Below are 54514 nucleotides of genomic sequence, written 5' to 3' on the forward strand. Positions count from 1 at the left end.
CGGGCCCGCCCGGGGGGGGGGGGGCCCCCCCCCCCCCCCCCCCCCCGGCGGGGGGGCCCCCCCCCCGCCCCCGGGGGCCCCCCCCCCCCCGCCGCTCTGCCGGAACCACGCGGATTCCTGGCGGGCCCCGGCCGCGAAGCCGCGCTCCAGGGCATCCCCGGCAAGGTCACCGAGGACTCGCGGCGCCGCTGGAGATGACGAAGTGGTTCGACACCAACTACCACTATCTGGTGCCCGAGTTGGGCCCGGACACCGTCTTCACGGCCGATTTCACCAAGCAGGTCGCCGAGTTGGGCCAGGCCCTCACCCTCGCCCTCAACGCCCGCCCCGTCCTCGTGGTCCCCGTCACCTATCTCCTGCTCGCCAAGCCCGCGCCGGGCGTCGCCGCGGACTTCGACCCGCTGACGCTCCTCGACCGGCTGCTGCCCGTGTACGCCCAAGTCCTCGCCGACCTGCGCACGGCCGGCGCCGAGTGGGTGCAGCTCGACGAACCGGCCCTGGTCCAGGACCGTACGCCCGCCGAGCTGAAGGCCGCCGCGGGCGTACGGCCGGACACCCAGATCCACACCCACATGTGCTACGCCGAGTTCGGCGATATCGTCCAGGCCATCGACGACCTCGACGCCGACGTCATCAGCCTGGAGGCCGCCCGCTCCCACATGCAGGTCGCCCGCGAACTCGCCGAACACGGCTCCCCGCGCGAGGCCGGACCCGGCGTGTACGACATCCACTCCCCACGCGTAACCGGAGCGGACGAGGCGGCGGCCCTGCTGCGCAAGGGGCTTGAGGCCATCCCCGCCGAACGACTGTGGGTCAACCCCGACTGCGGCCTGAAGACCCGCGCCTGGCCCGAGACCCGCGCCTCGCTGGAGAACCTGGTCACCGCGGCCCGGACTCCGCACGGAGCTGTCCGCGTCCTGAGCCCGTACGGCGGGCCGGGAGAGCGCACGCCCGGCGCTTTCCCGGCCTGTCGACCGCCGCCGCACGTCGTGCGCACCGTCGACCCGGTGGCTCACGGCCGCCGGTACAGCGCGGGGTCGGGGTGGTTGGTGAAGCCGAGTTCGCGGTACAGCGGTTCGCCCTCGGCGGAGGCGTACAGGTCCACTCGGGCGACCTCACGTTCCCTCAACCAGTCGAGCAGGCCCCGCATGATCGAGCGGCTGTGGCCGCGCCGCCGGTACGCAGGGTCGGTGACCACGCCGATCACATGCCCGATCCGGCCGTTGCGCAGGTGCGGGCCGGGCAACCGCTGCTCGATGGTGGCGATCCCACAGGCGGCCAGGCCACGGTCGCCGTCGCCGTCGCCGTCGCCGTCGCCGTCCACCACGAGAATGCGCACGGCATCCGCGGTCAGCTGTTCCTTCAGCACCACGGCCAGGGCGTCCAGCCAGTCGTCGTCCGCCGCCGCGGGGTGGAAGAAGTGACCGCCGAGGTTCTCGAACAGCAGGGCCCGCAGACGTACGAGCTCCACCAGGTCGTACTCCACGGCCTGTCGTACGGCCGGCCCGTTCTCATTGCGTTGTCCCATGCCGACCAGACTGCTGTAATGGTCTTATGCACCTCAACCCTTACGGCGAGGACGCTGTGAACCTGGCCGCCGATCTTGCCAACCGACGCCCGGCCGGCGTCGAGGAGCTCGCGGACCGCTGCCGCGCCGCCGGGCTGGTGCTGGAGAACCCGGCCACCCCCCAGGACCTCCACCGCACCCAGGACGCGCTGGAGGCGTGGGAGAAAGTCGTCGATGCCACCGACGAACACGAACGCGCCGAACTGCTCAACCGGATGCTGGCGGCGGCCGCCGCCCACCCGCGGATGACCAACCACGCCGGCAGTGGCTGGCACCTGCACTTCCGCGACGACCGGCAGACACTCGCCTCCGTGCTGATCTCACTCATCGCCGTGGGTACCGCACTGCACCTGACCGGACGAGGCATGCACCGCCTCAGACGCTGCGCCGTGAGCGAGTGCACCACGATCTTCGCCGACACCTCCCGCACCGGACGGCAGCGGTACTGCTCCCCGCGCTGTGCCAACCGCGACGCGGTACGCCGCCACCGGGCACGCGGCGTTTGACGTGCGTCACGAGCGGCCCCTATCCCCCACGTGGCCGGTAGAGCATCCTCAGAGATGACCAAGTCCGGAGGAACGCGGCCCCAGAGCCGATCCGGTAGAGATGGAGAGACACCGTGTTCTACTACGTGCTCAAATACGTGCTTCTGGGTCCACTGTTGAGGCTGGTGTTCCGGCCCCGGATCGAGGGCCTTGAGCACATACCGGCGTCGGGCCCCGCCATCGTGGCCGGCAACCACCTCTCGTTCTCGGACCACTTCCTGATGCCCGCGATCCTGAAGCGGCGGATCACCTTCCTGGCGAAGGCCGAGTACTTCACGGGGCCCGGTATCAAGGGACGGCTGACGGCCGCCTTCTTCCGCAGCGCCGGACAGATCCCGGTGGACCGCTCCGGCAAGGACGCGGGCCAGGCCGCGATCCGCGAGGGACTGGGCGTGCTGCGCAGGGACGAACTGCTCGGCATCTACCCGGAGGGGACGCGTTCGCACGACGGGCGCCTCTACAAGGGCAAGGTCGGCGTCGCGGTCATGGCGCTGAAGGCCGGGGTTCCGGTCATCCCCTGCGCCATGATCGGCACCTTCGAGGCACAGCCGCCGGGTCAGAAGATCCCGAGCCTGCACCCCGTGGTGATCCGCTTCGGGAAGCCCCTCGACTTCTCCCGCTACGCCGGGATGGAGAACGAGAAGGCCATCCTGCGCGCCGTCACCGACGAGATCATGTACGCCATCCTCACTCTCTCCGAGCAGGAGTACGTCGACCGGTACGCGGCCGTCGTCAAGGCGGAGGAGGCGGCCGAGGCCGCGGCACAGGCTCGCAAGTTCCCGCGGATGCCTTTGAGTTGAGAGAAGCACGGCAGACAGAAGGGGCGGCCGGGGATCCGGCCGCCCCTCTGTGCGTGGGGTGTTACGGGGTCGGCGTGGCGTGCGGGGTGCACGTCACATCGGCCGCGTCCGTCTTGCCGGTGAGCAAGTAGGAGTCAACCCGGGTGTTGATGCACGGGTTGACCAGGCCGGTCACACCGTGCGAGCCCGCACCGTTCTCGGTGATCAGGCGGGAGCCCTTGAAGCGCTTGTGCAGTTCGACGGCGCCGGGGTACGGGGTGGCGGCGTCACGCGTGGACTGCACGATCAGGACGGCGGGCAGACCCTTGCCGGTCTTGACGTTCACCGGGGTCTGCTGCTTGACCGGCCAGGTCGCGCAGGGAAGGTTCATCCACGCGTTGGCCCACGTCATGAACGGGTAGCTCTTGTGGAGCTTCGTGTTGTCCTTGTCCCACTTCGACCAGCTGGTGGGCCACTTGGCGTCGGCGCACTCGACGGCCGTGTAGACGGCGTTGCCGTTCTCCGAGGCGATGTTGCCCACGGTGTCGGACATGTCGGGGGCGGCGGCGTCGACGAGCGCCTGGGTGTCACCGGCGACGTACTTGCTGAACGCCGTCGCGACCGGCACCCACGACGAGTCGTAGTAAGGGGCGCTCTGGAAGAAGGAGATCAGTTCGGCGGGGCCGACGACGCCACCGAGCGGGCTCTTCTTCGCGGTGGCCCGCAGCTTCAGCCACTGGTCCTGGACCTTGGCGCGGGTGTCGCCGAGGTGGAAGGCGGTGTCGTTCTTGGCGACCCAGTCCTCCCAGTCCTTCCAGCGGCCCTCGAAGGCGATGTCCTGCTCCAGGTTGGCCTGGTACCAGATGTTCTCCTTCGCCGGGTTGACGACACTGTCGACGACCATGCGGCGGACGTGGCCCGGGAACAGGGTGCCGTAGACGGCGCCGAGGTAGGTGCCGTAGGAGACGCCCAGGTAGTTGAGCTTCTTCTCACCGAGTCCGGCCCTGATGACGTCCAGGTCGCGGGCGGTGTTGGGCGTGGTCATCTGCGCCAGCATCGCCTTGCCGCTGCGCTTGGCGCAGCCGTCCGCGTACGCGGCGGCGAGCTTGCGCTGGGCGCGCTTGTCGGCCTCGGAGCCCGGGACCGGGTCGGCCTTGGGCGCCTTCACGAACTCCTGAGGGTCAATGCAGGAGATCGGGGCGGAGTGGCCGACACCACGCGGGTCGAAGCCCACGAAGTCGTACGCCTTCGAGGTGTTCACCCACAGAGGGGCCTTGGTGGTGACGCGGCGCGGGAAGCGCATGCCCGAACCACCGGGGCCGCCCGGGTTGTAGACGAGCGCGCCCTGGCGCTCCGCCTTGGTCCCGGTGTTCCCGATGCGGTCGACGGCGAGCTTGATCTGCTTGCCGTACGGGTGGGCGTAGTCGAGCGGGACGGACACCCAGCCGCACTGGATCGGCTTCTCGAAGCCCCAGTCCGCGGGGCAGTCCTGCCAGTTGATCCCGGCCTTCGCGGCTCGGGCGGCGGCGATCGCCGCGCCGCGGGCCTCGCGGTCCTGACCGTGACGCGAGTCGGCGGTGGCCGACGGCGCCGCGACGGCTCCGGCTATCAGGGTCGCCGTGACGAGTGCTCCGGCCGAAGCGAACGCGGTCAGGCGTCTCGTCGGTCTCTTAGCCCTCAAGTGGGACCTCCCCGTACATCGTTGCGATTGGTACGGGGATCCTTTCGGCTGTGAGGTCCCTGAGAACAGGGGTGACCGGCCTTCTTTACCATTCCGATAACCGGGGCACCAAGTCCCGTTGAGCGGAGAGTACTTGTCGATTTATCGGTCGAGTGCGCGCAAGGCCTCGTCCAGTACCCGCCGCAGTCGCAGCGCGTCCGGCGCCAGGGCGCTCACCAGGGCCGCGGGCCCGGCGAGCGGCATGAGGGCCGCGCACTCCCCCAACAGCCGCGCCTGCGGCGGCTCATGCTCGAACTCCGGTCGTACGACGACGAGTTGCCCCAGTGCCCGATGTCCTCCGAGTACCGCGGGACCGTCCCAGCCGCCGGGTGCGCCGGGGCCGCACGACAGCTCCTGGTCCAGCAGCGGCCGTCCGTCGAGCCGCAGGGTAAGACGACTGGTGAGCCGTCCGGGTTGCTCGCCGACGCGCCCGAGCACCTGCTCCTCCCGGAAGACGAGCCGGGCGCCCGACCGGAGCTCGACGCGCGAGGACACGTACAGGTCACTCCCCTGGGCGGAGATCAACTGCTCGGGCAGCCAGTACAGTTCACCCCCGCCGGACACGTCGAGCCGCACGTCGTAACGGGCCTCGCCCTTGGCCTGTCCCGGCAGGGCGATGGTCGCGGCGGCCGATCCGACGTACAGCCGGGCCCCCTCCCCCACCTCCGCCCGCACGGCGAAGCGGTCACCGCCGAGCGGCCCGCTCATCGCCCCGACGAGCATGACGCGTGCCTCGTCCCCGCTCGCCCGGGTGCGCCGCAGCGCGAGCGGCCCCTCTCCCTCCAGCACGGGCAGCGCGGTGCCGCCACGCCCGTCCGCCCGTGCCCCGATCCGTGCGGTGGCCCGCACTCCCGCTGTGGTCATGCCGTCCACGCGGCCAGTCGTTCCCGCACCCAGTCGGCGACGGCCGTCACCCCGGCCTCGGTCCGCAGCGACTGGAAGACGACGGGCAGCTCCGCCCGCTGCGCCTTGGCGTCGGCGGCCATCCGTCCCAGGTCGGACCCCACGTACGGCGCGAGGTCGGTCTTGTTGACGACGAGCAGATCGGCGGTGGTGACACCAGGGCCGCCCTTGCGCGGAATGTCGTCCCCGCCCGCCACGTCGATGACGAAGACCTGCGCGTCCACCAGCCCCTTGGAGAACGTCGCGGTGAGGTTGTCACCCCCGGACTCGACGAGGATGAGGTCCAAGGGCCCCACCTCGTCCTCCAGGTCCTCCACCGCTTCGAGGTTCGCGGAGATGTCGTCCCGGATCGCGGTGTGCGGGCACGCCCCCGTCTCCACGGCGGTGATCCGCTCCGGCGGCAGCACGGCCTCCCGCAGCAGGAACTCGGCGTCCTCCCGCGTGTAGATGTCGTTCGTGACGACCGCGAGCGACAGCTCCTCCCGCAGCGCCCGGCAGAGCGCGGCGACGGTCGCCGTCTTCCCGGACCCGACGGGCCCACCGAGCCCGATGCGCAGAGCGCGCCGCGAGCCGTCGGGCCGACGAGCGTCGGCACTGACGGCGGAGGCCCCGTCGTGGGAGTGATCGTGGTCAAGATGCATGATGCGGCTCCGAGGTGTGGTCTTTCACGCCGATACGGGGGTCTGGGGGCGGAGCCCCCAGGGAGGGGAATGGGCAGGGGCGGCGGGGGCGATCCGCCTACGACGCGAAGAGCCGTACAGCCCAAGCGGCATGCGCCTCCGCGCTGATCTCCAACAACGGCGCCGATGCCGCCGGCAACGCGTCGACCCCACCGTCGACCACGTTCCGCGCCGCGTCGGCCGCCGCACGCGCCACGACGTCCAGCTCCGGCGCGAGCCGGGCCAGCACCCCCGTGGCATCGAACGGATCAAGGCTCAGCAACCGCACGGTCGCGGTCGCCGGACCGCTGACGCTCTCGTACGCGGAGCAGTACGCGGCGTCTTCGGGACCAAGCCCCGCGGCCCGCGCCGCCAGCCCCAGTACGACCGGCTGATGCGCTCCCTTGGGAAAGGCCCGCGCCAGCGCGTCGAGTTCCCCGGACGGCCAGGTCGCCCGAGCCGCCCGCGTCAACTGCCGCCCGAGCCGCCGCGCGGCGACCCGCAGAGCCGGCGACGGCGTACGCGCGTCCGCGGCCGAGTCCAGCAGCGCCGGATCGACCCCGAGCGCGGCCGCCGCGGCCAGGGCGGCCGACACCAGCCCCGCCGTCCGCAGTCGCCCCCGGCAGAAGTCCTCCAGGCTCGCCGCCCCGCTGATCCGGCCGGCCTTGACGGCCGCCTCGGCCCCGCCGGAGTGGGCGTGCCCTCCGGCGGGGAAGCGGCCGTCGGCCAGCACGAGTAGTGCCGCGCGGGACATCAGAAGAGGAAGTAACGCTGGGCCATGGGCAGTTCGGAGGCCGGTGTGGCCTCCACCAGCTCCCCGTCGATGTGCACGGCGAAGCTGTCGGGATCGACCCGCACCCGCGGCCGGGCGTCGTTCTCCCGCATGTCGGCCTTGGTCACCCCACGCGTCGACTCGATCGCCACGAACCGCTTCCCCAGCGAGAGCCGCTCCGGCAGCCCGTCCTCGATGGCGAGCGGCGCCACGAAGTTGAACGAGTTCGAGGCCGGTGCCCGTCCGATCGCCCCGAACATCGGCCGGGGCAGGATCGGCTGCGGTGTCGGGATGGACGCGTTGGCGTCGCCCATCTGCGCGTACGCGATCTGCCCGCCCTTGATGACCAGCTGCGGCTTGACCCCGAAGAACGCGGGCTCCCACAGCACGAGGTCGGCGAGCTTGCCGGTCTCGACGGAGCCGATCTCGCGGGCGAGGCCCTGTGCGAGCGCCGGGTTGATCGTGTACTTGGCGACATAGCGACGTACGCGGTGGTTGTCCGCGCGCCCGTCACCGGGGAGGGCGCCGCGCCGCCGCTTCATCACATGGGCCGTCTGCCAGGTCCGCATGATGACCTCGCCGACCCGGCCCATCGCCTGGGCGTCGGAGGAGATGATCGAGATGGCGCCCAGGTCGTGCAGGATGTCCTCGGCCCCGATGGTGGAGGGCCGGATGCGGGACTCGGCGAAGGCCAGGTCCTCCGGGACGGCCGCGTTGAGGTGGTGGCAGACCATCAGCATGTCGAGGTGTTCCTCGGCGGTGTTGACGGTGTACGGCCGGGTCGGGTTGGTGGAGCTGGGCAGTACGTACGGCTCGGAGACCACGGTCATGATGTCCGGCGCGTGCCCGCCGCCCGCGCCCTCGGTGTGGTAGGCGTGGATGCCGCGGCCGGCGATCGCGGCGAGCGTGTCGCCGACGAACCCGGCCTCGTTCAGGGTGTCCGTGTGGATGGCGACCTGGATGCCGGTGCGGTCGGCGACGGTCAGCGCGGCGTCGATGACGGCGGGCGTGGAGCCCCAGTCCTCGTGCAGCTTGAGACCGAGCGCCCCGCCCCGGATCTGCGACAGCATCGCGTCGCGCGAGACGGTGTTGCCCTTGCCGAGCAGACCGAAGTTGAGCGGGTACTGCTCCATCGCCTCCAGCATCCGGGCGAGATGCCAGGGGCCGGGAGTGACCGTCGTCGCCTTCGAGCCCTCGGCGGGACCGGTGCCGCCGCCGACCAGCGTCGTGATGCCGGAGGCGAGCGCCTCGTCGGCGATCTGCGGACAGATCAGGTGGACGTGCGCGTCGATGGCGCCCGCGGTGACGATCCGTCCGTTGCCCGCGATGATCTCGGTCTCGGGGCCGATGACGAGGTCGGGGTGGACCCCGTCCATGGTGTCGGGGTTGCCGGCCTTGCCGATGCCGGTGATCCGGCCGTCGCGGATGCCGACGTCGGCCTTGACGATCCCCCAGTGGTCGACGATCACGACACCCGTGATGACCGTGTCCGGAGTGCCGTCTGCGCGCGTAGCGCGCGCCTGGCCCATGGATTCGCGGATGACCTTGCCGCCGCCGAAGACGGCCTCGTCACCGGCGAGCCCGGGGCCGCCGGAACGATCCTCTTCGATCTCGATCAGCAGGTCGGTGTCGGCGAGCCGGATGCGGTCGCCGGTGGTGGGGCCGAACAGGTCGGCATACGCGGCGCGCGAGAGCTCAGGCATCGAGGGCACCTCCGGTCTCCCCGCGCAGGCCGGGCACGACACGGGCGCCGGTGAGCGGAACGAGTTCGACGTCGACGGGGATCCCGGGCTCGAAGCGCACGGCGGTGCCGGCTGCGACGTTGAGCCGCTTGCCGCGCGCGGCGGCGCGGTCGAAGTCCAGACCGGGATTGGCCTCGGCGAAGTGGTAGTGGGAGCCGACCTGGACGGGCCGGTCGGCGGCGTTGAGGACGGTCATCCGGGTGACCTCGCGGCCCTCGTTGAAGGCGACGGTGCCGTCGGCGAACAGGATCTCTCCGGGAATCATGGCTCTCGCTCCCCCGTCAGACGATCGGGTCGTGGACGGTGACGAGCTTGGTGCCGTCCGGGAAGGTCGCCTCGACCTGGACGTCGTGGATCATCTCGGGGATGCCCCCCATGACGTCGTCCCGGGTGAGGATCTTGCGCCCGGAGGACATCAGCTCGGCGACCGTACGGCCGTCGCGCGCGCCTTCGAGGATGTGTGACGTGATGAGGGCGACCGCCTCGGGGTGGTTCAGTTTCAGCCCGCGGGCCCGTCGCTTCTCGGCCACGTCGGCGGCCACATGGATCAGCAGTCTCTCTTGCTCATGCGGGGTCAGTTGCACGGCGTCCCACCTCACAGTCCTCGCTCCGGACCGTGCGGGGTCCGGTGGCCGCAGCCACCAAAACCCCTGGTGGCATGGATGGGCACGCTAGTTGGCCGTCGTTTCAAGGACGTTAACCCGGCTGTGATCCACTCCTGACCGACGTGGACGTTCCTGGGCCGCCGCCGGGGCCGCCGCCCGGGACGAGGCCCTGGGCCTGACCGTATACGGCGCGATGGCCGCCTGCCCTCCGGCGCGGCCGTCACCGCCGCGCGGGGACCTACGAGGCGCCGTGCCCCCGGTGCTCGGCCGCGATGCCGAAGCGCTGGCGCTCCCGCGGGGCGGACGCGACCTCACGGACGCTGGAGAGGGAGCTGACCACCTGCTCCTCGGCGGTCTCCGGGAGTTCCTCGAGCCGCTCCAGGTCGGCGGCGGAGACCAGGGCGACGAGGGGCTTGCCGTGCCGCGTCACGACGACGCGCTCGCCTCCGTACACCACCCGGTTGATCAGATCGGCGAGCTCAGCCCTGGCTTGCGTCACCGGAATCTCGTAGGCCATGCCCACCAGCTTAGACCGGGCCCCCGGCACCCCCGCAGAGCGGACGATCTCGTTCAGCTCCACCGAAAACGATCCGTTCGCACGATCGGTCGACCGTCTCCACCGGCGGCGTACAGGGGTTTCGCTGTCAGCCGAGCCACCTTCCCGGGTTCCGTACGTCCTGTACATTTTTTACAGAATCCCTCAGAGGAGGCGCGTGCCATGAATGAACCGTCCGCCCGTCATGTCCTGCCCGAGTTCACCGAGCGGACGAGCATGGGGCACCGGACCCTGGATCCGTACTCGAAGCTGCTCGACGAGCGGATCGTGTTCCTCGGGACGCCGATCGACGACATCTCGGCGAACGACGTGATGGCGCAGTTCATGCACCTCGAATACCTGGCGCCGGACCAGGACATCGCCCTGTACATCAACTCCCCCGGCGGCTCGTTCAGCGCGATGACGGCGATCTACGACACGATGCAGTTCGTCAGCTGCGACGTGGAGACCACCTGTCTGGGGCAGGCCGCGTCGGCCGCCGCCGTACTGCTGGCCGGCGGCGCGCCCGGCAAGCGGTTCGCGCTGCCGGGGGCCCGGGTGCTGATCCACCAGCCGTCACTTCCCGGGCCGGTACAGGGACAGGCGAGCGATCTGGCCCTCCAGGCCGAGGAGTTGATGCGCACTCGGAGGCTGCTGGAGGACATGCTCGTACGGCACACGGGGCAGAGTCCTGAACAGGTCGCCGCCGACATCGAGCGGGACAAGATCCTGGACGCACAGGCCGCGTTGGCGTACGGACTGGTGGACGGGATCATCCCCAGCCGCAAGACCTCGCGCACCGCGCCCGGTGCGAGGAACGCCACACCCGACGCGAGGTGATCCGCCGATGGTGCCCGAACTGCCCCCGCTGCCCGCGCTGACGCGAGCCGAGGCCGAGTTGATCGACCGTTACCTCGACGTGGTCGACCTGCTCGGCCGTATCAACCCGGCCAGGCCCGGCGACACCTATCGTGGGCTGCGCGCCGCCCAGGCGCTGGTCGCCAAGGCCACCGAGCTGCGGGACGCCCTCGCGCTGATGCACCAGCGCGGCGAGAGCGAGGTGCACGCGCCGACGCTGGCGCAGGCCCTGCGCGTCCTCGACGGTGAGCGGCGGGCGGCCCGCGTCACCCTGCCGCCCGACGCCGACAACTGACGCATCCACACCCCGGGCCGCCATGCGTGCCGAGTCGGCGAGGCGTCCGGCCCGGGGTTCAAACGGACCAGATGGAGTACCCCCTGATGGAGTAGTCACAGGTCCCTTCGAGGAACCCGAAAAGTTGCGCAACGCGCGTAGCGCAAAGGCGGAATGAGACGCTCCGGTGCAGGTACGAGCGTCGTCGGTGTCCCCAACATCGCCCGAACAGAGGGTCGTCCACCCGAACGGGTGAGTGGTGAGTAACCCCACAAATCGCCGCTTCCGCTCGGATTTTCGGACTGCCATGCGTGAAGATCCCTTCCGACGACAAGCCCCCGCCACAGCGGCGGGGCGGTCCGGGCGGACGCCGAGTCCTGCCGCTGCCTGGATGACCGGTCGACAGAAGTGCATCGGCAGGAGTGGAGGACCCAGCAAGACGGGTCGCCGGAGAGATCCGGGCGGTCCTTGGGGTGAAGCCGCGCAAGCGGCCGGGCTACTTCGCCAGCCCGAATCCGACAGGTCATCCTTCACAGGCGGCTGACGAAGGGTTGCGCATGACTGCGCTCAATCGTGTCCCGTCGCTGTGGACCCGGGCCGGTACGGCCTCGGCGCTCACCTTGGCCGCCGTGGGCGGCAGCCTTGTGGTTCCTGGCGTCGCATCCGACGCCGAAGCGGCCACACTGGCGACGAAGGCACTTCAGGTCGCGGCTTCCAAGAAAGGCTCTCCGTACCAGTACGGTGCCGCCGGGCCACGCCGCTTCGACTGCTCCGGGCTCACGCTCTACTCGTACAAGAAGGCGGGCAAGACGCTGCCTCGTACGGCCGCGGCGCAGTACAACAAGACGCACCACATCTCCGCGTCCCACCGCAAGGCCGGAGACCTGGTGTTCTTCCACTCGGGCCGGAACGTGTACCACGTCGGCATCTACGCCGGGAAGGGAAAGATCTGGCACTCCCCGAAGACCGGGGAGGTCGTGAAGCTGCAGAAGATCTGGACGAAGAGCGTCTGGTACGGCCGGGTCAGCTGACCTGCCCGAGGGGGTGCCGCCGGCCGGCGCCCCCTCGGGACCCCACCCAGGGGCGTGAAAAGTGGACGGACCGGTTACTCGTTCAGCATGGCTGAACGACCTCCCTCCGAGGAACGGAACGAGACGCCCCTCGAGCGTGCCGATCGCAACTTCGGCGAACTGCTCCAGGAGCTGCGCGTCACGCAGACCGGTGTGCAGATCCTCTTCGCGTTCCTGCTGACACTGGCGTTCACCCCGCGCTTCCCGTCCCTCGACACGGTGCAGCGCGCCACGTACGTCACCACGCTCCTGCTGGCCGTGGTGGCGGCCGCGCTCTTCATGGCGCCGGCCGCGCTGCACAGGGCACTGTTCCGGCAGGGCGCGAAGCCGACCATCGTGCGGGTCTCCTCCGTCCTGGCCACGATCGGGATGGGCGTGCTCATGCTGGCGCTGACGGGATCGGTGCTGCTCGCCGTGGACGTGGCGCTGGGACGCGCCGCCGGGATCGCCTCGGGCGCGGGCACGCTGCTCGTCTGTGGGACGCTGTGGGGCCTCCTGCCCCGTCTCGTGCAGCGTGCCGTCGTCGGCGCGGCAACGGCTCCGGAAGAAGCTCCGGACCGAGAACCCTGAGCGCGCTCCCCGTGACCGCCTCCGCGGCGCGGGCTGCGCAGCCGCCCAGGTGATCGGCGCCTTCGGGGTGAGCGCGTGGGTGACGAACCCCCGCCGCAGCGGGTGCGCGCCGGCCGCCGCCACCGGCTCGGTCTCGCTCCCGCTCTCCCGGGCCCTGCCCAGCGACCGCGGCGTGCGCAACAGTGCCGGCACGGCCGTGCACACCACGGCGACCCCGGTGAAGGCGATGAGCTGCGTGCCGATGCCTCCAGGCTGCCCCGACGAGGCCTTCGGCCCTGGTCGCCGTCGCCGAGGCGGGCTCGATCACCCGGGCCACCGAGCGTCTCGGCTACACGCCCGCGCTCTTCCAGCGGCCGGCGAGGCGGGAGCGGGAGGCCCCTGCCGCCGGTGCCGACCGGTTCCCGGTCCGGTGGACGACGGAGATCGTACGGCGCGGAGCTCACGGTTTCGGCAACCGGAGTCGCCGCCGTCCTGGCCATCATCTGATCAGCGGCTGTCCGGCCAGTTCGGCCGACGGGAGCCGCGAGGCCCGTCAGTTCGTGCCCGCCTCCCGCTTCCGGGCACTGCCGCGCGGCGCCTTCGGAGGCGCCGGGCAGCACAGACACGACAACTGAGCCGCTCCTCAGGGCTCTTGTGGGCCGCCGGCCGTCACCGGCTGGGCCGGCACCGTCCAGGGCAGCTCGATGGCGACCGTCTTGCCGCCCTCGCGGGTGGGCCTGACGACCAGTCTGCCGCCGCATTCGGCGGTCAGCCAGCGGATGATCACCATGCCGCGCCCGTTGTCCTGCTGGACGGCGGCCGGCAGGCGTTTCGGAAAGCGCGGATGGCTGTCGGTGACGCCGATCCGCAGGTGTTCGTCCCGGTCGAGCCGGACGTCCACCGTGAAGGTGGGCGACTGTCCGAATGTGTGCTGGACGGCGTTGGTGGCTAGTTCTGACACGATCAGGCGTACGGTGTCCGCGACTTCGGCGTCGCACGGCAGGCCCCATTCGGCCAGCACATCGGCGACGAAATTCCGGGCCGCGCAGACCGAGGCGGGATCGCTCGGCAGAGTGACGGATGCTTCCTGGTGATCTGCCATGGCGACGTCGTCCCTTTCCCACGGGACCGGAGTCCGACACGGAGCGGATGGTTCGAGTACGGTCCCGGACTGGTGCTTCGCGCCAGACTGCCATCACTGGACCGGTCACGGGTGCGATCCACCGAGATATGCATATATCTGTCGCTCGATGCGGTGAACTCTGCGATGGCGGAGCGTATTTGGGCGGCCCGGAAGGAGTAAGGAGTACGGCCATGCAGCACGGTCCCGCGGTGCGACGCCGCAAGCTCGGTGCCGAACTGCGCGCGCTGCGCGCCGGTGTGGGTCTCACCAGTGGTGAGGCGGCCCGTCTCGTCGGCTGGCACCAGTCGAAGGTGAGCCGGATCGAGACCGGTATCAGTGGGGTGAAACCGGCCGACGTGGAGCGCCTGTTGGACGCCTACGCCGTCAGGGACCCCGAGTTACGGGAGCTCCTTGTCGGCCTCGCGGGCTCCGAGGGCAACGGGCGCCACCACTGGTGGCACGCCTACCGCGGGGTCCTGCCGCCCACGTACCGCGACTTCATCAGTCTGGAGTCCCAGGCCAGCGGTATGCGCACGCTGGAGACCTCGGTGGTACCCGGACTGCTCCAAACACCCGAGTACGCACGGGAGGTGACCCGGGTCGCCGTCGGCGGCCTGGCGGACGACAAGCTCGACGCGCTCGTCGAGGTGCGCCTCGCCCGGCAGGACGTCCTGCGTTCGAGTCCGCCGCTGGAACTGACCGCGGTCCTGGACGAGGCCGTGTTAAAACGCGAGGTCGGCGGCCCGGAGGTGATGGCTCGGCAACTGGAGCGGCTGCGGGAGGCGGCCACCCTGCCTCAAGTGCGGCTTCAGGTCCTGCCGTTCGCCGCGGGGGCCCACATCGGCGTCACCGGGCCTTTCGTTATCTTCTCATTTCCGAACACAACTGATCTGGATGTGGTTGTTCTCGACCACTTGACGAGTAGCCTCTACCTCGAGCGGAAAGAAGACCTTCAGGCCTACACCGAGGCCTTCAACGCCCTTCAGTTCCACGCCCTTTCGCCCCAGGACTCGTTGGACTACATCGCCGGGATAGGTGACGGCGCGTAAGGAGGCACCCCCCATGACTGCACTGCCTCGGTACGTACGTTCCAGTACTTCACTCCGCGAGGTGCGATGGCTGCGCAGCAGCCGCAGTACGGGAATGAACAACTGCGTCGAGACGGCCCGACCCGGCCCAGGACCCTGGGCCGGACTGGTCGCGGTGCGCGATTCCAAGAACAAGGCGGGCCCCGCCCTGCTCTTCACTCCCGCCAGTTGGGAGGGCTTTGTCGCCGGACTGAGCTGATCACCCCGACGGCGTGCTCGATCTGCGCGTCGGTGAGGTCCGCGCGGGCGGTCAGCCGCAGCCGTGAGATGCCGTCCGGCACGGACGGGGGGCGGAAGCAACCGACGGCGAGTCCCGCTTCCCGGCAGTCGGCGGCCCACCGCACGGCCTGTTCGGGGGACGGCGCGCGCACGGAGACCACGGCGGCGTCCGGTCGCACGGCTTCCAGGCCCTCGGCGGTCAGCCGGGTGTGCAGCGCCGTCGCCACTTCACGGGCCTGGGCGGCGCGCTCCGGCTCACGGCGCAGCAGCCTGAGCGCCGCGAGGGCCGCGCCCGCCGCCGCGGGTGCGAGACCGGTGTCGAAGATGAAGGTACGCGCCGCGTTGACCAGGTGGTCGATGACCGGAGCGGGGCCGAGGACGGCGCCGCCCTGGCTGCCGAACGACTTGGAGAGCGTGGCGGTCACGACCACGTCCGGGGCGCCCGCGAGCCCCTCGGCCTGCGGGGCGCCCCGGCCGCCGTCGCCCAGGACGCCCAGCCCGTGCGCGTCGTCGACGAGCAGCGCCGCGCCGTGCTCGCGGCAGGCGGTGGCGAGTTCGGCCAGCGGGGCCGCGTCGCCGTCCACCGAGAAGACGGTGTCGGACACGGCGACGGCGGGACCCTCGTGTGTGCCCAGCGCCTTGCGCACGGCGTCGGGGTCGGCGTGCGCCACGACCTGGGTCGCACCCCGGGCGAGCCGGCAGCCGTCGATGAGGGAGGCGTGGTTGCCCGCGTCCGAGACGACCAGCGAGCCGTGCGGCGCGAGCGCGGTCACAGCGGCGAGGTTGGCCGCGTAGCCGGAGGAGAAGACGAGCGCGGACTCGAAGCCGCAGAAGTCCGCGAGCTCGCGTTCGAGTTCCCCGTGAAGTTCGGTCGTGCCGGAGACGAGCCGCGAGCCGGTCGCGCCGGCGCCCCACCGGCGCGCGGCCTCCGCGGCGGCCGCCGTGATCTCGGGGTGGCGCGCCAGTCCGAGATAGTCGTTGCTCGCCAGATCGAGAAGGGGTGAGTCGGCGGCGCGGGGGCGCAGGGTGCGGACGAGTCCGGCCTGCCGGCGCTGGTACGCCTGCTCGTCGATCCACGCGAACGGCGATCCGGCCATGCTGGTGCCTCCGGGCCCTGGGAGTGGTCGTGAGGGGGTCATGATGGTGGTCGTTTTGTAGGCAGTGCACAGACCCTAGCGGGGCGACGCGGCGCCCATGATGTGGCAATACCCACACGTCGAACCGTCTCTGTTGTGCAAACTCTCCTTGGCCGCAGCGGCTCACATACGTCAGGATCGGATCTCATGGACCTGCTGAACACGCTGGTGGACAAGGGGCTTCGGCGCGAGCTGCCGACCCGTGACGAGGCGCTGGCCGTGCTGGCCACGTCCGACGACGACGTGCTCGACGTGGTGGCCGCGGCCGGAAAAGTCCGCCGGCACTGGTTCGGCCGTCGAGTGAAACTCAACTATCTGGTCAATCTGAAGTCCGGTCTGTGCCCCGAGGACTGCTCGTACTGCTCGCAGCGCCTCGGCTCCAAGGCCGACATCCTCAAGTACACCTGGCTCAAGCCGGACCAGGCCTCGCAGGCCGCGGCGGCAGGGCTCGCCGGGGGCGCCAAGCGGGTCTGCCTGGTGGCCAGCGGCCGCGGTCCGACGGACCGTGACGTGGACCGGGTCTCCGACACCATCAAGGCGATCAAGGACCAGAACGAGAACGTCGAGGTGTGCGCCTGCCTCGGCCTGCTCTCCGACGGCCAGGCCGAGCGGTTGCGCGAGGCGGGAGCGGACGCCTACAACCACAACCTGAACACGTCCGAGGGGACGTACGGGGACATCACGACCACGCACACGTACGCCGACCGGGTGGACACGGTCCAGAAGGCGCACGCGGCCGGCCTGTCGGCCTGCTCGGGTCTGATCGCGGGCATGGGCGAGTCGGACGAGGACCTCGTCGACGTCGTCTACGCGCTGCGCGCGCTCGACCCTGACTCCGTTCCGGTGAACTTCCTGATCCCCTTCGAGGGCACCCCGCTCGCCAAGGAGTGGAACCTCACCCCGCAGCGGTGCCTGCGCATCCTGGCCATGGTCCGTTTCGTCTGCCCTGACGTGGAGGTCCGTATCGCGGGCGGCCGCGAGGTCCACCTGCGGACGATGCAGCCGCTCGCCCTGAACCTGGCCAACTCGATCTTCCTCGGCGACTACCTCACCAGCGAGGGCCAGGCGGGCAAGGCCGACCTGGAGATGATCGCGGACGCCGGGTTCGAGGTGGAGGGCGCGGGCGAGGTGACCCTGCCCGAGCACCGCGTGACGGCGGGCGCGGGCTGCGGTGCGCACGCCGAGGCCGGGTGCGGCTCGCACGCGGACGCCGGGTGCGGCTCGCACGAGGGCGGCGGCGTCTGCGGTTCCGTGCAGGTGAAGGCCAAGGAGGAGCAGCCCTCCGAAGCGCGTACGGATCTCGTCGCCGTACGCCGCCGGGGTGCCGGAACGGACCTCGCCCCCAATGCCTGACCGGTCCGAGCCGTCCACGCTGCCCGTGCGCGAACTGCTGGAGCTGGACCGGCGGCATGTCTGGCATCCGTACGGCCCCATGCCCGGCCGCCAGGAACCGCTCGTCGTGGAGTCGGCGAGCGGGGTACGCCTGCGGCTGGCGGACGGCTCGGGCGAACTGGTCGACGGCATGTCGTCCTGGTGGTCGGCCATCCACGGCTACAACCACCCGGTCCTCAACGACGCGGCGCGCGACCAGCTGGAGCGCATGAGTCATGTCATGTTCGGCGGGCTCACGCACGAGCCCGCCGTACGGCTGGCGAAGCGCCTGGTCGACATCACGCCCGAGGGCCTGGAGCACGTCTTCCTCGCCGACTCCGGCTCGGTGTCGGTCGAGGTCGCCGTGAAGATGTGCCTCCAGCACTGGCGCTCGCTCGGCCGACCGGGCAAGCAGCGGCTGCTGACCTGGCGCGGCGGCTACCACGGGGACACCTGGCAGCCGATGTCGGTGTGCGACCCCGAGGGCGGGATGCACGAACTGTGGCAGGGCGTGCTCCAGCGCCAGGTGTTCGCCGACGCCCCGCCGGTCGCGTTCGAGGAGTCGTACGCCGACCGGCTGCGCGAGCTGATCGGGCGGCACGCCGACGAGCTCGCCGCGGTGATCGTGGAGCCGGTGGTACAGGGCGCGGGCGGGATGCGGTTCCACTCCCCCGCGTATCTGCGGGTGCTGCGGGAGGCGTGCGACGCCCACGACGTGCTTCTCGTCCTCGACGAGATCGCGACCGGCTTCGGCCGTACGGGCGCTCTCTTCGCGGCGGAGCACGCCGGCATCACGCCGGACGTGATGTGCGTCGGCAAGGCGCTGACCGGCGGCTATATGACGATGGCGGCGACGCTCTGCACGGCGCGGGTGGCCGAGGGCATCTCACGCGGTGAGGTCCCGGTGCTGGCTCACGGTCCGACCTTCATGGGCAATCCGCTGGCTGCCGCGGTGGCCTGCGCCTCGATCGACCTGCTGCTCGGACAGGACTGGCAGACCGAGGTCAAGCGGATCGAGGCGGGTCTGCGGGACGGGCTTGCGGAGGCGTCCTCGCTGCCGGGTGTCCGGGACGTACGTGTCCTGGGCGCGATCGGCGTCGTCCAGCTCGACCACGAGGTCGACATGAAGGCGGCCACGGCGGCGGCCGTGCGCGAAGGCGTGTGGCTGCGCCCGTTCCGCGACCTCGTCTACACGATGCCGCCGTACGTCACGGGTGACGCGGACGTGGCACGGATCGCGCGCGCGGTGTGCGCGGCGGCGCGGGAGGGATGACATGACGGTTCTGGTGATCACGGGGACGGGCACGGAGGTCGGCAAGACGGTCACGACGGCCGCCGTCGCCGCCGCGGCCGTCGCGGCAGGACGCTCCGTGGCCGTCCTCAAGCCGGCGCAGACGGGTGTACGCCCGGACGAGCGCGGGGACGCCGACGAGGTGGCCCGGCTCGCGGGCGCGGTGACCACGCTCGAACTCGCCCGCTATCCGGAGCCGCTGGCTCCCGCGACGGCCGCACGGCGGTCCTCCCTGCCCCCGGTGCGCCCGGACGCGGTGGCGGAGGCGGCTGCCAAACTGGCCACCGAGCACGACCTCGTGCTGGTCGAGGGCGCGGGCGGTCTCCTCGTCCGCTTCGACGACGAGGGCGGCACGCTGGCGGACGCGGCGAGCCTGCTGGACGCGCCGGTGCTGGTGGTGGCGTCAGCGGGCCTCGGCACCCTCAACACCACCGAGCTGACGGCTCGTGAACTCCGGCGCCGCGGCCTTGACTTGGCGGGAATCGTCATCGGCAGCTGGCCGGACTCCCCCGACCTGGCGTCGCGTTGCAACCTCGCGGACCTGCCGCTCGTGGCCGAGGCTCCCCTGCTGGGAGCGCTGCCCGCGGGGGCCGGGTCATATCCGGTCGCCGACTTCCGTGCGGAGGCGCCGGGGTGGCTGGCCTCTCGGCTGGGCGGCACCTGGGACGCGAACGCCTTCATTGCGGCGCGGGGGGTCTGAGCGCCCCGCAAGGGGCGCGGGGCGGTGACACTGTGCGGCTCCGCCGTGTGGGCGCGCTCCGCCCCCACCGGCACGCAGCTGAAGAACAGCCCCCTCACCCCTCCCCCACAACCACGGTCGCGAGCTGGTGCACGTGGCTCTACACCTCGTGCGCCGAGATGTACAGCGGCAGTTCGTTCCTGACCGCGCTGAACTCCGGTGACGAGACGCCGGGCAGTGTCTCGTAAGCCAGTTACTGGTCGAACTGCGACGAGCTGATCAACCCGGACTCCAGCGCGCTCCTGAGCGGCGCCACCAATGTGGAGGCCGGCTGCGTCTCGCACACCGACATGAACAACGACTACGGCGTCTACCGGCAGGTGCGCGACTTCATCGCCTGACGCGCGGACGGACCCGCGTATGGCGTAGGTCGAGCGTCGTAGAGCGTGTGGCGGACGTTCTGGGGGGACAATCCCGGTAAGACCCCGTCCTCCCGGGAGGTCCGCCATGCCCTTCAGGTCAGCCGGCTCCGCCAAGGTGTCGCGGGACGCCGTGCACCATCCGCTGTTCGCCCGCTACTACGCCCGTATCAGCGTGGCGGCCGAGACCAGGATGGGCATCGGCGCGGTACGCGACCGGCTGCTCGCCGGACTCTCGGGGCGGGTCATCGAGATCGGCGCGGGCAACGGACTGAACTTCGCGCACTATCCGAGCGCCGTCTCCGAGGTGGTCGCGATCGAACCCGAGCGGCTGCTGCGGCAGTTGGCCGTGGAGGCCGCGCTGCGCTCCGAGGTGCCCGTGGACGTGGTGCCGGGCGCGGCGGAGGCGCTGCCGGTCAAGAGCGAGGCGTTCGACGGGGCGGTGCTCTCGCTGGTGCTGTGCAGCGTGCGCGATGTGCCGCGGGCCCTCGGTGAGGTGCGGCGCGTGCTGCGGCCCGGTGGCACGGTGTGGTTCTTCGAGCACGGCAAGGGCGGCGGGCGCGTGATGGCGTCCGCCCAGCGCGGGCTGGACCGGACGGTGTGGCCGCGGCTGAACGGCGGCTGCCATCTGGCCCGTGACCCGATCGCCGCGCTGCGTGACGCCGGGTTCGAACTGGGCCCGTACCGGCAGCTGTTGATGCCCGAGAAGGGACCGCGGCTGCCCACGTCGTACTGCGTGCTGGGCAGCGCGAGGCGCCCGGCGATCACCGAGTAGTCACAGACTCCACTGCCGTAGCTCCTGTGCGATCTCGTGCACGGTCGCGTCGCCGCCCTTCACCAGGCGGGCGAGTTCGCGCACCTGCTCGGGCGAGGTGACGACCTTGAGGCCGCTGGCGACGAGATAGGCGTACGCGACGGCCGAGGCGAACATCGCGTTGGAACGCTCGAGGGCCGGGACGTGCAGCAGCAGCTGGAGCAGCGCGGCGGCGCGGGCGTGCGGACTGTTGTAGACGGGAATGCCGAATATCTCCGCCTCGTGCCGGCTGACGGCGGCGACGAGGGCTCCCCAGTCGGTGACCTGGGGATCTCCGGGCGTCTTCTGCTCGGCGACCATGAGGAGCCAGGCGAGGTCGACTCTGAGACTGCTCAAGGGATCAACGACGACCTTCGCGCGAGCCGTGCCGGATCGCGTCCCGTGAGCCCTCTCGGTCCGTGCCGAACTCCTCGGCGAAGACGTTCGCGTACTGCTTCATGAAGTCGGAGGCGGCGTCGACGAAGGTGTGACCGACTTCCCCGGTGTCCTGTCTGACGAGCTCTTCGATGTAGCGGTTCACGCTCATGCCGCGCTCCAGGGCCCGCTCCCGGGCCGCCCGGGCCGTGCCCTCGTCCACCCGCACGTTCAGCTGAGTCTTCGCCATACCTCGAAGCTAGCGCCGAAGTGCTAGCACCCGCAAGGGGGCGACTCGCCGGAGCCGGTACCTCGGGGGGATACCGGCTGTGGGCGGGGTCACACTACGCTCGGCCGGGACCGGGGAGTCAGGACGTCCATCACGGAGGAGGCGGCCTTGTCCACACCTGCTGCGGAGCACGCCGTCGGACGACGGGAGGCCGACGGGGTCGCCGCCCGCGCCCGCGGCCTGACGAAGGCGTACGGATCCGGCGAGACCACCGTCCTCGCCCTCGACTCGGTCGACGTGGACATCGCGCGCGGCCGCTTCACCGCGGTCATGGGCCCCTCGGGCTCCGGGAAGTCGACGCTGATGCACTGCCTCGCGGGACTCGACACCGTCTCGGCCGGACAGGTGTGGCTCGGCGACACCGAGATCACGGGGCTCAAGGACCGTGAGCTGACCCGGCTGCGCCGGGACCGGATCGGGTTCATGTTCCAGTCCTTCAATCTGATCCCCACGCTGAACGCGGCCGAGAACATCACGCTGCCGATGGACATCGCGGGCCAGAAACCCGACCAGAAGTGGCTGGACCAGGTCATCGACACGCTCGGGCTGCGGGACCGGCTGAAGCACCGGCCCGCGCAGCTGTCCGGCGGCCAGCAGCAGCGCGTCGCCTGTGCCCGGGCGCTCGCCTCCCGACCCGAGCTGATCTTCGCGGACGAGCCGACCGGCAACCTCGACTCCCGTGCGGGGCTCGAGGTCCTCGGCTTCCTGCGCGAGGCGGTCGACGACCTCGGCCAGACCGTCGTCATGGTCACGCACGATCCGGGCGCGGCGGCCCACTCCGATGTGGTGCTGTTCCTCGGGGACGGGCGGATCGTGGACGAGATGGAGCGGCCGACGGCGGAGGCGGTGCTGGAGCGCATGCGGCACTTCTCCGGAGGCCGCCCGGCAGCCGGGGGCGCCTGCGACGACGTGGACGTGGTCCTGGCCGCCGACTCCGACGACGTACCTCTCGACGCATCTCTCGACGCATCTCTCGACACTCTCGACACCTTCGACAAGGACTGAGGCGGCGGCCGTGCTCAAGGCGACTCTGCGGAGCTTCCTCGCCCACAAGGGGCGGCTGCTCCTGTCCGCGCTGGCCGTCGTGCTGTCCGTGGCGTTCGTGGCGGGCAGCCTGATCTTCTCGGACACGGTCACCCGTACGTTCGACCGGCTCTTCGCCTCCACCGCGGCCGATGTGACCGTGTCGCCGAAGAACGATCTCAAGTCGCGGGTGTCTACCGGCGCCACGCCGACGCTGCCCGCCTCGCTCGCGGACCGGCTCGCGAAGGTCGACGGCGTGGCGGCCACCCATGTCGACGTGAGCGTCGAGAACCTCACCATCGTCGACCGCGAGAACAAGTCGATCGGACCCACCTCGGGCGCGCCGACCATCGCCACCAACTGGCAGAACACCAAGCGCAGCCCGGTGAAGCTGACCTCCGGCCACGCCCCGCACGGCGCCGCCGAGGCGCTGCTCGACGCGGACACCGCCAAGCACAAGCACGTGGCGATCGGCGACACCCTGACGGTGCAGGCAGAGCGCACCTTCCCGGTGAAGATCGTCGGCATCGCCACCTTCACCACCACCAACCCCGGCGCCGCGCTGCTGTTCCTCGACACCCCCACCGCGCAGACGAACCTGCTCGGCAGCCCGGACGCCGCCACGAGCATCGCGGTGGACGCGGCGCCCGGGGTCGCCGACGCCCCGCTCAAGCAGCGGATCGCGGCGCAGGTCGACACCGGGACCTACGAGGTGAAGACCGCCGACGAGCAGGCCAAGGACGCCGCCGCGCAGCTCGGCGGATTCCTGGACGTCATCAAGTACGTGATGCTGGGCTTCGCCGGCATCGCCGTGCTGGTCGGCGTCTTCCTGATCGTCAACACCTTCTCGATGCTCATCGCCCAACGCACCCGCGAGCTGGGCCTGTTGCGCGCGCTCGGCGCCGACCGACGGCAGGTGCGGCGGTCCGTGCTCACCGAGGCGCTGCTGCTCGGTCTGGTCGGCTCGACGCTCGGACTCGCCGCGGGGATCGGGCTCGCCCTCGGACTGATCCGGCTCATGAGCGCGTTCGGGATGAACCTCAAGTCCACCGAGATGGTGATCGGGTGGCCGACCCCCGTCACGTCGTACGTTGTCGGGGTCGGCGTCACCTTCGTGGCGGCGTATCTCCCCGCCCGGCGCGCGGCCGGTGTCTCCCCGATGGCGGCGCTCTCGGACGCCGAGGTCGCCGGGGTGGGCCGGCCGCTGCGGACGCGCGCCCTGGTGGGCTCGGTCGTGGGCGTGGCCGGCGGCGCCTCGCTGGCCGGCTGCGCCGCGGCGTCGAAGACCTCGACGGCCGCCTCCCTGCTGGGTCTCGGTGTCGTGCTCACCCTCATCGCGACGGTGATCGCGGGTCCGCTCCTGGTGCGGCCGGTGATCCGGGTCCTGGGCGGGGCCTTCCCCGCCCTGTTCGGCCCGGTCGGCCGGATGAGCCAGCGCAACGCGCTGCGCAATCCGCGGCGCACGGGCGCCACGGCGGCCGCGCTCATGGTGGGCCTCGCGCTGGTCGGCGGGATGTCCGTGGCGAGCGCGTCCATGAGCAAGTCCTTCGACCATCAGATCGACAAGACGCTGGGCTCCGACTTCGTGATCCAGAACAGCAACTTCGTGCCGTTCACCAGAGAGATCACGGACAAGGTGCGCGCCACCCAGGGTGCCGGGCTCGTCGTCCGCCAGCGGTTCACGCCGGTCGCGGTGCGGCTGCCGGACGGCAAGCGGGTCGAGACGACCGCGGCCGCCTACGATCCGCGGCTCGACGACGTCGCCCACGTCACGTACACCCAGGGGGGCACGGCGGCGGCGCTCGGCGCCGGGCACCTGGCGATGGACGCGAAGTTCGCGCGGGAGCACGGCGTGCGCGTCGGCAGCGCGATCCCCGTCGAGTTCCCCGCCGGGCGGAAGACCGACCTGACGGTGGGGGCGCTCACCGACCAGGACGGCTCCGGCGGGTTCGGGATGCAGGGCGGGCTGTTCTTCGGCTTCGGCACGATCGAGAAGTACGTGCCCGGCGGGCAGGACTCGGCCCTGTACGTGAACGCGGCCTCCGGCACGAACCCCGACCGGCTGCGCGCACAGCTGGAGCGGACGCTCAAGCCCTATCCGCAGGTGCAGGTCCGCGACCAGGCCGACTACAAGAAACTCGTGCACGACCAGATCGCCGTGCTGCTCTACCTCGTGTACGCGCTGCTCGGACTCGCGATCGTGATCGCGGTGCTCGGCGTGGTCAACACCCTCGCCCTGTCGGTGGTCGAACGCACCCGTGAGATCGGACTGCTGCGCGCCATCGGGCTCGCCCGGCGCCAACTGCGCCGGATGATCAGGCTGGAATCGGTGGTGATCGCCGTGTTCGGCGCCGTCCTCGGCCTCGCACTCGGGCTGGTCTGGGGCGTCTGTGTGCAGCGGGTCCTCGCACTCCAGGGCATGAAGTCGCTCGCCATCCCCTGGACCACCATCGTCGCCGTGGTCGTGGGTTCGGCGGTCGTGGGCATAGTGGCGGCGCTGCTGCCGGCGTTGCGTGCCTCGCGCATGAACGTCCTGGCGGCGATCGCGCACGAATGATGCGCACACACCCCGTCCGCCGATGTACTCGCGTCCCGTCCGCCCCGTTCACCCTTCGAGCGCAAGTCGCCTGTGAGTGAGGAGAGTTCATGTCGCGGCCCTTACCACCCTCCGGCCCCTCCCGTCCTCTCCATCCCCTCCCTCCCTTCCGTCCCTTCCGCTTCGGCGTCAACCTGCTCGATGCCGCGCCGCTCGACGAGTGGCGCGCCAAGTGCCGGCGGGCCGAGGAACTCGGCTACGACGTGATCCTGGTCCCCGACCACCTGGGCATGCCCGCGCCCTTCCCCTCGCTGGTGGCCGCGGCGGAGGTCACCGAGCGGCCCCGCCTCGGCACCTTCGTGCTCAACGCGGGCTTCTGGAATCCCACGCTGCTGGCCCGCGAGGTCGCCACCACGGACACGCTGACGGGCGGCCGCCTCGAACTCGGGCTCGGCACCGGCTACATCCGGGCGGAGCACGACACGGCGGGCCTTCCCTGGGGCTCGCCGCGCGAGCGGGTCGACCATCTCCGGCGCACCGTGGAGGAGTTGGAGCGCCTCCTCGGTTCGGAGGAGCACCAGCCGGGAACGGTGCAGCGGCCCCGCGTGCCGCTGCTGATCGGCGCCAACGGCGACCGGATGCTGCGGCTCACCGCCGAGCACGCGGACATCGCGGCGTTCACCGGGGCGCGCACCAGCCCGGGCGGCACGCTGGAGCCGCTCACGGCCGCCGAAATGGACGAACGCGTCGCTCTGTACCGGGAGGCGGCCGAGGGGCGCAAGGAGCCCGCCGAGCTCAATCTGCTGATCCAGGTCCTCGCCGTCGCCGGGGACCGCGGCGCCGCGATCCGGCCCTGGCTGCCCCGTATCCCGAACCTGACCGAGAACCAGGTGCTGGAGCTGCCGATCGTGCTGGTGGGAACGCTGGAGCAGATCGTCGCGCAGGTGCGGGCGCAGCGGGAGCGGTACGGATTCTCGTATCTGACGGTCCTGGAGCCGAACATGGAGGCGTTCGCCCCCGTCGTCGAGGCGCTGCGGGACGAGTGACCGTCCGGATCGTGGAATTCGGTGCCGCCCCACGGAACGCGTGATGGGATCGGCGCCATGACCGACTTGCGGATTCGGGCCGCGGCGCCCGAGGACCTCGACACCGTGCTGGCTTTCTGGAAGGTGGCGGCCGAGGGCACGAGTATCAGTGACGACCGGGACGGCGTGGAGCTGCTGGTCGCCCACGATCCGGAGGTGCTGATCCTGGCCGAGGACGACGGCGAGCTGGTGGGCACGGTGATCGCGGGCTTCGACGGCTGGCGCTGCCATCTGTACCGGCTCGCGGTGCATCCCGGGCGGCGCCGCCGCGGGATCGGCTCCGCGCTGCTCGCCGCCGCCGAGGAGCGGTTCGTACGGCTCGGGGGGCGGCGCTCGGACGCGATGGTGCTGCGGCGGAACGAGACCGGGCAGCATGCGTGGCGGGCCGCCGGGTACGAGCCCCAGGAGCAGTGGCGCCGCTGGGCGAAGCCGCTCACCGACTAGCCTCCAGCACCCAAGAGGGTACTTTGCCGATCCTTTACCATGGAGGGATCACCCGGTCCCCCCATGAAAGGTGTGAGCGTCCGCCGATGGGCGAGCCTCCCCGTACCCGACGACATCGCGCGATCCCCCCGCCCCTGGCCGATCATGGGACGGAGGTGACCCGATGACCGAAGTGCTCCTCCTCCTTGTGGCGGTGCTGCTCTCGCTGGCGTGTGGCGCCTTCGTCGCGGCGGAGTTCTCACTGACCACGGTCGAGCGCAGCGAGCTGGAGCGTGCCGTCGAGCGCGGCGAGCGCGGCGCGTCGGGCGCCCTCAAGGCCGCACGGAATCTGACGTTCCAGCTGTCCGGCGCCCAGCTCGGCATCACCGTCACCAACCTTGTCGTCGGCATGCTCTCCGAGTCGTCGATCGCCAAGCTGATCGCGGGTCCGCTGGAGTCGCTCGGCGTCACGCCCTCCGCGTCCCGCTCGGTGGCACTGGTCATCGGTACGGCCCTGTCGACGGTCTTCCTGATGGTCGTCGGCGAGCTGGTCCCCAAGAACTGGGCAATCTCCTCGCCGCTCGCCGTGGCCAAGCGGGTGGCGACGCCGCAGCGCTGGTTCAGCGCCGCGTTCCGCCCGTTCATCACGCATCTCAACAACACGGCCAACCGTGTCGTACGTGTCTTCGGCCTCGAACCGGCCGAGGAGCTGGCCTCCGCGCGCGGACCCCAGGAACTGGTCGCCCTGGCCCGGCACTCCGCCAAGGAGGGCGCCCTGGAGGCGGACACCGCCGAGCTGTTCGTGCGCACCCTGAACCTCGCCGACCTGACCGCGGAGAACGTGATGACCCCGCGCGTCCAGGTCATCGCGCTGGACCTCCAGGCGACCTGCGAGGACGTGGCGAACGCGACACTGGCGACGGGTCTGTCCCGCTTCCCCGTCTACCGAGGCAGCCTCGACTCGGTCGTGGGCGTGGCACACATCAAGGACGTGGTGGCGGTACCCGCCGAGTCGCGGCCCCGCACCCCCGTCTCCCAGATCATCCGCGAACCCCTGTTCGTACCGGAGTCACTCACCGTCGACCGGCTGCTCGACCGGCTGTCCGGCGGACGGACCATGGCCGTCGTCATCGACGAGTACGGCGGCACGGCTGGCGTCGCCACCCTGGAGGACATCGTCGAGGAGGTCGTCGGCGAGGTCCGCGACGAGCACGACCCGCACGAGACGCCCGACCTGGCCCCGGCCGGCACGGACGAGGAGGGGCGGGCGCTGTACTCGGCCGACGGGTCCGCCCGCACCGACCAGCTGGCCCGCGTCGGGCTGCGGGTGCCCGAAGGGCCCTACGAGACCCTGGCCGGTTTCCTCGCGACCGGGCTCGGCCGCATCCCCGCCGTCGGGGACTCCGTCGAGGTCGCCGGGTGGCGGCTCGACGTGGTGGACGCCTCCGGGCGCCGGGCCGCGCGGGTGCTGCTGCACGCGCCGCGCGAAGGGGAGCAGCGCTGCGACGAGGAGCGGGAGGCGCGATGACCGTCGTACAACTGCTGATCGGGCTGGCGACACTGGTCGTGAACGCCTTCTTCGTGGGCGGCGAGTTCGCGCTGATCTCGGTGCGCCGCAGCCAGATCGAACCGCGTGCCGAGGAGGGCGACCGGCGCGCACGCGGCGTCCTGTGGGGCCTGGAGCACGTGTCCGCGCTGCTGGCGGCCGCGCAACTGGGCATCACCCTGTGCACGCTGGTCCTCGGCATCGTGGCCGAGCCCGCGATCGCGCACCTGCTGGAACCGGTGTTCCACGCGATGGGCGTCTCGCAGGGCGCGGGCCACGCGATCTCGTTCGTGATCGCGCTCGCCCTGGCGACCTATCTGCACATGCTGCTCGGCGAAATGGTGCCGAAGAACATCGCGCTCGCGGAGCCGGTGCGCACCGCGCTGCTGCTCGGACCGCCGCTGGTGGCGCTCTCCCGGGCGCTGCGCCCGGTGATCTTCACGGTCAACGCCTTCGCGAACGCCCTGCTGAAGCTGCTGCGGGTCGAGACGAAGGACGAGGTCGTCGCCACCTTCTCCGACGACGAGCTGGCCAGACTGGTCAAGGACTCCGGCGAGGCGGGGCTCATCGACGACCGCGCTCTGGAGCGGCTGCACGACGCGCTGGAGCTCGGCCGCCGGCCCGTACGGGACGTGGTGCTGCCGCTGGAACGTGTCGTCTACGCGCGCGTGGGCGTCACTCCGGAGGAGCTGGAGCGGCTGTCCGCCGAGTCCGGCTTCTCGCGCTTCCCGGTCGTGGACCAGGGGCGCCGCATCGTGGGCTATCTGCACGTCAAGGACGCGCTGGACGCGATGCTGCGCGATGTGCCGTTCCGGGTGGAGGACATGCGGCCCATCGCACGGGTACGGGAGAGCACCCCGCTCGACGACGTACTCACGGCGATGCGCCGAAGCCGTACGCACCTCGCGGCCGTCATGGGCAGCGACGGACGGATGACGGGGCTGGTGACGATGGAGGACGTGCTGAGGGAGCTGTTCGGGCAGACGGTGTGAGCGCGGCCTGGCCGTCCCAGCCGTCCCCGGTGGCGACCCGACCGACCGGCGAGTATGTGCGCGGGTTAGCATCTTGTCCGCCATGCAGACGAATGCCACCTACACCAGTCTTGTCGCGCTCGGCGACTCCTTCACCGAGGGCATGTCGGACCGGCTGCCCGACGGCTCCTACCGCGGCTGGGCCGATCTCCTCGCCGACCGGATGGCCACGCGGACGCCCGGTTTCCGGTACGCCAACCTCGCGGTGCGCGGCAAGCTGATCAGTCAGATCGTCGAGGAGCAGGTGGACGTGGCGGTCGCGATGCGGCCCGACGTGATCACCCTCGTCGGCGGACTCAACGACACCCTGCGCCCCAAGGTCGACATGGGACGTGTCCGCGGTCTCCTGGAGGAGGCCGTGGAGCGGCTCGCCCCCGCCTGCGAGCGGCTCGTCCTGATGCGCAGCCCGGGCCGCAACGGTCCGGTGCTCGAACGGTTCCGGCCGCGTATGGAGGAGCTCTTCTCCGTCGTCGACGAGCTCGCGGACCGGCACGGCGCGCTGGTGGTCGACCTCTACGGGGCGCCCTCGCTCGCCGACCCCCGGATGTGGGACGTGGACCGGCTGCATCTGACGGCCGAGGGGCACCGCCGGGTCGCGGAGGCCGTCTGGCAGACGCTCGGGTACGAGCCCGAGGACAAGGAGTGGCGTACGCCGATGCCGCCGACGGCGCCGCCCGGCTGGATCGCGCGCCGCGCCGCCGACGCCAGCTTCGCCAGGCAGCACCTGCTGCCGTGGATAGGACGACGGCTGACGGGACGCTCATCGGGTGACGGGCGGACAGGCGCCCAGTTCAGCGCTGAGCTGGGCAAAGCCTTCTGGGTCACCCCTGCGGACCACACAAACCCCGGCCCTGTGACGGACTGGCGACGTATGGAGCCCTGACCCGGAGCCCCGCCCGGCTGCCACGCAGGATGAAACGCGGGCCGCCGCCTGCCTCCCCGCCATCGCCCGCTGTTGCTCGCCGATCCGCGGCCGGCGTCGAAGCCTCCCGCTCCACGCCCCCCGATCGGACCGAAATGCAGGGTTTCTCGCACGGCGGCTGCCCTCCCAGTGACGGCCGCGGGCCCCACGTCGCATCTCATGGCAATGCCGCCCCCTCAATGCGTGACAGGTCATCGTGGCATCCGGCGGTGACAACGCACGACTCACACGAACGCGGGTGGGAGGAGGGAGGCCACCTCCGGCCGCTGAGGCCCAGCGGGACGCGAAGTCCCTCAGCATCCGTATCAAGGGCGACTCGCACAGGTCCGAGGACGGGGTCTCCTTACTCTGGAATCCGACTCCTGATCCGAAACACCGTGACCGCCCCCCCGGTTCGCCCGGCGGGCCGTTCGGTTTTCGCCGGCCGGATCCCTTGAGGAGGAATCCCATGCCCACCACCGTGATCAACCTCAAGGGTCATCTCCACGAGTTCGGCCCCCGGCTCGAACACGCTCCCGCGGACCTCCTCTACATCGGCCGCCGCTGGACCATGGGCCACTGGGACCTCCCGCAGCACCCGCTCTACAACCCCTTCGCCTACGACACCCCCACCAAGAAGCGCGACGGCACCCGCGCCGAGATCATGGAGAAGTACCGGGCGTATCTCCTCGAACGCCCCGACCTCCTCGACCAGGTGCCCGCCCTGCGTGGCAGGACGCTGGCCTGCTGGTGCGCACCCGAGCTGTGCCACGGCGACATCCTGGCGGAGCTGGCCGACGCCTCGTAGCGTCGCCGACGCCTCGGGCGCGTCACCCCCACGGGCGCCCCCGGTGGCGTGGGCGCACCGGTGCCTGCTTGCTGGACCGAGAGGGGAACGGGGCTTCGGGAAGAGAGCGAGCGCCGATGAAGCCGAAGGAAGAACGGCTGCGGACGCCGCGCGCCGCCGGGCTGGCTGGGACGGTGTTCGCCCTCCTGCTGGGGGCGGCGATCGTGCTGGTGCGGATCGCGATCCCGGCGGGGAACGCCGCCGACGCGACCGTCGCGCCGAACCACCGGTGGGCGGTGCGTACGGCTTTGGAGATCCTCCCGTTCGCGGGGATCTTCTTCCTGTGGTTCATGGGCGCCGTGCGCGCTCGGGTCGGCGATGCCGAGGACAGATTCATCGCCACCGTCTTCATGGGCAGCGGACTGGTCTTCGTGGCCACCATGTTCGGAGCCGGCGCCGCGGCGGGCAGTGTGCTGAGCCAACCCTCCAGCTTCGGCCGCCACTTCGCCTACACGCTGATGACGACGTACGCGCTCCGTATGGCCGCCGTGTTCGTCTTCACGACCTCGACCATCGGTCACCGTGTCGGTGTCCTCCCCCGTCCACTCGCCGTCGTCGGCTATCTCGCGGGGCTTGTCCTGCTCGTCGCGGGATCCTCTCTGCCCTGGTCGGAGCTGGTCTTCCCGGCCTGGGCGCTGGTCGTCAGCCTCCACATCCTCCGTGCCGGCCTGCGCACTCCGGCGAGCGGCTGAGCACCCTCTCGCGCATGCTGTGAAAAAAGGGGGACGAGAACGGGTCACGGAAAGGCTGATCCTCGGTGAGGCTTGTCGTCGATCTCAACCGCTGCCAGGGGTACGCGCAGTGCGCGTTCCTGGCTCCCGATGTTTTCGCCATGCACGGGGACGAGTCCCTGCTCTACAACCCCGAGGCCGAGGAGGACCGGCGCGAGGACATGGCGCGTGCCGTGGCCGCGTGTCCCGTCCAGGCCATCATGGTGGAAGCGAACTCCCTGGACGGTAACCCCGGAACCGACCGGGAGGCCGTCCGGTGAGCGCCGACGGATCGCTGGACCGGCTCAAGCGTGAAGGTCGCATCGTCGTCGTCGGCGCCTCACTGGCGGGACTTCGGGCCGCGGAGACCTTGCGGGAGAAGGGGTTCGCCGGTTCCCTCACGATGATCGGGGACGAGCCCTACGAGCCGTACGACCGACCGCCGTTGTCCAAGCAGGTCCTGCTGGGCAGGGCGACGGCGGACCGCACCGGCCTCCCCCGGCACCGCGCCATCGACGCGCAGTGGCGCCTCGGGGTTCCGGCCACCGGCCTCGACATGGCGGCCCGGCGGGTACGGCTGGCCGACGGCGACGAGGTGGAGTACGACCGGCTGCTCATCGCCACCGGTGTACGGGCCAGGCCCTGGCCCCAGGAGGAGGAGGCGGAGCTCGACGGGGTGTTCGTGCTGCGGACCCGCGACGACGCCGACGCGCTGGAGCGCTCGCTCGCGCAGGGCCCCCGCCGCGTGCTCGTCATCGGCGCCGGGTTCACCGGCTCCGAGATCGCCTCCGCCTGCCGGGAACGCGGTATCGCGGTCACCGTGGCCGAGCGGGCCGACGCGCCGCTGGTCGGAGCGCTCGGCGGAGTCGTCGGCGAGGTCGCGGCCGAACTGCACCGCAAACACGGCGTCGACCTGCGCTGCGGCGTCATGGTGACCCGCCTGGAGGGCGACTGCGCGGGACACGTCCGCGCCGCGCACTTCTCCGACGGCGACACCGTCCAGGCCGACGTGGTGGTCGTCTCCCTCGGCGCCCAGCGCAACACCGAATGGCTCGCCGGGTCCGGACTCGGCGCGGGTCTTCGGGGCATCGCCTGTGACGCCGGATGCCGGGCCTTCGACATCCGGGGCATCGTCACCGACGACATCTATGTGGCCGGTGACGTCGCACGGTCCCCGCACCCGCTGTTCGGCTACCAGTTCCTGTCCCTGGAGCACTGGGGCAACGCCGTCGCCCAGGCCGAGACCGCCGCGCACAACATGCTGAGCGACAGCGCGGACCGCCGCCCCCACATCTGGGTGCCCGCCTTCTGGTCCTCCCAGTTCGGCGTGAACATCAAGTCCGTCGGGGTGCCGTCGATGGGGACGGAGATCCTCATCGCCCAGGGCTCCCGCAGCGAACACCGGTTCACCGGCGTCTACGGGTACCAGGGGCGCGTCATCGGCGCCGTCACCTTCGACCAGACGAAGTGGCTGCAGTTCTACCAGCAGCTCATCGAGACCACGGCGCCGTTCCCACCGGCCTTCCCCACGGTGGACCGCCGCCCCGAGGGGCAGCAGCCGATGCCCGCCGACTTCCCCGACCCGTCCGTGCCCACCCACGGCCCGACCGTCACCCTCAGCGGATACGCGCCGGACGACCGACGGCTGACGTTCACCCCCGCTCGGCACTGATCCGACGCTCCCTAGGACGCACCCATGACCGAAGCCATCCTGCGGCAGATCATCGACTACGCCCACCGCGCCAATCCGTATCCGCTGTACGAGGAGTTGCGCAAGACGCCGGTGTACCACGACGCGGACGGACCGTTCGTCGTCAGCAGGTACTACGACATCCAGAGCCTGCTCCACGATCCGCGCATCAGTTCCGACGCCCGCAATCTGAGGGCGCCGGCGGGCGGCGGCCCGCTGGCCGCCGAAGCGGATGAGGAGACGGCCCTTCCGCCGAGCTTCCTGCGGCTGGACCCGCCGGAGCACGACCGGCTGCGGCGCATGACGAACCGGCCGTTCGGGCCGCCGCACTCCCCGCGGCGTGTCCACGATATGCACGGCGAGCTGAAGGACATCGTCTCCGGGCTCATCGACGGCATCGACAACCCGGACCGGATCGATCTGGTCGACCAGTTCTCCTATCCCTTCCCCGTGACCGTGATCTGCCGGCTGCTGGGAGTGCCGCGCGAGGACGAGGCGCGCTTCCACTCCTGGGCCGACACGATCGCCGCCGGCCTGGACCCCGACCCGGGTGCCGACGCCGACGAGCGCGCCAAGGTCTCCCACAACGCACGCACCGAGCTGGGCATGTATCTGGCCGGGCTCATCGAGGAACGCCGCAAGAAGCCCGGTGACGACATGCTGTCCCAGCTGTCCACGGCGGGAGGGGCGGACGGTGTCATGACGACGATGGAGGTCCTGAGCACCGCGGCGCTCCTGCTGATCGCCGGCCACGAGACGACGGTCAACCTGATCACCAACGGCATGCTGACCCTGCTGCGCAACCCCGACGTGCTCGAGCGGTTGCGCAAGGACCCGAAGCTGGCCGTCCCCGTCGTCGAGGAACTGCTGCGGTTCGAGCCGCCGGTGCAGCTGGTGCCGCAACGCACCACCGTCACCGACATCGAGGTCCGCGGGGTCACCATTCCCAAGGGCGCGTCGCTGTGGCTGGTGCTGGCGGCGGGGAACCGCGACCCCGACCGCTTCGAGGATCCGGACCTGTTCAACCCGGACCGCGGGGACATCCAGCACCTCGGCTTCGGCAGCGGCATCCACAGCTGCTTCGGCGCCCCGCTCGCCCGCCTGGAGGCACAGCTCGCGCTGAGCGAGCTGGCCCGCAGACTGGAGAACCCCCGGCTGCTGGAGGACCCGCCGCCCTACCGGCAGAACGCGGTCCTGCGCGGCCCGCGCCATCTGCCGATCGCCTGCGACGGCATCCGCTCCTAGAAACATCTGACAGGGCCACCACCGCTGACCTGGGCTCCGGAGCGTGCGGACGTTCCGGAGCCGCTCCGGACGGCGGGTAAACTCCGTCCACGTGACTGCCGCGCCTGCAAAGCCCCGTATCCCCAACGTCCTCGCCGGACGCTACGCCTCCGCCGAGCTCGCCACGCTCTGGTCCCCCGAGCAGAAGGTGAAGCTGGAGCGTCAGCTCTGGCTCGCCGTGCTGCGGGCGCAGAAGGACCTCGGGATCGAGGTCCCGGACGCAGCGATCGCCGACTACGAGCGCGTCCTCGACCAGGTCGACCTGGCCTCGATCGCCGAGCGCGAGAAGGTCACGCGGCACGACGTGAAGGCGCGGATCGAGGAGTTCAACGACCTCGCCGGGCATGAGCACGTGCACAAGGGCATGACGTCCCGGGACCTCACCGAGAACGTCGAGCAGCTGCAGATCCGGCTCTCGCTCGAGCTGATGCGCGACCGCACGGTGGCCGTCCTGGCGCGGCTCGGCAAGCTGGCGGGTGAGTACGCCGAGCTGGTCATGGCCGGCCGCTCGCACAACGTGGCCGCCCAGGCCACCACCCTCGGCAAGCGCTTCGCGACCGCGGCCGACGAGCTGCTCGTCGCGTACGGCCGCGTCGAGGAGCTGCTCGGCCGCTACCCGCTGCGGGGCATCAAGGGCCCGGTCGGCACGGCTCAGGACATGCTCGACCTGCTGGGCGGGGACGCGGCGAAGCTCGCCGAGCTGGAGCAGCGGATCGCCGGGCACCTCGGCTTCTCGCAGGCCTTCACCTCCGTCGGCCAGGTCTACCCGCGCTCGCTGGACTACGAGGTCGTGACCGCGCTGGTGCAACTGGCTGCCGCGCCGTCCTCGACGGCCAAGACGATCCGGTTGATGGCCGGGCACGAGCTGGTGACCGAGGGCTTCAAGCCGGGCCAGGTCGGCTCCTCGGCGATGCCGCACAAGATGAACACCCGCTCCTGCGAGCGTGTCAACGGCCTCATGGTCATCCTGCGCGGCTACGCCTCGATGACCGGCGAGCTGGCGGGCGACCAGTGGAACGAGGGCGACGTGTCCTGCTCGGTGGTCCGCCGGGTCGCGCTGCCCGACGCGTTCTTCGCGCTGGACGGTCTGCTGGAGACCTTCCTCACCGTCCTCGACGAGTTCGGCGCCTTCCCGGCCGTCGTCGCGCGCGAGCTGGACCGCTACCTGCCGTTCCTCGCGACGACCAAGGTCCTGATGGGCGCGGTGCGCGCGGGCGTCGGCCGTGAGGTCGCGCACGAGGCGATCAAGGAGAACGCCGTCGCCTCCGCGCTCGCCATGCGCGAACAGGGCGCCGAGCGCAACGAACTCCTCGACAAGCTCGCCGCCGACGAGCGCATTCCGCTCGACCGCGCGCAGCTGGACGAGCTGATGGCCGACAAGCTGTCGTTCACCGGTGCCGCTGCCGACCAGGTCGCCGCCGTCGTCGGCCGCATCGAGGAGATCGTGAAGCAGCACCCGGAGGCCGCGGGCTACACGCCGGGGGCGATCCTCTGACGCGGCTCACTCCCGCGGACCTTGAGGCCGCCCGCGACCGGCTGGTGCCGGATGTCGTCGGGGACGGCCTCAAGGTGCTTTTCTGCGGCATCAATCCGGGGTTGATGACCGCCGCGACGGGCCATCACTTCGCCCGCCCCGGCAACCGGTTCTGGCCCGTGCTGCATCTGTCGGGGTTCACGCCCCGGCTGATGAGGCCCTCGGAGCAGGGCGAGTTGCCGTCGCACGGGCTCGGCATCACCAACGTGGTGGCGCGCGCGACCGCCCGGGCGGACGAGCTGTCCGCGGCGGAGTACCGCGAGGGCGGACGGCTGCTGAGCGCCAAGGTGGAGCGACTGCGGCCGGGGTGGCTGGCGGTGGTGGGCGTGACCGCCTACCGGGCGGCCTTCGAAGACCGGAAGGCCGTCATCGGTCCGCAGGAGCGGACGATCGGGGACACCCGGGTCTGGGTGCTGCCCAACCCCAGTGGGCTCAACGCGCATTGGACGGCGGCGACGATGGCGGAGGAGTTCGCACGGCTGCGGGTGGCCGCGGCCGAGGGGTAGCGGATCAGGTCACGGTGGGTCGATCTCGGTGATCACGGCCAGGAGCTGGAACGGCCACTCCTTGTCCCACTGCGAGACACCGAGGGCGACCCAGCGGTCGTGCCCGGTCGCCTTCCAGAGGTGCACATCGGGCACATGCCCGCTCACGATGCCCCAAGGCTCGGGTATGTCCTCCCCGTCCACCGTCCGGTCGAGCACGCTCGACAGGCTGAAGACCTGAGGAGGTCCCCAGCGGTGGGTGAGCAGCACCGAAAGACCGTCCCGGTCGGCCTCGTACTGCTCCGCCGTCTCCTCCCGTGCCGTGCCGTCGTCCTCCCAGAATTCCTCGCTCGTCGCTAACTCGGCGATGTGGTAGCCGGGTCCCGCGTCGCCGACGTCCGAACGGCCGTGCTCAAGGGGGAAGTCCTCGGAGCACAGCCGCAGGATCGTGTCGAGGTGTCGCGCGCTGGTCATGATGTCCAGTAAAGCGGCTGCCACTGACAATTGGCGTGCCGTCAGGCGTCCCTGCGCCGTACGCTCCACGCGCCCGCCGCGAGGGCCGCCGCCGTCCAGGCCGCGGTCACCGTGAGGCCGGTCCAGGGGCCGAGGGCGCCGTCCCACGTCTCGTGGAGCACCACTTGGCCCGCCCGGTCCGGCAGGAAGTCGGCCACGCCGCCCGACGGCCGGCGACCCCGCGTTCACCAACCGGGCGCTGCTCGCCATCGAGGACACCGGCCGGGCCGCCCTGGAGGACCTGGAGCGCGTCCTCGGCGTGCTGCGCGAGGCGGGGCGTCCCGCGAGCGGCCGGCCCACGCTGAGCGAGGCGGACCGGCTCCTGGAGTCGGCGCGCGGCTCGGGTGCCAAGGTCGACGCCGAGGTGACGGGTGCGTTGAAGACCGTGCCGGGACCGGTCTCCCGCGAGGGCTATCGCATCCTCCAGGAGTCCCTGACCAACGTGCTGCGGCACGCGGGGAGCGTGCCGGTGCGGGTCCGTATCGCGGTCGACGACGGCACTCTGGGCCTGGAGGTCCGCAATCCGCTGGCGGCCAGGACAGCGGGGCCGGGCCGCGGCAGTGGCCTGCGGGGCATACGGGAGCGGGCGGCGCTGCTCGGCGGGCGGGCACGGACCGGGCCGGACGGGGGTGACTGGCAGGTACGGGTCGAGCTGCCGTTGCGCTGATCTACGCCTGGCCGGATGCCGGTCACCGTTCTCCTGGTCGACGACGAACCGCTCGTCCGCGCGGGTCTGCGGGCCGTCCTGGCGGCACAGCCCGACATCGAGGTCGTCGGAGAGGCGGCCGACGGCGCCGCGGTGATCCCGCTCGTGCGGCAGCTGCGGCCGGACGTCGTAGCCATGGACGTCCGCATGCCGCTCATGGACGGCATCGAGGCCACGCGCGCGGTCCTGCGGACCGTGAGCGATCCCCCGAAGATCCTCGTCGTGACCACGTTCGAGAACGACGAGTACGTCTACGAGGCGCTGCGCGCGGGTGCCGACGGCTTTCTGCTGAAACGGGCCAGGCCCGCCGAGATCGTGCACGCCGTGCGGCTCGTCGCGGAGGGCGAGTCGCTGCTGTTCCCGGCGTCCCTGCGGCAGTTGGCGGCCGAGTACGGGGGCGACAGCGGGAATCCGGCGGCGCGGGCGGCCATGGAGCGGGCCGCGCTGACCGAGCGGGAGGCGGAGGTGCTGCGGCTGATGGCCCGGGGGCTGTCGAACGCGGAGATCGCCGGGCGGCTGATCGTCGGAACCGAGACGGTCAAGTCGCACGTCAGCGCCGTACTGGGGAAGCTGGGGGCCCGGGACCGTACGCAGGCGGTCATCGCGGCGTACGAGTCGGGGTTCGTGGCCCCGGGCTGAAGCGGCGGTCCGCCGGTGGCCGATCCGACCGGTCGGTAGCAAAGGAGGTCCCCGGCTCTCGCCGGGGCGCGCCGCGCCGAGTACGATCCGGCCAACACGCGCACGAGCTGGGAGGACGGACGTTGGGGCGGTTGACCGGCGGGGACCCCTCTCTGCTGCGAAGGATCAATTCCGCGGTGGTGCTGCACGCGCTGCGTGCCACGGACTGCGCGACGCTGACCGAGATCACCCGGGTGACCGGATTGTCCCGGCCCACGGTCGAAGGTGTCGTGGAAGGGCTGATCGAGGCCGGGCTCGTGGTCGAGAAGGCGGCCGAGGAGGGCGCGGCACGGCGTCAGGGCCGTCCCGCGCGGCGGTTTCGGTTCCGGGCCGAGGCGGGCCATCTGCTGGGCCTGGAGATCGGTCCCCATCGCGTCGCCGGACTCCTCGCCGATCTGGACGGCCGGGTGCTGGGCTCCATGTCCAAGGACGTGGAGGAGACCGCGTCGGCGGACGAGCGACTGGAACGGCTGCGCACGGCGGTCGCCGATCTGCTGCGCCGCGCGGGTGTCGCACGCAGCTCTCTGCGGGCGGTCGGCGTGGGCAGCCCGGGGATCGTCGAGGCGGACGGCACCGTGCGTCTGGGCACGGCGCTGCCGGAGTGGACGGGGCTGCGCCTGGGCGACCGACTGAACCGTTCCTTCAAATGCCCGGTGCTCGTCGAGAACGACGCCAACGCGGCGGCGGTCGCCGAGCACTGGAAGGGCTCGGCGACGGGGTCGGACGACGTGGTGTTCGTGCTGGCCGGGCTGAGTCCGGGGGCCGGTTCGCTGATCGGCGGGCGGCTGCACCGGGGATACGGGGGCGCCGCGGGGGAGATCGGGGCGCTCCATCTGCTCGGCCGCGGAGCCACTCCCGAGACACTGCTGTCGACCACGGACGAGCCCCTGCACCCGCTCGACGAGCAGGCCGTCGCCGAGGTCTTCGCGCTGGCCAAGGGCGGTGACCAGCGGGCCCGCGCGGCGGTCGACCGCTTCATCCAGCGCCTCGTGCACGACGTGGCGGCCCTCGTCCTCGCCCTCGACCCGGAACTGGTCGTCGTCGGCGGCTGGGCGGCCGGTCTGGACGGCGTACTGGAACCGCTGCGGCGCGAGCTGGCGCGCTACTGTCTGCGCCCGCCCAAGGTGGCGCTCTCCCTGCTGGGCGAGGCGGCCGTCGCGACGGGCGCCCTGCGGCTGGCCCTCGATCATGTGGAGGAGCAGCTGTTCGCGGTGGAGGGGACCGTGACCGCACGCCGCTGACCAGCGGTCTCACGGGCATGAGAAAGCCGTCACGCCCCGGAGTGCTCCGGGGCGTGACGGCTGAGACCTGGGGCTGTCGTTCGGATCCGACCTGGGCCGCGGCTCAGGAGGCGCGGCGCTCGGGGTCGTGGTGGATCTCCACGCCGCCGGAGTCGCCGAAGGTCAGCCGGCAGGTGTCGGCTCGGTACGTGGCCACGGAGACCGCGGCGGTGCGCCCCTCGGCGAAGTAACGGGTCGTGACGACGAGGACGGGCGCCCCGGGCAGCCGGTCGAGCTCCTTGGCGTCGTCCGCGCGGGCCGAGCCGAGCTCCACGGCGCGGTCCTGGCCCTCCAGGTCGAGGTGCTGCAGTTCGCGCAGCACGGCACGGGCGAGGGTCGCCCCCGACGGGGCGTCGATCGCGGAGAGGCCGGGCACCGAGGACGCCGGGATGTAGAGCAGCTCGGCGGCGACCGGCTGGCCGTGCGTCACACGGGAGCGGCGGATCGTGTGCACCTGGTCGTCGGGGCCCGTCTCCAGGACGTCGGCCACCACGGCGGGCGGGAGCGCCACCTCGCAGTCCACGGACTGCCAGGCGTCGCCGACCGCGCCCGGCCACACATGCTGCTCGGTTCCGACGGCCACGCCCACGCGCGGCGGGGCGACGGTCGTGCCCACCCCGCGGCGGCGCTGCAGTCGCCCTTCCAGCTCCAGCTGCTCCAGCGCCTGGCGCAGCGTGGCGCGGGCGACGCCGAACCTGGCCGCGAGGTCGCGTTCGTTGGGCAGGATCTCGCCCACCGAGAACTCAGAGTCCAATGCCTCGGTGAGCACCGTCTTGAGATGCCAGTACTTCGGCTCCGGCACCGTTTCCAGCTGCGTGGTCCCCACCCTGTCCTCCGCAATCGCCGTGGCCCGGCGGCGTTTTAGCGCCCTTGTTTATTAAAGGTTCTTGCACTATCCCTGCGACCATAGGGCTGCCCCCACCCTTGGTCAAGACCAATCCTCGATCCCTTACGGATTGCGGAGGTGCCTTGCCGCGCAGCGTTCACAGGGCGTTCGCGCGGGGTGACGTTCGTGACACAACGCCGAAAGCCCCCGTCCAGAAGACGGGGGCTTTCGAGGTGGCACGAGGGGATCGCAACGGCTACTGGTTGCCCAGGGACACCAGCTTCTCGGGGTTGCGCACGATGTAGACGCACTGGATCCGGCCGTCCACGACATCCAGCTGGACGGCACTGTCGGGCTTGTCGCCGGAGAGGGCGAGGAGCGCGGCGCCGCCGTTGAGCTCCAGGAGGCGGTAGGACAGGTCGGGAACGCTCTGCTGGACGACGGCGTACAGGAAGCGGCCCACCTTGTCGGCGGTTTCGATGACCCGCAGCGGCGCCTTGGACAGTCCGCCGCTGTCGCCGATCAGGCGGACGTCCGGGGCCAGCATGGACATGAGCCCCTTCAGGTCCCCTTCGGCCGCCGCTGCGAGGAACCGCTCGGTCAGGTCGCGGCGTTCGGCGGGATCGACCTCGTAGCGCGGCCGTCGTTCCTCGACGTGTTTGCGCGCCCGTCCGGCGAGTTGGCGCACGGCGCTCTCGCCCCGGTCGAGGACGGCGGCGATGTCCGCGTACGGGTAGCCGAACGCCTCCCTGAGGACGAACACCGCGCGCTCCAGGGGCGAAAGGGACTCCAGGACGACGAGGACGGCGAGCGAGACGGAGTCGGCGAGCACGGCCCGCTCGGCGGTGTCGGGGGCGGTGTCCCCGAAGTCGGTGACGTACGGCTCGGGAAGCCACGGTCCCACGTACGCCTCGTTGCGCGACCGCACCTGGCGCAGCCGGTCGACGGCGAGCCGGGTGACGATGCGCACCAGGTAGGCGCGTGGTTCGCGCACCTCGGTCCGGTCGGCGCCGGTCCAGCGCAGCCAGGCTTCCTGGACGACGTCCTCGGCGTCGGCCACTCGTCCCAGCATGCGGTAGGCGACGCCCATCAGGACGGGGCGGTGCTCCTCGAAGACCTCGGTCGCGGTGTCGATGGTCACGGCTCCATCCCATCCCGGCACGTCCCTGCGTGTCCAGGCGGCACCGGTGCCTTTCGGAGCACAATGACCGGCGGCCTGCGGGCGGGTGGCCGGCTGTCGCCCGTCGTGTCGACCGGCGCGGCCGAGCGGATCCAGCTGACCGCGCCCGGGGGCTACCCGTCGGTAGCAGTTGCTGACAAGCTGTCTACGAAGATGGTTCGTCAGCGTGCCACCAGACGAGGAGCAGCATCATGTCCGCCACGGTCTCCTTCAGCCTTCCCTCCGCGCACGGTCCGCGGACCGTGACCATGTCCTACGCGCGCGTGGGCACCGGAGAACCGCTGCTCCTGTTGCACGGCATCGGCCACCACCGGCAGGCCTGGGACCCGGTCGTGCACATCCTGGCCGCCGAACGCGAGGTGATAGCCGTCGACCTGCCCGGGTTCGGCGAGTCCCCGGCGCTGCCCGAGGGGCTCACGCACGACCTCGGGACGGTGGTGCCCACGCTCGGCGGCCTGTGCGAGGCGCTGGAGATCGAGCGTCCGCACGTGGCCGGCAACTCCCTCGGCGGCCTGCTGGCCCTGGAGTTGGGCCGCGAGAAGCTCGTACGGTCCGTCACCGCGATCTCGCCCGCCGGGTTCTGGTCGCCGGTCGAGCGGCGCTACGCCTTCGGTGTGCTGCTCGCGATGCGGCAGGGCGCACGGCGCCTGCCGCTCCCGGTGATCGAGCGGCTCTCCCGCTCGGCGGCCGGACGGGCCGCCCTGACCAGCACCATCTACGCCCGGCCCGGCCGCCGTTCACCCGAGGCCGTCGTCGCCGAGACCCTCGCGCTGGCCCACGCCGAGGGCTTCGCCGACACCCTCCGGGCCGGCACCAGCGTCCAGTTCACGGACGACATCCCGGGGCTGCCCGTCACCGTGGCCTGGGGCACCCGGGACCGGCTGCTGGTACGCCGCCAGGGGATCCGGGCCAAGCACATCATTCCCCGGGCCCGGCTGGTGCGGCTGCCGGGTTGCGGTCACGTCCCGATGAACGACGACCCGGCGCTCGTCGCCCGCGTGATCCTCGACGGCAGCCGCTGAGCGGCGCCGGGTGAGGCGCCACGCGCCGGAGCCCAGGGCGACGCCCGCGCCGACCAGGGCGCTGCCCGCGGCCTGCGCGGCGCCGTACGCGCCGGTGCCGACCAGCGGCGCCGTGCAGGCCGCCGCGACGGGGATGAGCCCGGAGAAGAGCGTGGCGCGCTCCGCGCCGATGCGCTGCATGCCCATGTACCAGCACACGAAGCCGACGACCGTGACGACCGCCGCCTGCCACAGCAGCGCGGCGGCCTCGGTGGTGTCCGGCATTCGCAGCCACGCGCCGCCGGTGAGGCGCGCGGTGAGGATCCCGGCCACCGCCGACTCGACCGCGGCGATCCCGCAGACGGTGGCCGACAGCAGCCGGGGCCCGAGCGGGCGCAGCACCGGTACGGCGAGCACCGCGAAGCCCACCTCGCCCGCCAGTGCGCACACGGAGTACGCGATGCCCGTGCCGTCGGTGCGCCCCCAGCCCTGGACCGTGAAGGCGCCCACCGCGACGAGCGACGCCCCGTACAGGACCTGCCGTTGCGGCCGGCGGCCCTCGAGGAGAGGGACGACAACGGCCACGACCACCGGGGCGCAGCCCACGAAGACGCCCGGAACAGCTGGTTCCGCGGTGCGTTCGGCGGCGAGCACGGCGAGGTTGAAGCCGACCATGCCGACGGCCGCGAGCAGCGCGAGGCGCCCCCACCGGCGTACCGCGAGCCGCCGCAGCGGTGCCGTGCCGCCCCGTGCGACCGACGGCAGGAGCAGGACGCAGGCGAGGCCGTAGCGCAGGAACTGACCGCCCGCGTACGGATAGTGGCCCAGGACGCTGTTGGCGGTGAAGGAACCTCCGACGAGGACACAGGCGAGGGCGGCGAGCAGCGACCCACGGATCGTGGTGGTGTTCATGACGGCGACGCTACGAAGGGCCGCGGTCCGGTTTAAGGTCCACTTTCATGACGCCATCGGGGACCACATGACGCCGTCGGGGGCCGCAGGGGAGATGACGCCGTCGGGGGCCGCCTGGGAGCTGATTGTGCCGGCCGCTTCGGCGCCGGCACGCGCGCGTGGGCGCGCTTTGCAGGCCGCGCTGCGCGAGGCGGTCCGCACGGGGCGGCTCGCGCCGGGCACCCGGCTGCCGTCCAGCCGCGAGCTCGCCGCCGACCTCGGGGTGTCGCGGGGGCTGGTCACGGAGGCGTACGAGCAGTTGACCGCGGAGGGGTATCTGCGCAGCGACCGGGGCGCGGGGACCTGGGTCGGCGGCGCCGTCCGGGCGGCCCACCCACGCGCGCGTGACCTCGCGCCGCGCCCCGCCGGGGCCCGCGCCGACTTCCTTCCCGGGACACCGGACCTGTCCCTGTTCCCGCGTGCCGCCTGGGCGGCCGCCCAGCGCGGGGTCCTCGCCGAACTGCCCCACCACGCGCTCGGCTACCCGGATCCGCGCGGTCTGCCCCGGCTGCGCACCGCCCTCGCCGAACTGCTCGCGCGGCGCCGCGGCGTGGTCGCGGACCCCGAGCGCGTCATCGTGGTCTCCGGGGTCGCGCAGGCGACGACCCTGCTCGGATTCGTGCTCCACGCGCGCGGGGTGCGCGCGATCGGCGTCGAGGACCCCGGAAGCCCGGAGCACGGCACTCTCTACGCCTCGGCCGGCATCGACGCCGTACCGCTGCCGCTGGACGGCGAGGGGCTGGCCACCGGACCGCTCAAGGATTCGGGCGTACGGGCTGTGGTGACGACGCCCGCCCACCAGTTCCCCTCGGGGATCGCCTACTCGGCGCGGCGCCGTACGGAACTCCTCGACTGGGCGCGCTCGGTGGACGGTCTGGTGGTCGAGGACGACTACGACGGGGACTTCCGCTACGACCGTGCTCCCGTGGGGGCGCTTCAAGGGCTCGATCCCGAGCGCGTCGCCTACACGGGTTCGGTCAGCAAGTCGCTCGCGCCCGGACTGCGGCTCGGCTGGCTGCTCGTACCGGCTGCGCTCGCCGAGGAGGTCGTGGAGCGCAAGCGCACCATGGATCTGGGGAACCCCGTCGTGGACCAGGCGCTGCTGGCCCGCTTCGTGGAACGGGGCGACTACGACCGGCAACTGCGCCGCTGCCAGCGCGCCTACCGGGAACGGCGCGACACTCTCGTTGCCGCCCTGGAGGAGCACTTTCCCGGTACCGAGGTGTCCGGGATCGCGGCCGGTCTGCATGTCATCGCCGCGCTGCCCGGGCGGTACGGGCCGCCGGAGTACTTCTTGGAGCGAACCGCGGCGGCGGGGGTGGCCGTGCGTCCGCTGGCGGACTACGGGCGGGCGGTCGAACGCGCCGGCGTACGGCTGGTGCTCGGTTACGCCCACCAGTCCCCCGCGCGGATCCGCGACGGCGTACGCCTGATGGCACAGGCGCTGCGCACCTGACCGCTGAGGGGCGGCCGGGTGAGCGGGAGAGCCGGGGCATCCGTGGGACGTGCGCGGTCGGAGGCGGACGTCGGTGCCCTTGTCGGCGGGGCCAGTTGTTCACTTGTGGTTTGCGTGCGCGCTGCGGCGCACCAGTAGTTGTGGCTGGACCCATTGGCCGACTCCGTCGACTCCGTCCCTGGAGGCGCATTCATGTCACACCGTCCGCAAAGCCCTCTCCCTCTCCCCGGTCGCCGCGGCGTCCTGCGCGGCTCCCTCGCCGCTTCCGCGGCCCTGGCCCTGCCCACCGCACTCGGCTCGGCCCCGGCCTTCGCGCTGTCCGGGCGGCCCACGGCGGGTTGGGGCGTCCAGACCGGAGACGTGAGCGCGCACTCCGGACTGGTGTGGGTCCGCTCGGACCGCCCCGCCCGGATGATCGTCGAGACGTCCGCGACCGAGTCGTTCCGCAACCCCCGCAGATGGCACGGTCCGCTGCTCGGCACGGACTCGGACTTCACCGGTACGACACAGCTGCGCGGACTGCCCTCCGGCGAGCAGATCCACTACCGCGTGCTGCTGGCCGACCCCGACGACCCGCGCCGTACGGGCGAGCCGGTGACCGGCACCTTCCGCACCGCGCCCGCGAAGCGGCGCCACGACGTCCGGTTCGTCTGGTCCGGTGACCTGGCCGGACAGGGCTGGGGCATCAACGAGTCCATCGGCGGTTACCGGATCTTCGACGCCATGGCGAAGGTGGACCCGGACTTCTTCCTGTGCAGCGGCGACAACATCTACGCCGACGGGCCGATCTCCGCCACGGCGCCGCTGCCGGACGGCAGCCTGTACCGGAGCGTCACCACCGAGGAGAAGTCGCACGTCGCGGTCACCCTGGCCGACTACCGGGGCAACTTCCGCTACAACCTGCTGGACTCGGCGCTGCGCCGGTTCAACGCCCGGGTTCCGAACATCATCCAGTGGGACGACCACGAGGTCCGCAACAACTGGTACCCGGGCGAGGTCATCGGGTCCGGCACTCCCTACCCGGCCGGCACGAAACTCGACGACCTGGCCGTCCGCGCCCGGCGGGCGTTCTCGGAGTACTTCCCGATCTCCACCATCAGTGGACGCCCGGAGGGACGGATCTACCGGACCGTCCACCACGGCCCGCTCCTGGACGTGTTCGTCCTGGACATGCGGACCTACCGGAACGCCAACTCGCCCGACGACCAGACCACCGACCCGCAGGGCATCCTCGGGCGCGAGCAGCTGGAGTGGCTCAAGCGCGAGCTGAGCCGGTCGCGTGCGGTGTGGAAGGTCATCGCGGGCGACATGCCGCTCGGTCTGGTCGTGCCCGACCCGGTCGAGGGCAGGCCGAACTACGAGGCCGTCGCCCAGGGCGACCCGGGCGCTCCACTCGGCCGCGAGCTGCAGATCGCCGAGCTGCTGCGGTTCATCAAGCACCGGCGGATCACCGGGACCGTGTGGCTGACGGCCGACGTCCACCACACCTCGGCACAGCACTACGACCCTTCGCGGGCCGCTTTCAAGGACTTCGAGCCGTTCTGGGAGTTCGTCTCCGGACCGCTCAACGCGGGCGCCTTCCAGGCGAGCGCCCTGGACGGCACCTTCGGCCCCGACCGGGTCTTCGTCAAGGCTCCCGCCACGGCCAACGTCTCGCCGGCGGACGGATACCAGTTCTTCGGCGAGGTCGACATCGACGGCGAAAGCGGGGAGCTGACGGTGCGGCTGCGCGACCTGGACGGCGCGGTGCTGTTCACACAGGTGTTGCAGCCGGGACGCGTGGGTCAGTAACCGGGCCCAACTCCCGTACCCTCGAAGCGCTGGGCCGCGCACCGGAGTCATCCCCCGGTGCGCGCCCGCTCTCGTGACCAGGCACGTAAGCCAGGTGATCCGAGACAGGCAAAACTAGCGCAAAAAGAACCGCAAAAAGGATAGAACGACACTTTACCGATCAGTCACAGACCGTTCGTGATCACGCAACACCACTCCTTCACAGTGGCTGCATGACTCCAGACATGTCTGATGTGACCCGGGCGAAGCACGGACGCCCCGTCCACCACTGGCGACGCGACGTGGTCGAGCTCGCCGCGCTGTTCACGGCCGTCGCGGTCGCCGACGCCGTCGCCAACCTGATCGGACACGGCCCCGACGGCCCGGCCCTGCTGGTGATGTCGTCCGTGGTCCTGGTGGCCACGGCCGGATTCCACACATGGTGGGCACGCCGCCACGGTCACGCGCCGCCCGCGGGCGATACCGGTGCCCGGACCCTCGCCGTGGGGCGAGAGGCCGGGCGGGCCGACCGGGCCACGGCGGTGCCGGAAGCCGTCACGGGAGCGACCGTCCTGTGGCGGATGCGGACGACGGTGAAGGACGAGCCGGGTTCGCTGGCCGCGCTGTGCATGGCGCTGGCCCACCAGCGGGTCGACATCCTGAGCCTGCAGACGCACCCGCTCGCCGAGGGCACGGTCGACGAGTTCCTGCTGCGCGCGCCCGTCGAGCTGGCCGCGTCCGAGATCACCCGCGCCGTCTCGCTGGCGGGCGGCACAGGGACCTGGATCGAGCGGGCCGACGCCCACGACCTGGTGGACGCTCCGACGCGGGTCCTGGGGCTGGCCACGCGTACGGCTTTGGACGCCGCGGAACTTCCGCTCGCCCTCCGGCAGTTGCTCGGTCGGTGCACCATTCGTTCGCTGCCCGCCCGCTCCCCCGGGTCGGGTCGGGCGGAAGAGGGTGCGCCGGTCGAAGGAGTGCTGGAAGACACGGTGATGCGGTTGCGCGCACCGGAGGGTGGGGTGATCACGGTGGAACGGCCGTATCTGCCGTTCACGCCGACCGAGTTCGCTCGGGCGCGGGCGTTGGTGGAGCTCGACGCGCGGCTGGGCCCGCGCATCCCGCTCCACCAGGACATGCTGACACTGCCGGAGGGCCCCGCGATCACCGTGCGCCGCGCCGACGTCTCCGATCTCGCCGCGGCGAAGGCGATGCACGAGCGCTGCTCCCCGCGCACGTTGAGCATGCGCTATCACGGGCCGGTCGGTGACGCGGACCGCTATCTGAACCACCTGCTCAGCCCGCGCTTCGGACGCACCCTCGCCGTACAGACGGCGTCGGGACGCGTCGTCGGGCTCGGCCATCTCCTCTGGGACGGCGACGAGACGGAGATCGCGCTGCTCGTCGAGGACGACTGGCAGCGGCGCGGGATCGGCGCCGAACTGCTCGGACGTCTCGTGACGATGGCCGTCGAGGCGGGCTGCGAGAGCGTGTACGCCGTCACGCAGGCCTCCAACACCGGCATGGTCGCCGCCATGCGCGGACTGGACCTGCCCCTCGACTACCAGATCGAGGAGGGCACCCTCGTCATCACGGCCCGTCTGGACGCCGCACCGGTGACCTCCCGACTGCCGTACGACCAGGAGCAGAAGCAGGCGCAGAAGAAGTAGGACGGACACCGGGAGGCCCCGGGTCGGGCACCTTGCCCGGGGCCCTCTCCCCGGTCACCGCCCCAACGCACCGTCCAGGTCGGCCCACAGGTCCTCCACGTCCTCAAGGCCCACCGACAGGCGCAGCAGCCGGTCACCGACCCCCGCCTCGCGGCGGTCGTCGGCGGCCACGATGCGGTGGCTGATGGACGCCGGATGCTGGATCAGGCTGTCGACACTGCCGAGGCTCACCGCCGGGGTGATCAGGCGGACCCCGGCGATGACCTCGTGCGGGTCGCCGTGGACCTCGAAGGCGATCATGGCACCGCCGATCCGCGGGTAGTGGACGCGGTCGACGCGCGGATCGGCGGCGAGCCGGCGGACGAGTTCGGCGGCGTTGGCGGAGGCGGCCCGGACCCGTACGGGCAGGGTCGACAGGCCGCGCAGCAGCAGGTATCCGGCCAGCGGATGCAGCACACCCCCGGTGGCGAACCGCACTTGGCGCAGCCCCCGGGCGAACTCCTCGTCACAGGCCACCACTCCGGCCATGACGTCCCCGTGTCCGCCCAGGTACTTGGTGGCGCTGTGCAGGACCAGCCGGGCCCCCTGTCCTGCGGGGCGTTGCAGCACGGGTGTGGCGAAGGTGTTGTCGGCGAGCAGCGGAACGGAGCCGCAGGCGTGCGCGACGGCGCGCAGGTCGAGTTCGGCGAGCGTCGGATTGGCCGGGGACTCGACCATGACAAGGCCGGTGTCGGGGCGCAGGGCGTCCGCGATGCCCGCCGGGTCGACCCAGGTGACCTCGGAACCCAGCAGCCCGGCGGTGAGCAGGTGGTCGCTGCAGCCGTACAGGGGCCGTACGGCGACGACATGGCGCAGACCGAGCGCGTTCCGCACGAGCAGTACGGCGCTCAGCGCTGCCATGCCGCTCGCGAAGGCGACCGCACTCTCGGTTCCTTCGAGGCGGGCGAGGGCGGTCTCGAAACGGGCGACGGTCGGGTTGCCCAGGCGGCCGTAGACGGGCGGGCCCTGCGGTTCGGCGCCGTCGGCAGCGAACGCGTCGATGCGGGCGGCCTCGCCGCGGCTGTCGTAGGAGGGGTAGGTCGTGGACAGGTCGATGGGCGCGGCGTGCAGCCCCAGCCGGGCGAGGTCCTCCCGCCCGGCGTGCACGGCCTCGGTGGCGAGGGCACGCGGCGCGAGGGCACGGGTGCCCTGAACGTCGTGGAGGTCGTCCCGACCGTCATAGGAGTCGTCCTGAGCGTCGCAGGAGTCGTCCTGAGCTTCGTATGCGTCGTGCACCACGGATTCCATGCACAGCAGACTGAACACCGGCCGGGGCGCCCGACGCGTACTCCGTGTTACGTTCGGGCCATGGCCGAATCTGTCGTACTCGATCCGGTGGATCTTCATCTGCTGCGGCTGCTCCAGAACGACGCACGGACGACGTACCGCGATCTCGCCGCGCAGGTCGGAGTCGCGCCCTCCACCTGCCTGGACCGGGTGACGAGGCTGCGGCGTGCGGGGGTGATTCTCGGCCATCAGCTGCGCCTCGATCCGGCGAAGCTCGGGCGGGGCCTGGAAGCCTTGCTGTCCGTGCAGGTCAGACCGCATCGGCGGGAGTTGGTCGGGCCGTTCGTGGACCGGATCAGGGCGCTGCCGGAGTCCCGGACCGTCTTCCACCTCACCGGGCCCGACGACTACCTGGTCCTGGTCGCCGTCGCGGACATGGCCGACCTGCAACGGCTGGTCCTCGACGAGTTCACGTCCCGGCGCGAGGTGGCCCGGGTGGAGACCCGGCTGATCTTCCAGCAGTGGGACTGCGGCCCACTGCTCCCGCCCGCCCCGCCCTCGCTCTCATCCTCGGGCCCGGCCTCGGCAAAATCAGGCTGATGCCGGCCCAATGCCCGGTCGACCGGGCTGACGCGGCACCCGTCCTCGTATGAGGATGGCGGCATGTCAGAGACGAAGAGCCCGCTGCCCCGCGAGGTCGCCGACGCGTATGTCGACGATCTCATCGCCCTCGATCCGGTCCTCGGTACCTACCTCGGTGTGAAGGAGAGTGCCGACAAGCTCCCCGACACCTCGCCCGCGGGGCAGGAGGCCGTCGCGGAGCTGGCGCGGAGGACGCTCGCCCGGCTCGACGAGGCGGAGCGGCAGCCGGGCGCGGACAGCGACATCGAACGCCGCTGCGCCCGGCTGCTGCGCGAGCGGCTCACCGCCGAACTGGCCGTCCACGACGCCGACGAGGGCCTGCGGGCCGTCGGCAACATGCAGACGGCCGCGCACTCCGTGCGCCAGGTGTTCACCATCGCGCCGACCGAGACGGACGAGGACTGGGCCGCGATCGCCGAGCGGCTGCGCGCGGTGCCGACCGCGCTGACGGGGTACCGCGAGTCCCTCGCCCTCGGCCTGGAGCGCAAGCTGTACGCGGGCCCGCGCCCCACCGCGACCTTCATCGAGCAGCTCACCGAGTGGTCGGACCCGGACGGACAGGGCCATGGCTGGTTCGAGGACTTCGTGTCCGCGGGACCCGACGCCCTGCGGGACGAGCTGGACACGTCCGCCCGGACGGCCACCCGGGCCCTGGTGGAGCTGCGCGACTGGATGCGTGACGTCTACGCGCCCACGATCGAGGGCGCGCCGAACACGGTGGGCCGCGAACGGTACGCGCGCTGGGCGCGCTACTTCAACGGTACGGATCTCGACCTCGACGAGGCGTACGCGTACGGCTGGTCCGAGTACCACCGGCTCCTCGCGGAGATGAGGTCCGAGGCCGAGAAGATCCTGCCCGGCGCCGAGACCCCCTGGGTGGCGCTCGCGCACCTCGACGAGCACGGCACGCACATCGAGGGCGTCGAGGAGGTCCAGACGTGGCTCCAGGGAGTGATGGACCGGGCGATCGACGCGCTGGACGGCACCCACTTCGAACTCGCCGAGCCGGTACGGAAGGTGGAGTCGCGCATCGCGCCACCCGGCGGCGCGGCGGCCCCGTACTACACCGCGCCGTCCGCGGACTTCTCGCGGCCGGGCCGCACCTGGCTGCCCACCATGGGGCAGACCCGCTTCCCCGTGTACGACCTCGTCTCGACCTGGTACCACGAGGGCGTCCCCGGCCATCACCTCCAGCTCGCCCAGTGGGTGTACGTGGTCGACGACCTCTCGCGCTACCAGGCCACCGTCGGTCTCGTCAGTGCCAACGCCGAGGGCTGGGCGCTCTACGCGGAGCGGCTGATGGACGAGCTGGGCTTCCTGGAGGACGCGGAGCAGCGGCTCGGCTACCTGGACGCGCAGATGATGCGCGCGGCCCGGGTCATCGTCGACATCGGCATGCACCTGGAACTGGAGATTCCGGCGGACTCCCCCTTCCACCCGGGCGAGCGCTGGACCCCGGAGCTGGCGCAGGAGTTCTTCGGCGCGCACAGCAGCCGTCCGGCGGATTTCGTGGAGAGCGAGCTCACCCGCTACCTCTCCATCCCGGGTCAGGCCATCGGCTACAAGCTCGGTGAGCGGGCCTGGCTGCTGGGCCGCGAGAACGCGAAGAAGCGGCACGGGGACGCCTTCGACGCCAAGGCCTGGCACATGGCGGCCCTGTCGCAGGGTTCGCTGGGCCTGGACGACCTGGTGGACGAGCTGTCCCGGCTCTGACGGACACCGACGGCGGCCGGGCTCACCACGACGACCGAGCCCGGCCGCCGCGTATCAAGTACGCCAGGTGTCAAGTACGCGGAGTATCAGGCACGCGGGGTCTCCAGTACGCGGGGTCTCCAGTACGGGGAGTACCGGAATCACCGGGCGTGCTCGGCGTGTTCGGAGCACAGGCAGCCGACGCCCTTCTCGATCCACTCCTGGCCGACCCACTCCGGGTGCCGTTCGGTCATCAGCGCCGAGATCTCCTCGATGATCGTCCGCTCGTCCACGGCGGAGTCGCGGCGGGCCCATGTCTCGTCCCGCAGCAGCCGCAGGTAGTCGCGCACGTCGGCCAGCAGCCGCGCACCGCCGACCTCGCCGTGGCCGGGCACCACGGTCCGGGGAGCCTCCGCCGCCAGCTTCTCCATCACCGCTATCCAGCGGGTTGCGGACACGTCGGTGTCGTGCGGCGGGAACCAGGGGAAGATGGCGAACTGCCCGGCTTCCACGAGGTCCCCCGTGAACAGGACGTCCACGTCCGGCACCCTGACCAGCTGGTCGCCCCTGCTGTGGGCCCGGCCGGTGGCCCGCAGCTGCACCACCCGCCCGCCCAGGTCCAGGTCGTACGCCTGGTCGTAGACGACATCGGGCCGCGCGAGCTCGACGTCCTGGAGCCGGCGCTCGACCGGCTTGCCGAGCCCCTTGAACATCTCCAGGTAACCCGGCCCCTTCACCTTCAGCTCCTCGGCCTGGTCCCGGTTGAGCAGGAACGTCGCCTCCCCGGCGAAGACCTGCGCCCCGAAGGCGTGCTCGGGGTGAAAATGCGTCGTCGTCAGGTAGATCCGACGTCCCCTGGCGTAGTCGGCCGCGAACTCCAGCACCTTTTCGGCGTTGCGCGGGCCCAAGCCGGTCTCGACGACCAGCACGGCACTGTGACCGCCGATCACGCCGATGTTGGGCACGAGCCGCACCCGCCGGTCGGGGATGACCACCAGGTCACGGGCCAGCTCCTGAACACCCTCGACGTGCACGACGGGATCCGTCGTCACCACTTCCTCAGACATGCGTCTCCTCGGTGTTGCGCTGAGCCACCAGTCCAGCGCGGGACGTCAGGGGGAGTCCAACACCGATCTCGCAGCCCCGATACCGCGCGGGTATCGTCGCAGTTGAAGAGGTCGAGAGAGCGTCTCGCAACAGCGATGGAGCGATGATGGAGCTGCGGACCCTGCGCTACTTCGTGGCGGTCGCCGAAGAACTCCACTTCGGCCGGGCCGCCGCGCGACTGCACATGACCCAGCCCCCGCTGAGCCGGGCCGTCAAGCAGCTGGAGTCCGACCTCGGCTGCGAACTGCTGCGCCGCTCACCCACGGGCGTCACCCTCACCCCCGCAGGGGCCCTCCTCCACGACGAGGCGCGCACCCTGCTGGCGCGGGCCGACCAGACCCGGGCCCGGGTGGCCGCCGCGGCCGGCACGGCCACCCTGACCATCGGCACCCTCGCCGACAGCGCCGAGCAGGTCGGCACCCGGCTGGCCGTCGCCTACCGGCACCAGCACCCCGCCGTGCGCATCCGCATCCGCGAGGCCGACCTGACCGACCCGACCATCGGACTGCGGGCCGGCCTCGTCGACGTGGCCCTGACGCGGGCGCCGTTCGACGACACCGGCATCTCCGCCCGCGTACTGCGCTCGGACCCGGTCGGTGTGGTCCTGCGCGCCGACGACCCGCTGGCCGACCGCGACCGGCTGCGCCTGGACGACCTCGCCGACCGCCGCTGGTTCCGGTTTCCGGAGGGCACCGACCCGGTGTGGCAGGCCTTCTGGACGGGGCCGCCCGGCACCGACGGGCGCCGTGACGGTCCCGTCATCCGCACCGCCCACGAATGCCTCCAGTCCGTCCTGTGGAACGACGCCGTCGGACTGATGCCCCTCGCCCACTCCCAGATCCTGCCCGAAGGCCTCACGGTGATCCCCTTGGCGGATGCGCCGCCCAGTGACCTGGTCATCGCATGGAACACCGCCCGCACCACCCCGCTCATCCGCTCGTTCGTCAACCTCGCGACGGCCCTCACGCGTTCCTAGGAACGGTCAGCAGCCACAGTCCGCCGCCTCCACCGGAGCCGTCAGCGGGTCCGCCGCGCGCCGCCCGCCTCCCTCCCAGGTCTCGTACGCGAAGCCTTCGCGCACCCAGTACTCGAAACCGCCGAGCATCTCCTTGACCTGGAAGCCGAGTTCGGCGAGGGCGAGAGCGGCACGGGTCGCGCCGTTGCAGCCTGGTCCCCAGCAATAGGTGACGACGGGCACCGACCTGTCGAGGAGCTGCTCGGCCTGCTCGGGGACGAGCGCGGTGGGCAGGTGGATCGCACCGGGCACGTGCCCCTGGTCCCAGGACGCGGTGGAGCGGGAGTCGAGGACCACGAAACCCA

At 71.4% G+C, this 54514-nt stretch carries 54 protein-coding genes, 6 pseudogenes and 1 riboswitch (1 of these 61 only partly in view); of the genes and pseudogenes, 39 read left to right on the plus strand and 21 right to left on the minus strand.

All coding sequences use genetic code 11. The features are described 5' to 3' along the window. Nucleotides 1-113: 113 nt before the first annotated feature. Nucleotides 114-893 (plus strand): annotated as a pseudogene (locus tag ACIQTP_RS28365) (hypothetical protein); the annotation flags it as partial. Between the two features lie 119 nt (nt 894-1012). Here ACIQTP_RS28365 and ACIQTP_RS28370 read toward each other — a convergent pair. Beyond that, nucleotides 1013-1528, minus strand: a complete 516-nt coding sequence (locus ACIQTP_RS28370; RefSeq protein ID WP_403404782.1) for a GNAT family N-acetyltransferase — start codon at nt 1526-1528, stop codon at nt 1013-1015. Nucleotides 1529-1554: 26 nt separating this feature from the next. Between ACIQTP_RS28370 and ACIQTP_RS28375 the strand changes: the two genes are divergently transcribed. Both ACIQTP_RS28375 and ACIQTP_RS28380 read left to right on the plus strand, forming a co-directional pair. Further along, complete coding sequence (locus ACIQTP_RS28375; RefSeq protein WP_403404785.1) at nt 1555-2073, plus strand: CGNR zinc finger domain-containing protein; 519 nt, start codon at nt 1555-1557, stop codon at nt 2071-2073. A gap of 113 nt (nt 2074-2186) precedes the next feature. Further along, entirely contained in the window at nt 2187-2912 is a 726-nt protein-coding gene (locus ACIQTP_RS28380) for a lysophospholipid acyltransferase family protein (protein ID WP_403404788.1), read from the plus strand. Between the two features lie 61 nt (nt 2913-2973). Here ACIQTP_RS28380 and ACIQTP_RS28385 read toward each other — a convergent pair whose 3' ends face one another. The 8 genes from ACIQTP_RS28385 to ACIQTP_RS28420 form a co-directional block, all read right to left on the minus strand. Next, a complete protein-coding gene (locus tag ACIQTP_RS28385; RefSeq protein WP_402049240.1) occupies nt 2974-4572 on the minus strand; it encodes an alpha/beta hydrolase in 1599 nt (532 codons plus the stop codon). A 141-nt stretch (nt 4573-4713) separates the two neighbouring features. Further along, nucleotides 4714-5475: an urease accessory protein UreD gene (locus ACIQTP_RS28390; RefSeq protein ID WP_403404790.1), complete on the minus strand. Its 762-nt coding sequence runs from the start codon at nt 5473-5475 to the stop codon at nt 4714-4716. Then, the gene (gene ureG, locus ACIQTP_RS28395) at nt 5472-6155 is read right to left on the minus strand and encodes an urease accessory protein UreG (RefSeq protein WP_403404793.1); all 684 of its coding nucleotides are present in this window, start codon (nt 6153-6155) and stop codon (nt 5472-5474) included. Before ureG ends, ACIQTP_RS28390 begins: the two co-directional genes overlap by 4 nt. Before the next feature lie 97 nt (nt 6156-6252). After that, complete coding sequence (locus ACIQTP_RS28400) at nt 6253-6927, minus strand: urease accessory protein UreF (RefSeq protein WP_403404796.1); 675 nt, start codon at nt 6925-6927, stop codon at nt 6253-6255. Beyond that, nucleotides 6927-8648, minus strand: coding sequence for an urease subunit alpha (locus tag ACIQTP_RS28405; protein WP_403404799.1), 1722 nt, complete (start codon nt 8646-8648; stop codon nt 6927-6929). The genes ACIQTP_RS28400 and ACIQTP_RS28405 overlap by 1 nt, the downstream gene beginning before the upstream one ends. Beyond that, nucleotides 8641-8952 carry an urease subunit beta gene (locus tag ACIQTP_RS28410; protein WP_403404802.1) on the minus strand — a complete coding sequence of 104 codons (312 nt, stop codon included), beginning with the start codon at nt 8950-8952 and terminating at the stop codon, nt 8641-8643. The genes ACIQTP_RS28405 and ACIQTP_RS28410 overlap by 8 nt, the downstream gene beginning before the upstream one ends. A 16-nt stretch (nt 8953-8968) precedes the next feature. After that, nucleotides 8969-9271, minus strand: coding sequence for an urease subunit gamma (locus ACIQTP_RS28415; protein WP_402049255.1), 303 nt, complete (start codon nt 9269-9271; stop codon nt 8969-8971). Nucleotides 9272-9530: 259 nt separating this feature from the next. Then, complete coding sequence (locus ACIQTP_RS28420) at nt 9531-9809, minus strand: type II toxin-antitoxin system Phd/YefM family antitoxin (protein WP_402049258.1); 279 nt, start codon at nt 9807-9809, stop codon at nt 9531-9533. A 201-nt stretch (nt 9810-10010) separates the two neighbouring features. On the opposite strand from ACIQTP_RS28420, the gene ACIQTP_RS28425 reads away from it, so the two are divergent. The 5 genes and pseudogenes from ACIQTP_RS28425 to ACIQTP_RS28445 form a co-directional block, all read left to right on the plus strand. Continuing rightward, the gene (locus tag ACIQTP_RS28425) at nt 10011-10667 is read left to right on the plus strand and encodes an ATP-dependent Clp protease proteolytic subunit (RefSeq protein WP_402049261.1); all 657 of its coding nucleotides are present in this window, start codon (nt 10011-10013) and stop codon (nt 10665-10667) included. Nucleotides 10668-10674: 7 nt separating this feature from the next. Continuing rightward, a complete protein-coding gene (locus ACIQTP_RS28430) occupies nt 10675-10980 on the plus strand; it encodes a hypothetical protein (protein ID WP_054228981.1) in 306 nt (101 codons plus the stop codon). Nucleotides 10981-11327: 347 nt separating this feature from the next. After that, nucleotides 11328-11513: riboswitch (cyclic di-AMP (ydaO/yuaA leader) on the plus strand. Nucleotides 11514-11516: 3 nt separating this feature from the next. Further along, nucleotides 11517-11990 (plus strand): C40 family peptidase, encoded by a 474-nt coding sequence (locus ACIQTP_RS28435; protein ID WP_054228982.1) that lies wholly within the window; start codon nt 11517-11519, stop codon nt 11988-11990. Nucleotides 11991-12077: 87 nt separating this feature from the next. Beyond that, the gene (locus ACIQTP_RS28440) at nt 12078-12599 is read left to right on the plus strand and encodes a DUF6328 family protein (protein ID WP_403404808.1); all 522 of its coding nucleotides are present in this window, start codon (nt 12078-12080) and stop codon (nt 12597-12599) included. 275 nt (nt 12600-12874) lie between these two features. Further along, a pseudogene (locus ACIQTP_RS28445) lies at nt 12875-12985 on the plus strand (LysR family transcriptional regulator); the annotation flags it as partial. 236 nt (nt 12986-13221) lie between these two features. Here the strand turns inward: ACIQTP_RS28445 and ACIQTP_RS28450 are convergent. Beyond that, complete coding sequence (locus ACIQTP_RS28450; protein ID WP_385371059.1) at nt 13222-13680, minus strand: ATP-binding protein; 459 nt, start codon at nt 13678-13680, stop codon at nt 13222-13224. 212 nt (nt 13681-13892) lie between these two features. Here ACIQTP_RS28450 and ACIQTP_RS28455 point away from each other — a divergent pair, with 212 nt between their 5' ends. Together ACIQTP_RS28455 and ACIQTP_RS28460 are read left to right on the plus strand one after the other, a co-directional pair. Continuing rightward, nucleotides 13893-14750, plus strand: a complete 858-nt coding sequence (locus tag ACIQTP_RS28455; RefSeq protein WP_403404811.1) for a helix-turn-helix domain-containing protein — start codon at nt 13893-13895, stop codon at nt 14748-14750. Between the two features lie 13 nt (nt 14751-14763). Then, complete coding sequence (locus ACIQTP_RS28460; protein WP_101407852.1) at nt 14764-14988, plus strand: DUF397 domain-containing protein; 225 nt, start codon at nt 14764-14766, stop codon at nt 14986-14988. Here the strand turns inward: ACIQTP_RS28460 and ACIQTP_RS28465 are convergent. Beyond that, nucleotides 14945-16105 carry an 8-amino-7-oxononanoate synthase gene (locus ACIQTP_RS28465; RefSeq protein ID WP_403404814.1) on the minus strand — a complete coding sequence of 387 codons (1161 nt, stop codon included), beginning with the start codon at nt 16103-16105 and terminating at the stop codon, nt 14945-14947. The two genes, ACIQTP_RS28460 and ACIQTP_RS28465, sit on opposite strands and share 44 nt — an antisense overlap. A gap of 186 nt (nt 16106-16291) precedes the next feature. On the opposite strand from ACIQTP_RS28465, the gene bioB reads away from it, so the two are divergent. The 5 genes and pseudogenes from bioB (at nt 16292) to ACIQTP_RS28490 (ending at nt 20679) form a co-directional block, all read left to right on the plus strand. Beyond that, the gene (gene bioB / locus ACIQTP_RS28470) at nt 16292-17497 is read left to right on the plus strand and encodes a biotin synthase BioB (RefSeq protein ID WP_403404817.1); all 1206 of its coding nucleotides are present in this window, start codon (nt 16292-16294) and stop codon (nt 17495-17497) included. Further along, nucleotides 17490-18788 carry an adenosylmethionine--8-amino-7-oxononanoate transaminase gene (locus ACIQTP_RS28475; RefSeq protein ID WP_403404820.1) on the plus strand — a complete coding sequence of 433 codons (1299 nt, stop codon included), beginning with the start codon at nt 17490-17492 and terminating at the stop codon, nt 18786-18788. Before bioB ends, ACIQTP_RS28475 begins: the two co-directional genes overlap by 8 nt. A 1-nt stretch (nt 18789) precedes the next feature. Beyond that, entirely contained in the window at nt 18790-19506 is a 717-nt protein-coding gene (gene bioD, locus ACIQTP_RS28480) for a dethiobiotin synthase (RefSeq protein WP_403404822.1), read from the plus strand. 110 nt (nt 19507-19616) lie between these two features. Beyond that, nucleotides 19617-19886: pseudogene (locus tag ACIQTP_RS28485) on the plus strand (lipase); the annotation flags it as partial. Between the two features lie 106 nt (nt 19887-19992). After that, on the plus strand, nt 19993-20679 hold the full coding sequence (locus tag ACIQTP_RS28490; protein WP_403404825.1) for a class I SAM-dependent methyltransferase: 687 nt from the start codon (nt 19993-19995) through the stop codon (nt 20677-20679). On the opposite strand, the gene ACIQTP_RS28495 is transcribed toward ACIQTP_RS28490, so the two are convergent. Both ACIQTP_RS28495 and ACIQTP_RS28500 read right to left on the minus strand, forming a co-directional pair. Further along, the gene (locus ACIQTP_RS28495; RefSeq protein WP_403404828.1) at nt 20680-21054 is read right to left on the minus strand and encodes a fic family toxin-antitoxin system, toxin component; all 375 of its coding nucleotides are present in this window, start codon (nt 21052-21054) and stop codon (nt 20680-20682) included. 4 nt (nt 21055-21058) lie between these two features. Continuing rightward, nucleotides 21059-21322: a toxin-antitoxin system HicB family antitoxin gene (locus ACIQTP_RS28500; protein WP_402049293.1), complete on the minus strand. Its 264-nt coding sequence runs from the start codon at nt 21320-21322 to the stop codon at nt 21059-21061. Between the two features lie 147 nt (nt 21323-21469). On the opposite strand from ACIQTP_RS28500, the gene ACIQTP_RS28505 reads away from it, so the two are divergent. From ACIQTP_RS28505 to mug, 14 genes are all read left to right on the plus strand, one after another. Further along, entirely contained in the window at nt 21470-22366 is an 897-nt protein-coding gene (locus ACIQTP_RS28505) for an ABC transporter ATP-binding protein (RefSeq protein ID WP_403404831.1), read from the plus strand. 10 nt (nt 22367-22376) lie between these two features. Continuing rightward, on the plus strand, nt 22377-24941 hold the full coding sequence (locus ACIQTP_RS28510) for an ABC transporter permease (protein ID WP_403404834.1): 2565 nt from the start codon (nt 22377-22379) through the stop codon (nt 24939-24941). A gap of 89 nt (nt 24942-25030) precedes the next feature. Beyond that, complete coding sequence (locus ACIQTP_RS28515; protein WP_403404837.1) at nt 25031-25966, plus strand: LLM class F420-dependent oxidoreductase; 936 nt, start codon at nt 25031-25033, stop codon at nt 25964-25966. Between the two features lie 57 nt (nt 25967-26023). Further along, entirely contained in the window at nt 26024-26449 is a 426-nt protein-coding gene (locus ACIQTP_RS28520; protein ID WP_403404840.1) for a GNAT family N-acetyltransferase, read from the plus strand. A gap of 163 nt (nt 26450-26612) precedes the next feature. Beyond that, on the plus strand, nt 26613-27956 hold the full coding sequence (locus ACIQTP_RS28525; protein WP_403404843.1) for a hemolysin family protein: 1344 nt from the start codon (nt 26613-26615) through the stop codon (nt 27954-27956). Then, nucleotides 27953-28966, plus strand: coding sequence for a hemolysin family protein (locus tag ACIQTP_RS28530; protein WP_403404846.1), 1014 nt, complete (start codon nt 27953-27955; stop codon nt 28964-28966). The genes ACIQTP_RS28525 and ACIQTP_RS28530 overlap by 4 nt, the downstream gene beginning before the upstream one ends. Nucleotides 28967-29048: 82 nt before the next feature. After that, complete coding sequence (locus tag ACIQTP_RS28535) at nt 29049-29888, plus strand: SGNH/GDSL hydrolase family protein (protein WP_403404849.1); 840 nt, start codon at nt 29049-29051, stop codon at nt 29886-29888. A 487-nt stretch (nt 29889-30375) separates the two neighbouring features. Then, nucleotides 30376-30714, plus strand: coding sequence for a DUF4326 domain-containing protein (locus ACIQTP_RS28540; RefSeq protein WP_403404851.1), 339 nt, complete (start codon nt 30376-30378; stop codon nt 30712-30714). Nucleotides 30715-30830: 116 nt separating this feature from the next. Then, on the plus strand, nt 30831-31445 hold the full coding sequence (locus ACIQTP_RS28545) for a hypothetical protein (RefSeq protein WP_403404854.1): 615 nt from the start codon (nt 30831-30833) through the stop codon (nt 31443-31445). Between the two features lie 65 nt (nt 31446-31510). Next, nucleotides 31511-31744 (plus strand): ferredoxin, encoded by a 234-nt coding sequence (locus ACIQTP_RS28550; protein WP_385371026.1) that lies wholly within the window; start codon nt 31511-31513, stop codon nt 31742-31744. After that, nucleotides 31741-33135 carry an NAD(P)/FAD-dependent oxidoreductase gene (locus tag ACIQTP_RS28555; RefSeq protein WP_403404857.1) on the plus strand — a complete coding sequence of 465 codons (1395 nt, stop codon included), beginning with the start codon at nt 31741-31743 and terminating at the stop codon, nt 33133-33135. The genes ACIQTP_RS28550 and ACIQTP_RS28555 overlap by 4 nt, the downstream gene beginning before the upstream one ends. A gap of 24 nt (nt 33136-33159) precedes the next feature. Beyond that, nucleotides 33160-34398: a cytochrome P450 gene (locus ACIQTP_RS28560; protein ID WP_403404859.1), complete on the plus strand. Its 1239-nt coding sequence runs from the start codon at nt 33160-33162 to the stop codon at nt 34396-34398. A 91-nt stretch (nt 34399-34489) separates the two neighbouring features. Beyond that, on the plus strand, nt 34490-35932 hold the full coding sequence (purB, locus tag ACIQTP_RS28565) for an adenylosuccinate lyase (RefSeq protein WP_054229009.1): 1443 nt from the start codon (nt 34490-34492) through the stop codon (nt 35930-35932). Further along, the gene (gene mug, locus ACIQTP_RS28570) at nt 35929-36477 is read left to right on the plus strand and encodes a G/U mismatch-specific DNA glycosylase (RefSeq protein WP_403405161.1); all 549 of its coding nucleotides are present in this window, start codon (nt 35929-35931) and stop codon (nt 36475-36477) included. Before purB ends, mug begins: the two co-directional genes overlap by 4 nt. Before the next feature lie 9 nt (nt 36478-36486). Here the strand turns inward: mug and ACIQTP_RS28575 are convergent, their stop codons facing one another. Both ACIQTP_RS28575 and ACIQTP_RS28580 read right to left on the minus strand, forming a co-directional pair. After that, nucleotides 36487-36930, minus strand: coding sequence for a hypothetical protein (locus tag ACIQTP_RS28575; RefSeq protein ID WP_403404861.1), 444 nt, complete (start codon nt 36928-36930; stop codon nt 36487-36489). A 41-nt stretch (nt 36931-36971) separates the two neighbouring features. Next, nucleotides 36972-37136: pseudogene (locus ACIQTP_RS28580) on the minus strand (ABC transporter permease); the annotation flags it as partial. Nucleotides 37137-37138: 2 nt separating this feature from the next. Between ACIQTP_RS28580 and ACIQTP_RS28585 the strand changes: the two are divergent. The 3 genes and pseudogenes from ACIQTP_RS28585 to ACIQTP_RS28595 all read left to right on the plus strand — a co-directional run. Continuing rightward, nucleotides 37139-37636: pseudogene (locus tag ACIQTP_RS28585) on the plus strand (sensor histidine kinase); the annotation flags it as partial. 15 nt (nt 37637-37651) lie between these two features. After that, entirely contained in the window at nt 37652-38314 is a 663-nt protein-coding gene (locus ACIQTP_RS28590) for a response regulator (RefSeq protein ID WP_403404864.1), read from the plus strand. A gap of 122 nt (nt 38315-38436) precedes the next feature. Continuing rightward, on the plus strand, nt 38437-39594 hold the full coding sequence (locus ACIQTP_RS28595; protein ID WP_403404867.1) for an ROK family transcriptional regulator: 1158 nt from the start codon (nt 38437-38439) through the stop codon (nt 39592-39594). A 103-nt stretch (nt 39595-39697) separates the two neighbouring features. Here ACIQTP_RS28595 and ACIQTP_RS28600 read toward each other — a convergent pair whose 3' ends face one another. Next, the gene (locus tag ACIQTP_RS28600; RefSeq protein ID WP_403404870.1) at nt 39698-40459 is read right to left on the minus strand and encodes a GntR family transcriptional regulator; all 762 of its coding nucleotides are present in this window, start codon (nt 40457-40459) and stop codon (nt 39698-39700) included. A gap of 256 nt (nt 40460-40715) precedes the next feature. After that, nucleotides 40716-41600 (minus strand): RNA polymerase sigma-70 factor, encoded by an 885-nt coding sequence (locus ACIQTP_RS28605; RefSeq protein ID WP_403404873.1) that lies wholly within the window; start codon nt 41598-41600, stop codon nt 40716-40718. Nucleotides 41601-41830: 230 nt separating this feature from the next. Here ACIQTP_RS28605 and ACIQTP_RS28610 point away from each other — a divergent pair, with 230 nt between their 5' ends. Next, entirely contained in the window at nt 41831-42661 is an 831-nt protein-coding gene (locus tag ACIQTP_RS28610) for an alpha/beta fold hydrolase (RefSeq protein WP_403404876.1), read from the plus strand. 45 nt (nt 42662-42706) lie between these two features. Here the strand turns inward: ACIQTP_RS28610 and ACIQTP_RS28615 are convergent. Further along, nucleotides 42707-43552 (minus strand): annotated as a pseudogene (locus ACIQTP_RS28615) (DMT family transporter); the annotation flags it as partial. 94 nt (nt 43553-43646) lie between these two features. Between ACIQTP_RS28615 and ACIQTP_RS28620 the strand changes: the two are divergent. The 3 genes from ACIQTP_RS28620 (at nt 43647) to ACIQTP_RS28630 (ending at nt 48487) form a co-directional block, all read left to right on the plus strand. Next, entirely contained in the window at nt 43647-45047 is a 1401-nt protein-coding gene (locus tag ACIQTP_RS28620; RefSeq protein ID WP_403404878.1) for a PLP-dependent aminotransferase family protein, read from the plus strand. 192 nt (nt 45048-45239) lie between these two features. After that, the gene (locus tag ACIQTP_RS28625; protein ID WP_403404881.1) at nt 45240-46838 is read left to right on the plus strand and encodes an alkaline phosphatase D family protein; all 1599 of its coding nucleotides are present in this window, start codon (nt 45240-45242) and stop codon (nt 46836-46838) included. A gap of 224 nt (nt 46839-47062) precedes the next feature. Next, nucleotides 47063-48487, plus strand: a complete 1425-nt coding sequence (locus tag ACIQTP_RS28630) for a GNAT family N-acetyltransferase (RefSeq protein ID WP_403404884.1) — start codon at nt 47063-47065, stop codon at nt 48485-48487. Between the two features lie 54 nt (nt 48488-48541). Here the strand turns inward: ACIQTP_RS28630 and ACIQTP_RS28635 are convergent, their stop codons facing one another. Further along, nucleotides 48542-49873, minus strand: a complete 1332-nt coding sequence (locus ACIQTP_RS28635) for a trans-sulfuration enzyme family protein (protein WP_403404886.1) — start codon at nt 49871-49873, stop codon at nt 48542-48544. On the opposite strand from ACIQTP_RS28635, the gene ACIQTP_RS28640 reads away from it, so the two are divergent. Together ACIQTP_RS28640 and ACIQTP_RS28645 are read left to right on the plus strand one after the other, a co-directional pair. Then, complete coding sequence (locus ACIQTP_RS28640; RefSeq protein ID WP_403404889.1) at nt 49835-50353, plus strand: Lrp/AsnC family transcriptional regulator; 519 nt, start codon at nt 49835-49837, stop codon at nt 50351-50353. The two genes, ACIQTP_RS28635 and ACIQTP_RS28640, sit on opposite strands and share 39 nt — an antisense overlap. 63 nt (nt 50354-50416) lie before the next feature. Next, nucleotides 50417-52108, plus strand: coding sequence for a DUF885 domain-containing protein (locus ACIQTP_RS28645; protein WP_403404892.1), 1692 nt, complete (start codon nt 50417-50419; stop codon nt 52106-52108). Nucleotides 52109-52248: 140 nt separating this feature from the next. Here ACIQTP_RS28645 and ACIQTP_RS28650 read toward each other — a convergent pair whose 3' ends face one another. Then, nucleotides 52249-53154, minus strand: a complete 906-nt coding sequence (locus ACIQTP_RS28650) for an MBL fold metallo-hydrolase (RefSeq protein WP_403404894.1) — start codon at nt 53152-53154, stop codon at nt 52249-52251. Between the two features lie 146 nt (nt 53155-53300). Here ACIQTP_RS28650 and ACIQTP_RS28655 point away from each other — a divergent pair, with 146 nt between their 5' ends. Then, nucleotides 53301-54170, plus strand: coding sequence for a LysR family transcriptional regulator (locus tag ACIQTP_RS28655; RefSeq protein WP_403405164.1), 870 nt, complete (start codon nt 53301-53303; stop codon nt 54168-54170). Nucleotides 54171-54176: 6 nt separating this feature from the next. Here ACIQTP_RS28655 and ACIQTP_RS28660 read toward each other — a convergent pair whose 3' ends face one another. Next, nucleotides 54177-54514, minus strand: the 3' portion of a protein-coding gene (locus tag ACIQTP_RS28660) for a rhodanese-like domain-containing protein (RefSeq protein ID WP_403404897.1). 169 nt of this gene lie beyond the right edge of the window; 338 of the gene's 507 nt are visible here — the last part of the coding sequence; the start codon falls outside the window, past its right edge; it ends in the stop codon at nt 54177-54179.

Source organism: Streptomyces sp. NPDC090798, from assembly GCF_044768965.1.
GTDB lineage: Bacteria > Actinomycetota > Actinomycetes > Streptomycetales > Streptomycetaceae > Streptomyces.

Excerpts from the sequence above, each read along its gene's own strand:
- ACIQTP_RS28370 (WP_403404782.1), bottom strand. The coding sequence starts at position 1,528 with ATGGGACAACGCAATGAGAACGGGCCGGCCGTACGACAGGCCGTGGAG.
- ACIQTP_RS28375 (WP_403404785.1), top strand. The coding sequence starts at position 1,555 with ATGCACCTCAACCCTTACGGCGAGGACGCTGTGAACCTGGCCGCCGAT.
- ACIQTP_RS28390 (WP_403404790.1), bottom strand. The coding sequence starts at position 5,475 with ATGACCACAGCGGGAGTGCGGGCCACCGCACGGATCGGGGCACGGGCG.
- ureG (WP_403404793.1), bottom strand. The coding sequence starts at position 6,155 with ATGCATCTTGACCACGATCACTCCCACGACGGGGCCTCCGCCGTCAGT.
- ACIQTP_RS28400 (WP_403404796.1), bottom strand. The coding sequence starts at position 6,927 with ATGTCCCGCGCGGCACTACTCGTGCTGGCCGACGGCCGCTTCCCCGCC.
- ACIQTP_RS28405 (WP_403404799.1), bottom strand. The coding sequence starts at position 8,648 with ATGCCTGAGCTCTCGCGCGCCGCGTATGCCGACCTGTTCGGCCCCACC.
- ACIQTP_RS28410 (WP_403404802.1), bottom strand. The coding sequence starts at position 8,952 with ATGATTCCCGGAGAGATCCTGTTCGCCGACGGCACCGTCGCCTTCAAC.
- ACIQTP_RS28420 (WP_402049258.1), bottom strand. The coding sequence starts at position 9,809 with ATGGCCTACGAGATTCCGGTGACGCAAGCCAGGGCTGAGCTCGCCGAT.
- ACIQTP_RS28425 (WP_402049261.1), top strand. The coding sequence starts at position 10,011 with ATGAATGAACCGTCCGCCCGTCATGTCCTGCCCGAGTTCACCGAGCGG.
- ACIQTP_RS28430 (WP_054228981.1), top strand. The coding sequence starts at position 10,675 with ATGGTGCCCGAACTGCCCCCGCTGCCCGCGCTGACGCGAGCCGAGGCC.
- ACIQTP_RS28435 (WP_054228982.1), top strand. The coding sequence starts at position 11,517 with ATGACTGCGCTCAATCGTGTCCCGTCGCTGTGGACCCGGGCCGGTACG.
- ACIQTP_RS28440 (WP_403404808.1), top strand. The coding sequence starts at position 12,078 with ATGGCTGAACGACCTCCCTCCGAGGAACGGAACGAGACGCCCCTCGAG.
- ACIQTP_RS28450 (WP_385371059.1), bottom strand. The coding sequence starts at position 13,680 with ATGGCAGATCACCAGGAAGCATCCGTCACTCTGCCGAGCGATCCCGCC.
- ACIQTP_RS28455 (WP_403404811.1), top strand. The coding sequence starts at position 13,893 with ATGCAGCACGGTCCCGCGGTGCGACGCCGCAAGCTCGGTGCCGAACTG.
- ACIQTP_RS28460 (WP_101407852.1), top strand. The coding sequence starts at position 14,764 with ATGACTGCACTGCCTCGGTACGTACGTTCCAGTACTTCACTCCGCGAG.
- ACIQTP_RS28465 (WP_403404814.1), bottom strand. The coding sequence starts at position 16,105 with ATGGCCGGATCGCCGTTCGCGTGGATCGACGAGCAGGCGTACCAGCGC.
- bioB (WP_403404817.1), top strand. The coding sequence starts at position 16,292 with ATGGACCTGCTGAACACGCTGGTGGACAAGGGGCTTCGGCGCGAGCTG.
- ACIQTP_RS28475 (WP_403404820.1), top strand. The coding sequence starts at position 17,490 with ATGCCTGACCGGTCCGAGCCGTCCACGCTGCCCGTGCGCGAACTGCTG.
- bioD (WP_403404822.1), top strand. The coding sequence starts at position 18,790 with ATGACGGTTCTGGTGATCACGGGGACGGGCACGGAGGTCGGCAAGACG.
- ACIQTP_RS28490 (WP_403404825.1), top strand. The coding sequence starts at position 19,993 with ATGCCCTTCAGGTCAGCCGGCTCCGCCAAGGTGTCGCGGGACGCCGTG.
- ACIQTP_RS28500 (WP_402049293.1), bottom strand. The coding sequence starts at position 21,322 with ATGGCGAAGACTCAGCTGAACGTGCGGGTGGACGAGGGCACGGCCCGG.
- ACIQTP_RS28515 (WP_403404837.1), top strand. The coding sequence starts at position 25,031 with ATGTCGCGGCCCTTACCACCCTCCGGCCCCTCCCGTCCTCTCCATCCC.
- ACIQTP_RS28520 (WP_403404840.1), top strand. The coding sequence starts at position 26,024 with ATGACCGACTTGCGGATTCGGGCCGCGGCGCCCGAGGACCTCGACACC.
- ACIQTP_RS28525 (WP_403404843.1), top strand. The coding sequence starts at position 26,613 with ATGACCGAAGTGCTCCTCCTCCTTGTGGCGGTGCTGCTCTCGCTGGCG.
- ACIQTP_RS28530 (WP_403404846.1), top strand. The coding sequence starts at position 27,953 with ATGACCGTCGTACAACTGCTGATCGGGCTGGCGACACTGGTCGTGAAC.
- ACIQTP_RS28535 (WP_403404849.1), top strand. The coding sequence starts at position 29,049 with ATGCAGACGAATGCCACCTACACCAGTCTTGTCGCGCTCGGCGACTCC.
- ACIQTP_RS28540 (WP_403404851.1), top strand. The coding sequence starts at position 30,376 with ATGCCCACCACCGTGATCAACCTCAAGGGTCATCTCCACGAGTTCGGC.
- ACIQTP_RS28545 (WP_403404854.1), top strand. The coding sequence starts at position 30,831 with ATGAAGCCGAAGGAAGAACGGCTGCGGACGCCGCGCGCCGCCGGGCTG.
- ACIQTP_RS28560 (WP_403404859.1), top strand. The coding sequence starts at position 33,160 with ATGACCGAAGCCATCCTGCGGCAGATCATCGACTACGCCCACCGCGCC.
- ACIQTP_RS28575 (WP_403404861.1), bottom strand. The coding sequence starts at position 36,930 with ATGACCAGCGCGCGACACCTCGACACGATCCTGCGGCTGTGCTCCGAG.
- ACIQTP_RS28590 (WP_403404864.1), top strand. The coding sequence starts at position 37,652 with ATGCCGGTCACCGTTCTCCTGGTCGACGACGAACCGCTCGTCCGCGCG.
- ACIQTP_RS28610 (WP_403404876.1), top strand. The coding sequence starts at position 41,831 with ATGTCCGCCACGGTCTCCTTCAGCCTTCCCTCCGCGCACGGTCCGCGG.
- ACIQTP_RS28620 (WP_403404878.1), top strand. The coding sequence starts at position 43,647 with ATGACGCCGTCGGGGGCCGCCTGGGAGCTGATTGTGCCGGCCGCTTCG.
- ACIQTP_RS28625 (WP_403404881.1), top strand. The coding sequence starts at position 45,240 with ATGTCACACCGTCCGCAAAGCCCTCTCCCTCTCCCCGGTCGCCGCGGC.
- ACIQTP_RS28630 (WP_403404884.1), top strand. The coding sequence starts at position 47,063 with ATGTCTGATGTGACCCGGGCGAAGCACGGACGCCCCGTCCACCACTGG.
- ACIQTP_RS28640 (WP_403404889.1), top strand. The coding sequence starts at position 49,835 with ATGGCCGAATCTGTCGTACTCGATCCGGTGGATCTTCATCTGCTGCGG.
- ACIQTP_RS28635 (WP_403404886.1), bottom strand. The coding sequence starts at position 49,873 with ATGAAGATCCACCGGATCGAGTACGACAGATTCGGCCATGGCCCGAAC.
- ACIQTP_RS28645 (WP_403404892.1), top strand. The coding sequence starts at position 50,417 with ATGTCAGAGACGAAGAGCCCGCTGCCCCGCGAGGTCGCCGACGCGTAT.
- ACIQTP_RS28650 (WP_403404894.1), bottom strand. The coding sequence starts at position 53,154 with ATGTCTGAGGAAGTGGTGACGACGGATCCCGTCGTGCACGTCGAGGGT.
- ACIQTP_RS28655 (WP_403405164.1), top strand. The coding sequence starts at position 53,301 with ATGGAGCTGCGGACCCTGCGCTACTTCGTGGCGGTCGCCGAAGAACTC.